The sequence below is a fragment of the Sphingomonas sanxanigenens DSM 19645 = NX02 genome, from assembly GCF_000512205.2.
GTDB classification, from domain to species: Bacteria; Pseudomonadota; Alphaproteobacteria; order Sphingomonadales; family Sphingomonadaceae; genus Sphingomonas_D; species Sphingomonas_D sanxanigenens.
Window position 1 is genome coordinate 6,155,969 of record NZ_CP006644.1, and the last position, 49,929, is coordinate 6,205,897.

At 67.9% G+C, this 49,929-nt stretch carries 51 protein-coding genes; 26 read left to right on the forward strand and 25 right to left on the reverse strand.

The features are described 5' to 3' along the window. Positions 1-58 precede the first annotated feature (58 nt). Both NX02_RS28405 and NX02_RS28410 read left to right on the forward strand, forming a co-directional pair. The gene (locus NX02_RS28405) at positions 59-685 is read left to right on the forward strand and encodes a Vgb family protein (protein WP_025295541.1); all 627 of its coding nucleotides are present in this window, start codon (positions 59-61) and stop codon (positions 683-685) included. A gap of 88 nt (positions 686-773) precedes the next feature. Next, on the forward strand, positions 774-1,457 hold the full coding sequence (locus NX02_RS28410; RefSeq protein WP_025295542.1) for a pentapeptide repeat-containing protein: 684 nt from the start codon (positions 774-776) through the stop codon (positions 1,455-1,457). A gap of 30 nt (positions 1,458-1,487) precedes the next feature. On the opposite strand, the gene NX02_RS28415 is transcribed toward NX02_RS28410, so the two are convergent. Continuing rightward, the gene (locus NX02_RS28415; protein ID WP_025295543.1) at positions 1,488-2,198 is read right to left on the reverse strand and encodes an SDR family NAD(P)-dependent oxidoreductase; all 711 of its coding nucleotides are present in this window, start codon (positions 2,196-2,198) and stop codon (positions 1,488-1,490) included. A gap of 123 nt (positions 2,199-2,321) precedes the next feature. Between NX02_RS28415 and NX02_RS28420 the strand changes: the two genes are divergently transcribed. Together NX02_RS28420 and NX02_RS28425 are read left to right on the forward strand one after the other, a co-directional pair. Beyond that, the gene (locus NX02_RS28420) at positions 2,322-2,675 is read left to right on the forward strand and encodes a hypothetical protein (protein WP_025295544.1); all 354 of its coding nucleotides are present in this window, start codon (positions 2,322-2,324) and stop codon (positions 2,673-2,675) included. Between the two features lie 49 nt (positions 2,676-2,724). Then, complete coding sequence (locus NX02_RS28425; protein WP_025295545.1) at positions 2,725-3,369, forward strand: glutathione S-transferase family protein; 645 nt, start codon at positions 2,725-2,727, stop codon at positions 3,367-3,369. A 7-nt stretch (positions 3,370-3,376) separates the two neighbouring features. Here the strand turns inward: NX02_RS28425 and NX02_RS28430 are convergent, their stop codons facing one another. After that, a complete protein-coding gene (locus tag NX02_RS28430) occupies positions 3,377-3,826 on the reverse strand; it encodes a hypothetical protein (RefSeq protein ID WP_245648720.1) in 450 nt (149 codons plus the stop codon). A gap of 348 nt (positions 3,827-4,174) precedes the next feature. Between NX02_RS28430 and NX02_RS28435 the strand changes: the two genes are divergently transcribed. The 3 genes from NX02_RS28435 to NX02_RS32890 all read left to right on the forward strand — a co-directional run bounded on the left by NX02_RS28435 (position 4,175) and on the right by NX02_RS32890 (position 5,901). After that, positions 4,175-4,450: a BrnT family toxin gene (locus NX02_RS28435; protein WP_025295547.1), complete on the forward strand. Its 276-nt coding sequence runs from the start codon at positions 4,175-4,177 to the stop codon at positions 4,448-4,450. Then, on the forward strand, positions 4,437-4,667 hold the full coding sequence (locus tag NX02_RS28440) for a BrnA antitoxin family protein (protein WP_053000730.1): 231 nt from the start codon (positions 4,437-4,439) through the stop codon (positions 4,665-4,667). Before NX02_RS28435 ends, NX02_RS28440 begins: the two co-directional genes overlap by 14 nt. Positions 4,668-4,956: 289 nt before the next feature. Further along, positions 4,957-5,901, forward strand: a complete 945-nt coding sequence (locus NX02_RS32890) for a hypothetical protein (RefSeq protein WP_162232730.1) — start codon at positions 4,957-4,959, stop codon at positions 5,899-5,901. A 148-nt stretch (positions 5,902-6,049) separates the two neighbouring features. On the opposite strand, the gene NX02_RS28455 is transcribed toward NX02_RS32890, so the two are convergent. Both NX02_RS28455 and NX02_RS28460 read right to left on the reverse strand, forming a co-directional pair. Further along, the gene (locus NX02_RS28455) at positions 6,050-7,375 is read right to left on the reverse strand and encodes a sensor histidine kinase (RefSeq protein WP_025295551.1); all 1,326 of its coding nucleotides are present in this window, start codon (positions 7,373-7,375) and stop codon (positions 6,050-6,052) included. Further along, the gene (locus NX02_RS28460) at positions 7,372-8,025 is read right to left on the reverse strand and encodes a response regulator transcription factor (protein ID WP_025295552.1); all 654 of its coding nucleotides are present in this window, start codon (positions 8,023-8,025) and stop codon (positions 7,372-7,374) included. Before NX02_RS28460 ends, NX02_RS28455 begins: the two co-directional genes overlap by 4 nt. An 84-nt stretch (positions 8,026-8,109) precedes the next feature. Between NX02_RS28460 and NX02_RS28465 the strand changes: the two genes are divergently transcribed. The 5 genes from NX02_RS28465 to NX02_RS31080 all read left to right on the forward strand — a co-directional run bounded on the left by NX02_RS28465 (position 8,110) and on the right by NX02_RS31080 (position 14,870). Then, positions 8,110-9,213, forward strand: coding sequence for an efflux RND transporter periplasmic adaptor subunit (locus NX02_RS28465; RefSeq protein ID WP_025295553.1), 1,104 nt, complete (start codon positions 8,110-8,112; stop codon positions 9,211-9,213). Beyond that, positions 9,213-12,284 carry an efflux RND transporter permease subunit gene (locus NX02_RS28470; protein WP_025295554.1) on the forward strand — a complete coding sequence of 1,024 codons (3,072 nt, stop codon included), beginning with the start codon at positions 9,213-9,215 and terminating at the stop codon, positions 12,282-12,284. The genes NX02_RS28465 and NX02_RS28470 overlap by 1 nt, the downstream gene beginning before the upstream one ends. Further along, a complete protein-coding gene (locus tag NX02_RS28475; RefSeq protein WP_025295555.1) occupies positions 12,281-12,580 on the forward strand; it encodes a DUF3240 family protein in 300 nt (99 codons plus the stop codon). Before NX02_RS28470 ends, NX02_RS28475 begins: the two co-directional genes overlap by 4 nt. Further along, positions 12,577-13,803 (forward strand): TolC family protein, encoded by a 1,227-nt coding sequence (locus NX02_RS28480; RefSeq protein WP_025295556.1) that lies wholly within the window; start codon positions 12,577-12,579, stop codon positions 13,801-13,803. Before NX02_RS28475 ends, NX02_RS28480 begins: the two co-directional genes overlap by 4 nt. 104 nt (positions 13,804-13,907) lie before the next feature. Next, the gene (locus NX02_RS31080; RefSeq protein WP_025295557.1) at positions 13,908-14,870 is read left to right on the forward strand and encodes a hypothetical protein; all 963 of its coding nucleotides are present in this window, start codon (positions 13,908-13,910) and stop codon (positions 14,868-14,870) included. 6 nt (positions 14,871-14,876) lie between these two features. Here the strand turns inward: NX02_RS31080 and NX02_RS28490 are convergent, their stop codons facing one another. From NX02_RS28490 to NX02_RS28505, 4 genes are all read right to left on the reverse strand, one after another. Then, a complete protein-coding gene (locus NX02_RS28490) occupies positions 14,877-18,038 on the reverse strand; it encodes an autotransporter outer membrane beta-barrel domain-containing protein (RefSeq protein WP_025295558.1) in 3,162 nt (1,053 codons plus the stop codon). A 192-nt stretch (positions 18,039-18,230) separates the two neighbouring features. Beyond that, the gene (gene aguB, locus NX02_RS28495) at positions 18,231-19,079 is read right to left on the reverse strand and encodes an N-carbamoylputrescine amidase (protein ID WP_025295559.1); all 849 of its coding nucleotides are present in this window, start codon (positions 19,077-19,079) and stop codon (positions 18,231-18,233) included. Between the two features lie 61 nt (positions 19,080-19,140). Next, positions 19,141-20,127 carry an agmatine deiminase family protein gene (locus NX02_RS28500; RefSeq protein WP_025295560.1) on the reverse strand — a complete coding sequence of 329 codons (987 nt, stop codon included), beginning with the start codon at positions 20,125-20,127 and terminating at the stop codon, positions 19,141-19,143. A gap of 32 nt (positions 20,128-20,159) precedes the next feature. Then, on the reverse strand, positions 20,160-21,821 hold the full coding sequence (locus NX02_RS28505; protein ID WP_025295561.1) for a M28 family metallopeptidase: 1,662 nt from the start codon (positions 21,819-21,821) through the stop codon (positions 20,160-20,162). A gap of 114 nt (positions 21,822-21,935) precedes the next feature. Here NX02_RS28505 and NX02_RS28510 point away from each other — a divergent pair, with 114 nt between their 5' ends. After that, on the forward strand, positions 21,936-23,936 hold the full coding sequence (locus tag NX02_RS28510; RefSeq protein ID WP_025295562.1) for an alpha/beta hydrolase family protein: 2,001 nt from the start codon (positions 21,936-21,938) through the stop codon (positions 23,934-23,936). 77 nt (positions 23,937-24,013) lie between these two features. Here NX02_RS28510 and rpsD read toward each other — a convergent pair whose 3' ends face one another. Then, the gene (rpsD, locus tag NX02_RS28515; RefSeq protein ID WP_025295563.1) at positions 24,014-24,628 is read right to left on the reverse strand and encodes a 30S ribosomal protein S4; all 615 of its coding nucleotides are present in this window, start codon (positions 24,626-24,628) and stop codon (positions 24,014-24,016) included. 186 nt (positions 24,629-24,814) lie between these two features. Here rpsD and NX02_RS28520 point away from each other — a divergent pair, with 186 nt between their 5' ends. After that, a complete protein-coding gene (locus NX02_RS28520) occupies positions 24,815-25,117 on the forward strand; it encodes a chorismate mutase (protein ID WP_025295564.1) in 303 nt (100 codons plus the stop codon). A gap of 12 nt (positions 25,118-25,129) precedes the next feature. Here the strand turns inward: NX02_RS28520 and NX02_RS28525 are convergent, their stop codons facing one another. The 4 genes from NX02_RS28525 to rpiB all read right to left on the reverse strand — a co-directional run bounded on the left by NX02_RS28525 (position 25,130) and on the right by rpiB (position 28,562). After that, entirely contained in the window at positions 25,130-26,224 is a 1,095-nt protein-coding gene (locus tag NX02_RS28525; protein ID WP_084718146.1) for a TrmH family RNA methyltransferase, read from the reverse strand. Positions 26,225-26,322: 98 nt separating this feature from the next. Next, positions 26,323-26,784 (reverse strand): transcriptional regulator NrdR, encoded by a 462-nt coding sequence (nrdR, locus tag NX02_RS28530; protein ID WP_025295566.1) that lies wholly within the window; start codon positions 26,782-26,784, stop codon positions 26,323-26,325. 3 nt (positions 26,785-26,787) lie between these two features. Further along, positions 26,788-28,101 carry a serine hydroxymethyltransferase gene (gene glyA, locus NX02_RS28535; protein ID WP_025295567.1) on the reverse strand — a complete coding sequence of 438 codons (1,314 nt, stop codon included), beginning with the start codon at positions 28,099-28,101 and terminating at the stop codon, positions 26,788-26,790. Beyond that, positions 28,098-28,562, reverse strand: a complete 465-nt coding sequence (gene rpiB, locus NX02_RS28540; protein ID WP_025295568.1) for a ribose 5-phosphate isomerase B — start codon at positions 28,560-28,562, stop codon at positions 28,098-28,100. The genes glyA and rpiB overlap by 4 nt, the downstream gene beginning before the upstream one ends. Before the next feature lie 150 nt (positions 28,563-28,712). On the opposite strand from rpiB, the gene NX02_RS28545 reads away from it, so the two are divergent. From NX02_RS28545 to NX02_RS28565, 5 genes are all read left to right on the forward strand, one after another. Further along, a complete protein-coding gene (locus NX02_RS28545) occupies positions 28,713-29,291 on the forward strand; it encodes a sigma-70 family RNA polymerase sigma factor (RefSeq protein ID WP_039998189.1) in 579 nt (192 codons plus the stop codon). After that, complete coding sequence (locus tag NX02_RS28550; protein ID WP_158014212.1) at positions 29,284-30,087, forward strand: anti-sigma factor; 804 nt, start codon at positions 29,284-29,286, stop codon at positions 30,085-30,087. The genes NX02_RS28545 and NX02_RS28550 overlap by 8 nt, the downstream gene beginning before the upstream one ends. Positions 30,088-30,204: 117 nt before the next feature. Then, positions 30,205-30,678 (forward strand): hypothetical protein, encoded by a 474-nt coding sequence (locus tag NX02_RS28555; RefSeq protein ID WP_025295571.1) that lies wholly within the window; start codon positions 30,205-30,207, stop codon positions 30,676-30,678. A 144-nt stretch (positions 30,679-30,822) separates the two neighbouring features. Beyond that, positions 30,823-32,037: a BtaA family protein gene (locus tag NX02_RS28560; RefSeq protein WP_025295572.1), complete on the forward strand. Its 1,215-nt coding sequence runs from the start codon at positions 30,823-30,825 to the stop codon at positions 32,035-32,037. 2 nt (positions 32,038-32,039) lie between these two features. Next, positions 32,040-32,708 carry a class I SAM-dependent methyltransferase gene (locus NX02_RS28565; protein WP_025295573.1) on the forward strand — a complete coding sequence of 223 codons (669 nt, stop codon included), beginning with the start codon at positions 32,040-32,042 and terminating at the stop codon, positions 32,706-32,708. A gap of 22 nt (positions 32,709-32,730) precedes the next feature. On the opposite strand, the gene NX02_RS32895 is transcribed toward NX02_RS28565, so the two are convergent. After that, positions 32,731-32,886 (reverse strand): hypothetical protein, encoded by a 156-nt coding sequence (locus tag NX02_RS32895; protein ID WP_158014213.1) that lies wholly within the window; start codon positions 32,884-32,886, stop codon positions 32,731-32,733. 244 nt (positions 32,887-33,130) lie between these two features. Between NX02_RS32895 and NX02_RS31085 the strand changes: the two genes are divergently transcribed. Beyond that, positions 33,131-33,736, forward strand: coding sequence for a Uma2 family endonuclease (locus tag NX02_RS31085; RefSeq protein ID WP_158014214.1), 606 nt, complete (start codon positions 33,131-33,133; stop codon positions 33,734-33,736). A gap of 199 nt (positions 33,737-33,935) precedes the next feature. Here NX02_RS31085 and NX02_RS28575 read toward each other — a convergent pair whose 3' ends face one another. The 3 genes from NX02_RS28575 to murI all read right to left on the reverse strand — a co-directional run bounded on the left by NX02_RS28575 (position 33,936) and on the right by murI (position 36,631). Beyond that, entirely contained in the window at positions 33,936-34,379 is a 444-nt protein-coding gene (locus tag NX02_RS28575; protein WP_025295575.1) for a DUF695 domain-containing protein, read from the reverse strand. 99 nt (positions 34,380-34,478) lie between these two features. Next, the gene (gene hemA / locus NX02_RS28580; protein WP_025295576.1) at positions 34,479-35,693 is read right to left on the reverse strand and encodes a 5-aminolevulinate synthase; all 1,215 of its coding nucleotides are present in this window, start codon (positions 35,691-35,693) and stop codon (positions 34,479-34,481) included. Positions 35,694-35,833: 140 nt separating this feature from the next. After that, positions 35,834-36,631 carry a glutamate racemase gene (gene murI, locus NX02_RS28585; RefSeq protein ID WP_025295577.1) on the reverse strand — a complete coding sequence of 266 codons (798 nt, stop codon included), beginning with the start codon at positions 36,629-36,631 and terminating at the stop codon, positions 35,834-35,836. A 142-nt stretch (positions 36,632-36,773) separates the two neighbouring features. On the opposite strand from murI, the gene plsY reads away from it, so the two are divergent. The 4 genes from plsY (at position 36,774) to topA (ending at position 41,804) form a co-directional block, all read left to right on the forward strand. Then, positions 36,774-37,379, forward strand: a complete 606-nt coding sequence (gene plsY, locus NX02_RS28590) for a glycerol-3-phosphate 1-O-acyltransferase PlsY (RefSeq protein ID WP_025295578.1) — start codon at positions 36,774-36,776, stop codon at positions 37,377-37,379. Next, a complete protein-coding gene (dprA, locus tag NX02_RS28595; RefSeq protein WP_025295579.1) occupies positions 37,372-38,466 on the forward strand; it encodes a DNA-processing protein DprA in 1,095 nt (364 codons plus the stop codon). Before plsY ends, dprA begins: the two co-directional genes overlap by 8 nt. A gap of 10 nt (positions 38,467-38,476) precedes the next feature. Next, entirely contained in the window at positions 38,477-39,142 is a 666-nt protein-coding gene (locus tag NX02_RS31090; protein WP_025295580.1) for a YciC family protein, read from the forward strand. Positions 39,143-39,239: 97 nt separating this feature from the next. Beyond that, positions 39,240-41,804 (forward strand): type I DNA topoisomerase, encoded by a 2,565-nt coding sequence (topA, locus tag NX02_RS28605; protein WP_025295581.1) that lies wholly within the window; start codon positions 39,240-39,242, stop codon positions 41,802-41,804. 32 nt (positions 41,805-41,836) lie between these two features. Here topA and NX02_RS28610 read toward each other — a convergent pair whose 3' ends face one another. The 8 genes from NX02_RS28610 to NX02_RS28640 form a co-directional block, all read right to left on the reverse strand. Further along, a complete protein-coding gene (locus NX02_RS28610) occupies positions 41,837-42,199 on the reverse strand; it encodes a hypothetical protein (RefSeq protein WP_025295582.1) in 363 nt (120 codons plus the stop codon). Next, positions 42,196-42,951, reverse strand: coding sequence for a HesA/MoeB/ThiF family protein (locus tag NX02_RS28615; protein ID WP_025295583.1), 756 nt, complete (start codon positions 42,949-42,951; stop codon positions 42,196-42,198). The genes NX02_RS28610 and NX02_RS28615 overlap by 4 nt, the downstream gene beginning before the upstream one ends. Positions 42,952-42,955: 4 nt before the next feature. Then, entirely contained in the window at positions 42,956-43,402 is a 447-nt protein-coding gene (dut, locus tag NX02_RS28620) for a dUTP diphosphatase (protein WP_025295584.1), read from the reverse strand. A 180-nt stretch (positions 43,403-43,582) separates the two neighbouring features. Beyond that, positions 43,583-44,869 carry a bifunctional phosphopantothenoylcysteine decarboxylase/phosphopantothenate synthase gene (locus NX02_RS28625; RefSeq protein ID WP_025295585.1) on the reverse strand — a complete coding sequence of 429 codons (1,287 nt, stop codon included), beginning with the start codon at positions 44,867-44,869 and terminating at the stop codon, positions 43,583-43,585. Continuing rightward, entirely contained in the window at positions 44,866-45,039 is a 174-nt protein-coding gene (locus tag NX02_RS31870) for a type II toxin-antitoxin system CcdA family antitoxin (protein WP_084718154.1), read from the reverse strand. The genes NX02_RS28625 and NX02_RS31870 overlap by 4 nt, the downstream gene beginning before the upstream one ends. An 87-nt stretch (positions 45,040-45,126) precedes the next feature. Continuing rightward, positions 45,127-45,942, reverse strand: coding sequence for a nucleotidyltransferase domain-containing protein (locus NX02_RS28630; protein ID WP_025295586.1), 816 nt, complete (start codon positions 45,940-45,942; stop codon positions 45,127-45,129). A 14-nt stretch (positions 45,943-45,956) separates the two neighbouring features. Next, positions 45,957-47,489, reverse strand: a complete 1,533-nt coding sequence (ubiB, locus tag NX02_RS28635) for a 2-polyprenylphenol 6-hydroxylase (protein ID WP_025295587.1) — start codon at positions 47,487-47,489, stop codon at positions 45,957-45,959. A 43-nt stretch (positions 47,490-47,532) separates the two neighbouring features. Next, positions 47,533-48,264, reverse strand: coding sequence for a class I SAM-dependent methyltransferase (locus tag NX02_RS28640; protein ID WP_025295588.1), 732 nt, complete (start codon positions 48,262-48,264; stop codon positions 47,533-47,535). A gap of 92 nt (positions 48,265-48,356) precedes the next feature. On the opposite strand from NX02_RS28640, the gene mutM reads away from it, so the two are divergent. Continuing rightward, the gene (mutM, locus tag NX02_RS28645) at positions 48,357-49,169 is read left to right on the forward strand and encodes a bifunctional DNA-formamidopyrimidine glycosylase/DNA-(apurinic or apyrimidinic site) lyase (protein WP_025295589.1); all 813 of its coding nucleotides are present in this window, start codon (positions 48,357-48,359) and stop codon (positions 49,167-49,169) included. A 96-nt stretch (positions 49,170-49,265) separates the two neighbouring features. Then, positions 49,266-49,529: a 30S ribosomal protein S20 gene (rpsT, locus tag NX02_RS28650; RefSeq protein WP_025295590.1), complete on the forward strand. Its 264-nt coding sequence runs from the start codon at positions 49,266-49,268 to the stop codon at positions 49,527-49,529. Positions 49,530-49,929 lie beyond the last annotated feature (400 nt).

Below are 49,929 nucleotides of genomic sequence, written 5' to 3' on the forward strand. Positions count from 1 at the left end.
CTTATCGCGACAGAGATGTCACTCATCCGGCATCGCCGTTCGCGCTACGATGCGCCTCATGAAACAGAGCAAGGCCGAAATCCTCCGCGAATATGGCCCCTTCGCGGATGTCGATGCCGTTCACGGGGTCAGCTTCGACGGCAGCCACATCTGGTTTGCCTCCGGCGACGCACTCAACGCGCTCGATCCCGAAACCGGCGAGATCGCGCGCTCCCTGCCGGTCGCGGCGCATGCCGGGACCGCCTTCGACGGTACCCACCTGTTCCAGATCGCCGAGGATCGCATCGATCGGATCGATCCGGCCGAGGGCCGCGTCGTCGCCAGCATCCCGGCACCCGAAGGGGGCGCTGCGGGCCTGGCCTGGGCGGAGGGATCCTTGTGGGTCGGCCAGCATCGCGCGCGCCGCATCCTCGAAGTCGACCCCGAAACGGGCACCATCCTCCGGACGATCGATGCGCAGCGCATGGTGACGGGGGTGACGTGGTTCGACGACGACCTGTGGCATGCCACCTGGGAAGAGGATCAGAGCGACATCCGCCGCATCGATCGTGCGACGGGGGCGGTGCTGGAGCGCATCGAGATGCCCACGGGCACGACCATCAGCGGGCTGGAGGCGGATGGCGTGGAACGCTTCTTCTGCGGCGGCGGCCCGACGGGCACGGTGCGGGCGGTGCGGCGGCGCTAGCGCCGCCGCACGATCCGCGACCGCAACGGCATCCGCCTCCTCGACCCGGCGCTAGGCGGATCGCGGCGCCGGCGCTACCAGCGCTGTCATGGATGATCTCTTCGCCGACCTGTCGATCCGCAACCGCAGCCTCACGCGAGAGGCGGTGCAGGCGCTGCGGGGCACGCAGACCCTGATCGGCTGTGATCTGGAGGAGGCGGATCTCTCGCGCCTCGACCTGTCGGGATGGACGTTCGAGCATTGCAACCTGCGCCGCGCCGACCTGACCGGCGCAATATTGGCGCGAACGGCGTGGCGCTCCTGCCGGGGTGCGTTTGCCGGCTTCGTCGGTGCCGATCTGTCGGAGGCGGCGTTCACCGCCTGCGACCTCAACAATGCGGTGCTGAAGCGCGCCACCTTGGAGGGCGCGCGCTTCAGCGGCTGCAAGCTGACCGGCGCGGATCTTTCGGAGGTGAAGGCGATCGACCTCCATTTCGAGGAGGTGCTGCTGATCAGCGCAAAGCTGGCGGGGCGCTCGTTCCGCAAGGCCAGCCTGATGCGGGTCGATTTCTCGCAGGCGGACCTGCGCAAATGCGATTTCCGGATGACGTCGTTCGAAGGGTGCAGCCTGCGCGAGGCGATCGTCGATGGCGCCCGCTTCGAAGGCGCCGACCTGCGCGGCGCCGATCTGGGCGGAGTGCGGCTGGGCGATGCCTCCCGTTTCCGGGGCGCGACGATCTCGCGCGAGCAGGCGGCGCAATTGCTGGGGGAGGTGGGGCTGAACGTGCGGTAGCAGCGGAACTGCCACCTCGTCGTCCGAGCCTCAGAACGGCACCTCCTTGCCTTCGAAGTCGAACAGCTTGCCGCTGTCCGCCACCTTCAGTTCCTCGATCACATCCAGCAATTGCAGCGCCGCGCGCTCGGCGTCGAACAGCCGCCCGGCCTGGACATTGCCCTGGAACGGGCGGGAGAGCGCGGTGTCGACCGTGCCGGGGTGCAACCCGACCACGATCGCGCGGTCGTTGCGGCGCCTTTCCTCGATCGCGAGGTTGCGCACGATCATGTTGAGCGCCGCCTTCGACGCGCGATAGCCGTGCCACCCGCCGAGCCGGTTGTCGCCGATCGATCCGACCCGTGCGGAGAGCGCGGCGAACACCGTTCGTCCGGCCCTGGGCATGATCGGCAGGAAATGCTTCGCCACCAGCGCGGGGCCGATCGCGTTGACCGCATAGACCCGCGCCAGCCAGTCCGGATCGAGATCGCGCAGCGCCTTTTCGGGGCCATGATCGCCATCATGGAGGATGCCGGTGGCGACGATCACCAGCGTCGGCACCGGGCCCTCGGCAACGGTCGCGGCGGCGGCCGCGATGCTCGCCTCGTCGAGCAGGTCGAGATGCTGCGCGCCGCTGCGCGCGCGTGCGAAGCCATGCACGACATCGAACGCGCCTTCGTCGAGCAGGGCGGCTTCGAACGCGCCACCGATGCCGCCGGACGCGCCGATGATGACGGCGGAAGCCTTGGCCGTGCTTGTCATGGCACCGGCGCTAGCGCCGGGCGCGGACGGCGTCAAACCGTCGCGCCTGGCCCACCTCGCCGATGATTGACGGACACCCGAATGTCGTCGAGATCGGGGTCGGGATCCGGCAGGGGCGAACAGGTGATCGAGTGGAATGGCGCGACCGTGCGCACCTGGCTGGAAAGCCGCATCGCCGCGGCGCGCGCGGATCAGGTGGTGGCGGAAAAAGGCGGCCGCGACCGGCAGGACGATTGCGACAAGGCCTCGGCCGAGGAACTGGTCTGCGCGCACTTCCGGACCAGGGACAAGGATGCGCCCGACGACCAGAAGGCGTTCATCGAAGCGCTGCGCGGCCTGCTGGACCGGGACACCTATATCTGGCGCGGCGTCTATGACGATGACCGCTTCGACCGGCACGTGCGGTCATACACGCGCAAGCTGATCAGGATGGCGAGGACGAACGAGGGTTTCGAGAAGACGCTGCGCTATCAGTGACCATCGGATAGGAGATGGCGCCAGCCACAGAGCGAGAGGATGCCGATCCATGACCGAGACCCTGACCATCTGGAGCTTCGACTGGGTGCCGCCCGGGCCGCGCGGGTTCGTGCGGGATCTGCGCCTGCGGTGGGCGGCTGAAGAAGCGGGGCTCGATTACGCGGTCGGCACCGTGGCCTTCGAGGATCGGCAGGCCAGCCATTTCGAGCGGCAGCCGTTCGGGCAGGTGCCGTTCCTCACCGATGGCGACATCACCATCTTCGAAAGCGGCGCGTGCCTGCTCCATCTGGCGCGCAAGAGCGACGTGCTGATGCCGCGCAGCGCGCGCGGCGAAGCCGAAACGCTGCAATGGGTGATCGCCGCGCTCAATTCGATCGAGATGGTGAGCGTGCCCTGGTGGTTTCTCCAGCTTTCGGGTGACCGCGAAAACGGCATGGCCGGCTGGCTGGACAGCCGGCTGACGCACATCGAGGGCATATTGGCCGACCGCGCGTGGCTGGTGGACGACCGGTTCAGCGCGGCCGACCTGATGATGGCGGATGTCTTGCGGGTGCCCGACGTTCGCGGCCGGGGTGACCGCCCGGCGACCGAAGCCTATCTCCAGCGCGTCCTCGCCCGGCCGGCCTTCACGAAGGCGCGCGCCGACCAGCTCGCGCATTTCGCAGCGGCGGACACGCGCCGCGCAGCGGGTTGAGGCGGTCTTAGCGGAAATCCTCGCGCAGCCGGGGATCGACGACCCTGCCGCCACGACCGCCATAGCCGAAGCGGCTGCTCTCGAACGAGACCGTCGCCCCGGCATTCTCGCCCAGGGGGATGTCGGCCGTGCCATAGACGCCGCGCGTGCCATGCGAGCCGACCATGAAGCCCATCTCGCCATGGATGCGCCGGTCGGGGCGCTCCGAGGCGGTCCGTTCCCCGCGCGCCGCGGCGGCGCTCGCTTCGGTGCTCGCGTTCAGGATCGCCTCGCGCTGCGCGTCGGTCAGTTGCACCGTACCGGGGGCAGCGGTAGCGGATGGCGCGGGCTCGGCCGCCGTTACCGGCTCCGGCGATTGTGCCAACGTGGCCGTCGACAAGCAGGCCGCCCCGGCAACACCCCAGGCAGCAAGGGCAAGCGCGATCGGGCGGGCGCGGCGGCGCATGGGCAACGGCATGGTCATATCGCCTTATGGACCCAAACCGCCTGACCGCCAAATGAACGGACGGTGGGCCATCGATGTCATACGCGTCGTCATTGTCCAGGGTGCCCAATAACGCGCGCCCGGCGGAGGCTCAGCGCGGGTCGCCGCACCCGGCGGCATTGCGGGGATCGTCGCAGGCATGGACATAGTCGATGCCCAGCCCGGCTACGTGGTCGATAGGGACGCGCGGACTCGCCGAAATCCGCCGGCATTATCGCCTCTTTCGCTCCGAGCCCTCTTCGCTCTTCGACGTCTCCATGCGATCCTTCCGGGTGCACGAAAATCATTGTTTGCGTGATTTAACGGGTGTACGCAATTTATATGGAGATCGAGTTCGATCCAGCGAAGGATGCGACGAACTTCGCCAAGCATGGTGTATCGTTGCAGGCTGCGAACGTGTTCGATTGGGATACGGCGTTCGAGCGCGAGGATGATCGCTTCGATTACGGAGAGATCCGGATTGTCGCCCTGGGGCTGATCGGTGATCACGTTCACGTGCTGGTCTTCACCGAAGGCTCTCACGACGATGCGATCCGCGCCATCAGCCTGCGCCCGGCCGAGAAGCACGAAGTGAGGTTCTATTATGGACAAGTTTGACCCCGAGATTCACGACGAGAATCTATCGATGGATGCCGCGTTCATGGCGGGGATGAAGCCGTCCCGGCGCGGCCGGCCAAAGCTGGATGCGCCGAAGGTGGAGGTGAAGATCCGTCTCGATGCGAAGACGGTCGAGCATCTGCGCAACAGCGGCCCCGGCTGGCAGACGCGCGTCAATGCCTTGCTGGGCAGGATGGTAGCGGCGGGGCAGATCTAAGGGCGGCGGATGCTCAGCCCAGGCGCTTTGATGTCAGCTAAGGGGCGCGCAGTCTTGCGGTGAATGACGGAAACTGGCGTTAAATGGACGGAAGTCGCCTGCCTGATGTGCAGCGGGTCGATGCTGGTGGTGTCCAGTAGCGGTGGTGGCGCGTTCAACCTCTTCGCTTTAAACCTGAGCCATGCCAGGCGCCACTAAACAACATCAAATCCGAGAGCAGGGTCGGTCATTTCCGCACAGTCAGTATGACGATCCGCGCGGTGGTCGAGCCACTTCACTCGAGCGCAACGTGCTGCGCTACCGCGCGGCTGAGGCAAGTCTTTATCTTTTTTACACCGCTGAAGTCCGTGGATTCATGCTCGAGAATGTCTTTCCCCTAGTTCCTCTCATTGATGGGGCGGGCGCTTGGGAGACCGCGAGCGAAGTCCGGCAACGACAACTGATGCGCAGCCTGATTGCCGAAGCCGAAGCTACGGGGAGAATCACGTCTGCCGATGCCAAAGCCTTGTCTCCGGTCGCGCGGCACGACCCGAAGGAGGGAAAGAAACTTCGCCGAGCCTTTGCTCATGCAGTGACGAACGGCATGTTCGACGCCGCCGAGGCAGACGAGCTGATGGAATTGATTCAATATCGCAACGAAGTCGCCCACCATATCCATCTAGTGATGGCGGATATCACCCGATCTTATTGCGCCTCCGAGTATGTTGCCTATTCAATACCGATCTATAAATCGGATGCTCTCGATCGCTTACGCTCATATCGGCGTAGCCTTTTTGAGCGCTTCGAAAAAATCAGTTTGATCTCCAGATCGTCCTTTGATCATCTACTCTTCGAGCACGCAGAGCGCGTATTCGAGGAAGATTTGGTTCGACTCGATCGGCGTATCCGCCCGCAAATCAAGTTTGAGCGGTCGCGTTTCAAGGCGCTGAAGCCCGAACTCGACCTGAGTGGAACCGAATTGGTCGATGATCTCGATCCCCGCGCGCCTTGGAATTTTCGTTCCAGCGGCTACGAGGGCCGCAAGACCGGTCATCTTACGCCTCAAGGCGTGGAGATCTGCTACCGGCTGTTTGATCTCAGCAAATCGGCGCTCGCGGTAGCGTATCTGATGGGTATCAGCCTGCGCGCTGCACGGAACAGAGAGAGGCGTTGGCGCGAAGCGGGCGGATGCGGACGTGTTCGAGCAGAGTTGAAGCGCTACCCCGGATTCACCCGCCAGCCGGATCAGGGCTAGGTCGCGACACTGGTGTCAAAGAAGGCGGCTTAGCTTGCGGAATCTTGCATTATTGGCGTGCACGCATTGGCCGATGTAAGTCGCGGTCGCTTCGCGAGTTCGATTGCACTCGCTTCTGGCGTTCGCCGACATCCGCGCATCGTCTTCCTTAATCCTCGCCCAGAAACCGCGCCCGCGCCAGCAACCCGCCTTCCGGCGCCGTGCCCAGTTCCAGCCGCGCGTCGTAGAAGCGCAAGATGTCGCCCGTTGCGGCCAGGCCGAGGCCGGTGCCGGGGGTGGACGGGTCGAGCCGCGTGCCGATCGTCATCACCGCCTCGCGCATGTCGTCCGGCACGCCGGGGCCGTCGTCGCGGACTTCCACATGGTCGGGGCCGCCCGCCACGATCACCCGGGACGCGGCCCATTTGCAGCCATTGTCGATGAGGTTGGAGAGGATCTCGGCGAGGTCGCCGCGGTCGCAGGGGAGTTTCAGGCCCGGCGGCAGCGCGATCTCGATGCTCAGGCCGCGCACCACGTGCAGGCGGCGCATCGCCTCGGCGATGGCCTCCACCAGCGGCGCGACTTCGGTCAATGTGCCGGCGCCTCGGGTGCCGGCGGCAGCGGCGCGGGCGAGGTGGTGGTCGATCTGGTGCTGCATCACCGCGCAGCGCGCGAGCAGGAAATCGGCGCTGTCGACGTGGCCGGCGAGGCGGAGCTGTTCGGCCTCGTCGATGATCAGCGCCAGCGGCGTGCGCAGATTGTGCGCCAGGTTGCCGGATTCGGTTCGCGCGCGCGCGATCAGGCTCGCCTGGCCCTCCAGCAGCGCGTTGAAGCGGTTGACCACGGGGGAGAATTCGGCGGGCACCGCAGGGTCCAGCCGGTCGACCTCGCCATGGCGCAGCCGGTCCACCTCCTCGCCCAGCCGCCGCACCGGCGCGAGCCCGAAGCGGACGAGTGCCGCGGCGCCGCCCAGCAGCAGCAGCCCGACTGCGATCATCGACAGTGTGAGGTCGCTGCGGAACGCGGCGATCTGCCCGTCGATCAGCGCCCGCGCCGAGGCAATGGTGAAGATGGCGGTGCGGCCGTTGCCCAGCCCCACCCGCGTGCTGCGCTGAAGCAGCGGCTCTCGCGCGTCGCCGCCCGCGCGCCACATGCCGTCGGCGGCGCCGGATGTCAGCGCGCGGTCCTGCAGCGAGCGTGATCGCGCGACGTCGCCGCGGCCGGCATCGACCTGCCAGTAGAGCCCCGATCCGCCGACGTTGAACAGTGGGTCCGACAGCGGCTGCGCCACCCGCAGCCGGCCATCCGGCCCCCGGCTCGTCATCGCGATCAGCTCGTCGAGATGATGGTCGAGTTCGCTCTTGAACCGGTCGGTGGTGTGGACGCCATAGAGATTGCCGATGAACAGCCCGGCGAGCAGCATCGCCACCACCACCGCGACCGCGGAGCTGACCAGCAGGCGAAGCCACAGGCTGTGCCGTGCGGCGCCCGTCATGGCACCAGCCGGTAACCGAGGCCGCGCACCGTCGTCACCCGCTCGCGCCCGATCTTGCGGCGCAGCCGGCCGACCAGCACCTCGATCGCATTGGCGTCCCGGTCGCTGTCCAGCCGGTAGAGATTGTCGAGGATGGTCTGGCGGGTCAGCGTGCGGCCGGCATTGTAGAGCAGCAATTGCAGCAGGCGGAATTCGCTGGCGGTCAGCGTCAGCGCTTCGCCGTCCAGCCACGCCTCGCTGCTGGCCGGGTCGAGCGCCAGCGGCCCGGCGGTGATCCGCGTCGCGCTGTGGCCGGCGGCGCGACGGGCGAGCGCGTGGAGGCGCGCGATCAGTTCCTCGGTGCGCACCGGCTTGACGATGAAGTCGTCCGCGCCCGCGTTCAGCCCCTCCACCTTTTCCTGCCAGCTTCCGCGCGCGGTAAGGATCAGGATCGGCGTGGCGATGGCGCGGGCGCGCAACGCGCGCACGAGATCGATGCCGCTCATCCCCGGCAGCCCGATATCGACCACCAGCACGGTAAAGCCATCCGTCACGAAGCCCAGCGCATCCTCGCCATTGGCGAGCCATTCGCAGGTCAGCCCGTGCCGCGCCAGGTTGGCGACGACGCGCTGCGCCAGCTCGGCTTCGTCCTCGACCAGCAGGATCCGCATCGCCGCTCCCTGACAGGATATTGACAGGTTGGGAAGCTAGACCGCGCCCTCATCGAACACCGACCCGGGGGGATTGAGCGGACCATGGATGCGATCGGCCGCCTGGCATTGCCGCTGTTGTTGTGCGGGCTCGCCGCCTGCTCCGGCGGCGCGGGCGAGGAGGGGAACGCGGCGAGCGCCGAGCAGGCCAAGCCCGCCGCGGCGAAGGGCATGCTCGCGCTGGATGGCGCCGAGCTCGAACGGCTCGGCATCCGCTTCGCCGCGGTCGAGGCGGCGACGGAGCTGCCGCTGGCGACCGTTCCCGCCACATTGGCGCCGCCGCCCAACGCCCGCGTCGCCGTCGCCGCGGTGATCCCCGGCGTCGTCACGAGGACTTTGGTGGTGGAGGGGGACAGCGTGCGCCGGGGCCAGCCGCTCGCGGTGGTCGCCTCGCGCGAGATGTTCACGCTTGCCGCCGGCGTCGAGCAGGCGTCGGCGCGGGCGGCGATGGCGCGCGCCAATGATCGCCGCCTCGGCCAGCTCGCGCGCGAGGGCGTGATCGCCGGCGCGCGTGCGGACGAGGCGCGCGCCGCGCTGCGCGAGGCCGAAGCCGAACTCGACGAGCAGCAGCGCGTCGTTCGGCTGGTCAACGGCGCGCCGCACCAGGGCACCTATACCTTGACCGCGCCGATCGCCGGCAAGGTCACCAGCGCCGCGATCCAGACCGGCAGCCCGGTCGACGGCACCAGCGCCGCCTATGTGATCGACGCGACCAGCCGCTACGAAGCGACCGCGCAGCTTCCCGAACGGCTGGTCGGCCGGGTCCACCCCGGTATGGCTGTGCGGCTGGCGGGCGACGTGCGCGGCGAGGTCACCAGCGTCGGCAGCGCGATCGATCCGGCGACGCGATCGGCGACGTTGCGCGCGCGCATCCCCGCCGCGCCCGGCGTGGTTTCCGGCCGCGCCGTGCCCGTCACGATCTTCGCCCCGGCCCCCGCGGGCGCGATCACCGTGCCCGCGCACGCGGTGACCGAGGTGGATGGCACGCCCAGCGTGTTCGTGCGCGTGGCGAGCGGTGTCGCGGTGCGCGCGGTTGAACTCGGCGACCGCGCCGATGGCCGCGTCGTCATCCGATCCGGGCTGAAGGCGGGGGATCGCATCGCGATCGCCGGCGTCAGCGATCTCAAGGCGGTCGCGGGGCAGGACTGATGCTGCGCTCGCTCGTCGCCTTCTCGCTCTCCTACCGGCTCTTCGTGCTCGCGCTGACATTGGTCGTCGGCGGGCTCGGCGCCTGGGCCTATTCGACCCTGCCGGTCGATGCCTATCCCAACATCGCGCAGACGCAGGTCAAGATCATCCTCAAGGCCCCCGGCATGACCCCCGAGGAGGTCGAGACGCGGGTGATCGCGCCGATCGAACTCGAGATGCTCGGCCTGCCCAACCAGGCGATGCTGCGCTCCACCGCCAAATATGCGATCGCCGACATCACCATCGATTTCACCGACGGGACGGACATCTATTGGGCGCGCCAACAGGTCGGCGAACGCCTCGCCGGCGTCACCGGCGATCTGCCGGAGGGCGTTGAAGGCGGCATGGCGCCGATCTCCACGCCCTTGTCGGACCTGTTCATGTTCACCATCGACGGGCCGCTGTCGCTCACCGAAAAGCGCGAACTGCTCGACTGGACGATCCGCCCGGCGCTGCGCGCCGTCCCCGGCGTCGCGGATGTCAACGCGCTCGGCGGCCATGTCCGCACCTTCGAGGTGCGGCCCGATCCCGTCGCGCTCGCCGCTGCGCGCCTGTCGATCGACGATCTCAGCCAGGCGATCGAGCGCGGCAACCGCAACGACGGCGCCGGCCGGCTGGCGGCGGGGGAGGAGGCGCTGATCGTCCGCGCTGTGGGCGCGGTGAGCGACGCCGACGATATCGCGCAGATGGCGATCGTCGCGCGCGACGGCCGCGTCGTGCGGGTGGGCGATGTCGCGGGCGTCGGCACCGGCTCGCTGACCCGCTATGGCGGCGTTACCGCGCATGGCCGGGGGGAGGCGGTGCAGGGACTCGTCATCGCGCTGCGCGGCGCCGATGCGCGGCAGGTTGTCGATGGCGTCCGCGAACGGCTCGACGAGATCCGGAAGACCCTGCCCGAAGGCACCCGGCTGACGGTGTTCTACAACCGATCGGACCTGATCGAACGCGCGCTGCAAACCGTGCAGAAGGCACTGGTCGAGGCCACCGTGCTGGTGGTCGTGCTGCTGGTGCTGTTCCTGGGCGATTGGCGCGCGGCGGCGATCGTGGCCGCGACCCTGCCGATGGCGGCGCTCATCACCTTTCTGCTGATGCGCGGCGTGGGGCTCACCGCCAATCTGATGAGCCTGGGCGGCCTTGCCATCGCGATCGGCATGCTGGTGGATGGCGCGGTCGTCGTTGTCGAGAATATCGTCGATCGGCTCGGCCACGCGAAGGAGGGCGGGCCGCCGCGGCTCAACATCATGTTCCGCGCCACCGCGGAGGTGATCGTGCCGGTCTCCGCCGGCCTCGTCATCATCGCGCTCGTCTTCCTGCCCCTGCTGTCGCTGGAGGGGCTGGAGGGCAAATTGTTCGCTCCGGTCGCGCTCACCATCATGTTCGCGCTCGCCGGCGCGCTGCTGCTCGCGCTCACGCTGGTGCCGGTTCTGTCCTCCTATGGGTTGAAGAGCGGCCAGCATGGCGAGCCGTGGATCATGCGCAAGCTCGCGCCGCGCTATGCGGCGCTGCTCGGCGGCGCCTTCGCGCGGCGCAGGCTGGTCTATGCGCTCGCCGGCGTCGGGCTGGTACTCGCCGGGCTCGCCTATGGCGCGGTCGGCAAGACCTTCATGCCGACGATGGACGAAGGGTCGGTGGTGATCCAGGTCACCAAGCTGCCCACCGTCGGCCTCGATCGCTCGCTGGCGATGGCCGGCCGCATCGAACGGCAATTGATGCGTCGCGTGCCCGAGGTGACCGGCGTCATCTCGCGCACCGGCACCGACGAGATCGGCCTCGATCCGATGGGGCTCAACGAAACCGACCTGTTCGTGACGTTGAAGCCGGCCGACGAATGGCGCGGCGACCGCGATTTCGTCGTCGAGGAGATGCGCAAGGCGATCGCCGGCATGCCCGGCATCGAGCCGACCTTCACCCAGCCGATCGAGATGCGCGTCGCCGAGATGCTCACCGGCGCGCGCGGCGATCTGGCGGTGAAGATTTTCGGGCCCGACCTCGCCACCCTGTCCGACCTCGCCGGCAAGGTGCAGCAGGTGCTGCAGACGACGCGCGGTGCCGCCGAGGTGACCACCGTCGCCAACGACACGATCGACTATGTCCAGCTCGACATCGATCGCGCCGCCGCCGGCCGCGCCGGCATTCCGGTCGATACCTTCCAGGATACGTTGCGCGCGCAGCTCGAAGGGCTGCCCGCCGGCATCGTCGCCGAAGGGCAGAAGCGCGTGCCGGTGGTGATCCGCGGCAATGACGGCGTGCGCGAAGACGCCACCCGCTTCGCCGACCTGCAGGTGACGACCCCCACCGGCGAACTCGCCCGGGTCAGCGATCTCGCCCGCGTCGAGCACACCCAGGGGCCGATCCGCCTCGATCATGAAAGCGGCTCGCGCTACGCGCTGGTTCAGGCGTTCGTCTCGGGCCGCGACCTCGTCGGCTATGTCGACGAGGCGCGGGCGAAGGTCGCGGCGGAAATCCCGCTGCCCGCCGGCTACCGCCTCGTCTGGGGCGGCCAGTTCGAGAACCAGCAGCGCGCATCGGCGCGGCTGATGCTGGTGATCCCGGTGGCGCTGCTGCTGATCCTGATGGTGCTCTATGGCACGTTGCGGTCGCTGCGCGGATCGCTGCTGATCCTTGCCAACATCCCCTTCGCGGCGGTGGGCGGCATCATCGCCTTGTGGTTCACCGGCGACTATCTCTCGGTGCCCGCCGCGGTCGGATTCATCGCACTGCTCGGCATCGCGGTGCTCAACGGCCTTGTCCTCGTCGCCTATTTCCGCCAGCTGCGCGAGGAAGGGCGGCCGATGGCAGAGGTGGTGCGGGTGGGCGCCGAACGCCGGCTGCGGCCGGTGATGATGACGGCGAGCATCACCGCATTCGGGCTCGTGCCCTTGCTGTTCGCCACCGGCCCCGGCTCCGAAATCCAGCGGCCGCTGGCGATCGTGGTGATCGGCGGGCTCGTCACCTCGACCCTGCTGACGCTGGTGCTGCTGCCGATCCTCTACGAACGCTTCGGCGAAAGCCGCGCGGAGGCGGGGGCATGAACCGGGTGGTGCTGCGGCTGAGCTGTGCGGCAGGCGACGCCGATACGATCGCGGAGGTGCTGCGCGATCATCTCCGCGCGCCGGTGCATCTGCGCCGCGAGGAGGTGCTGGGGCGCGATTTCGACGATGCCGCCACCGGCGAGCGCGTCGCCGGCAGCCTCGCACGCGCCGCGATCGAGGTGGAACTGGCGGACGGGCAGGTGGCATCGGCGGTCGAGGCCGCCCGCACCGCGCGGCGGCGCCTGCCGTTCCGCTGGCGGACGACCGCGGTGCTGGACGGAGGACGGGTGGAATGAAGTTGGCCTTGCTTCTGCTGGCGGGCATCGCCGCCCCCGCGCTCGCCCAGTCGGACGGCACGAGCGATCTGCCGCCGTCCGAACTGGTCATCCGTGCGCTCGACGGCGCGCCAGGGGTCGAGGCCGCGGTCGCCCGCGTCGGCGCCGCGCGCGCAGGGGAGGATGCGCTGCGCCGCGGCCCGCATGAGATCACCGCGCAAGGCACGCTCTCGCGCCGCTCGGTCGACCATGACCGCGACTATGTCGAATATGACACCACCGTCAGCCGCGCCTTTCGCCTGCCCGGCAAGGCCGCGCTCGATCGGCGCGCCGGCGCGCTCGGCGTCGACATCGCCCAGAACCGCATGGAGGACGCGCGCCACCAGGCAGCGCTGGCATTGGCGACGTTGTGGTACGACTGGCTCGGCGCCGGCGAGCAGCACCGCAACGCGCTGGCGCTGGTCGAGACGCAGCGCGCGCTGGTCAGGGCGACCGGCCGGCGGGTGGACCTGCGCGACGCCGCGCAGCTCGATCTCGAACAGGCCAACGCCGCGCTCGCGCTCGCCGAGGCGCAGGCGGGCGACGCCGCGGCGGAGCGCGACCGCGCGCGCACCCTGCTTGCAGCGCGCTTCCCGGAACTGAGCCTGCCGGTCGAAGCGCCGCGATTGCTCGCCCCCGCTGTCCCCGCCGAGGGGTTCGACCGGCTGCAGGCGCTGATCGTCGAGCGCAGCCATGAGATCGGCGCCGCGGTGGGCACCGCCGACCGTCAGGCCATCCTCGCCCGCCGCGCCCGCGCCGACCGTATCGCCGACCCGTCGCTCGGCTTCCGCCTGTTCAGCGAACGCAGCGGTGAGGAACAGGGCGCCGGCCTTTACGCCTCGCTCCCGCTTGGCGGCGGCCACCGCCGCGCCCTCGCCAGCCAGGCCGAGGCGGAGGCCCGCGCCGCTTATGCCGAACGCATCGGCGTGGAACGCGACATCGCCGGCAACGCCGCCGCCGACGTCGCCGAAACCCGCGCCCGCCTCGCCGCCTGGCGCGCCAGCGCGCAGGCGGTCCAGAGCGCCGAGGCCAGTGCCGCGCTGTCCGGCCGCGGCCAGCAACTCGGCGCGATCGACCTGACCGACCGGCTCTATGCGGAGCGGCAGGCGAACGAATCCCGCGCCCAGGAAATCACCGCACGGGTCGCTGCGGCACGGCTGCTCGCGAAACTGAGGATCGACGCGCACACGCTGTGGATCGAGTGATAGGATAGCCCCTCTCCCGGCTTGGGAGACGGCAGGAAAGAGAGGCAGGTCGACGCTCATTCCCACCGCTGGCGTGACCTCGTCGCAAGCGGCATAAAGCGCCAGTGACCGCCGCGATCCCCACCCGCACCATCCAGCTTCAGCCCTGGCTGAAGACCGGCGACGTGGAAGCCTGCTTCCCGACTGACGGGGGCGGTGCCCTGATCCTGAAGGATCGCGGCCGCATTCTGCTCGACGAAACGCTTGCCGTCATAACCCTGCATGACCGGCCCGACATCGACTGGGGCTGGACCCACGCGCAACGTTTGCCGGGCGGAGGCTATGCGCTCGCCTCATCGCGGTCCGTGGTAGGCAAGAAGAACCTCCAACTCTTCGACGATCGCGGCAACCTCGTGACGCGCTTCCCGGCGGGCGACGCGATCGAGCATATGGCAGTCGATGACCAAGGGCGCATCTGGGTCGGTTATTTCGACGAAGGCATCTTCGGCCATGACCCACTCTCTTACGCAGGGCTCTCTCGCTTTAGCGAGACCGGGCGGCTCGATTATCAATGGGATTACAGCACCCACGGACCGATCCTGGATTGCTATGCGCTGACCCTCGATGGCGCCGGCCGAGCGTGGCTATGTCCCTATACCGAGTTCTTCGTAGCCGCGATCACCGACGATGATGTGCGCATCGTAATGTCCGAAGCGCCAGTGTCGCTCGCCCAGGGGCTGCTGGTTAGCGCCACGCATCTCGGGTTCGTGGGCGGGATGGACTTGCCGCGCGATGGCGGCACGGTGATCGGTTGGAGCATCGATGGAACGGCCACCCATCTGCCGCCGACGCCGGAAGATTTGTCCGAAACGACAAAGGAAAGCGTCGTCACGATCGTGGATCTTCAAACCGGCGCGCAGACACAGGTGCAATTGCTGGACGAGTATGCTGCGCCGCTGGCGTTTCACAATCGTGTCAATTGCCGGGCAGGTACAGCAGCCTGCTGGACGAAGGACGCCATATATCGGTTCAAGCTGGAAAACCTCGTGTCCGCCGCTGCCGTAGCTCCCTCTTCCCCGAGAGGCTAAGCAGGTTCAAAACGCCGACTTCAGCACCGCCCGCACCCCGACGCCGACGCTGCCCTGCCGCTCCTCCGCGCTCGCCTCGCCGCTGATGCCGAAGCGCGAATCGCCGCCGCTTAGCCGCAGCCGCGCCAGCCAGCCGTCGGCGCGCTGCTCGGGGTCGAGGGTGAAGCTGGCGCCCGAGGAGAAGCTCGCGACGGTGCTGTCGATCGCGCCGCCGAGGATGGTGCGCAGCCCGCCTTCCGCCTCGATCCGGAAATAGCCGCCGTCCGCATCCGGCTTCTTCAGGTCATAGCCGATCGCGAGGCTGGTCGTCGCCGCAAGCTCGTCGCTCTTGCGCGCGGCCACGCTGAGGTCGAACGCGGTGCCGCCGCCGGTTTCGGTGCGCGCATCCTCGCTCAGCCGGTAATAGTCGATCGCGCCGATCGGGCGCAGGCTGAGGCGGCCTGCCTGCAAGGTATAGGAGGCGCCGGCCGCGCCGGACAGCAAGGTGCCGCTCCAATTGGCCTTGGCGGTGCGCTCCACCGCGCTGCCGTCGATATCGTCGTTGAAGAAGCGGCGGCCGTCGAAGCTGATCCACCCTGCCGATGCGCGCGCATAGGTGGAGAGGCCACCGCGCCGCAGGCGCCAGAACAGGCTGGTCTCGAACTGGTTCGCCAGCACTTCGTTGGAGGTGCCGCCGTCGCTGTTGCGGCCGATCAGATAGGCGAGCGTGCCGCCGACGGTGCCGATGCCGGTGTCGATCTCCGCACCGCCGACCATGCCCCAGCCGAGAATGTCATAGGCTGCGGTCTGCCCGGCGTCCTTGGATCCGCTCCAGCCGACCTGCTGGAAGAGCAGGCGGAAGCCGCGATCGTCCTTAGGGCCGCCCTGATCCTCCAGAAAGCGCATCGCCGCGCGTGAGCCCGCCGTCACCGTCTCGAAGGTGCCGCCGGCATGATCGGGCAGCATCTGGCGGAACACAGATCGCACCCCGGCCTGGTCGGTCTTGTCGAGCAGCACCGATGCCATGTCCGCGTCGCTGTCGACCACCGACAGGATCGCGTCATAGGCGGCGCCTTCCCAGCGGTTGAGGCCCAGGGCCGATGCGGCCTTGCGCGCGATCGTCAATGTCAGGCTGCCGGCGTCGGCGGTGAGGCTGCTGTCGAACAGATAGGGCAAGGTCGCGGTCGGCGTGCCGGTCAGCGCGGCGGCGGTGACGACGGTGAAGCTGCCCTCCGACCCCAGCACGCTCGACAGGCTGACGTCGAGCGTCGATCCGGTCGCGAAGCTCGCCGCGCCCGCCACCGCATAGCCGGTGCTGCTGCCATCGCTGCCGATCGTCACGCCGATGGTGCCGCCGCTGCCGACGGTCAGCGCGGAGAGGGCGAGCGTGCCGGTGTTCGTCGGCAGGAAGCTGCCGCCATCGACATTCAGCGTCAGCCCGGCGCTGTTGGTGACCGCGCCCGCGAAGCTGGCGCTGCCCGACAGCGTCATCGCATCGGCGCCGCCGCCGAAATCCACGTCGCCCGCGAAAGTGGCGCTGTCCGCCAACGTCAGCCGGTCATTGCCCGCGCCGAAGCCGATGGTGCCGCTGGTCTTGCTGGTCCCGCTCAGCGCCGCGACATTGTCGCCCGCGCCGAAGCCGATGTCGCCGCTTACCGTGCCGGCGGAGACGGTGAGAACGTCGCTGCCGCTGCCGAAACGGATGTCGCCGACGATCCCCGGGGCAGCCGAATCCTCGACGTCCGATTGGAACTGGGCAAGCGTGACGCCGCTGGCGTTGGCGCTCACGTCGATCGCGATCGAGTTGCCGGCGCTGCCCGAACTGGCGGTGATGGTGCCGCTGTTGCTGATCGTCGTCAGCGTGCCCGACAGGTCCTGGATCGCATAGGCGGTGCCATCCGTATAGGTGGTCGCGCCGATCGCACCGCTGTTGACCAGAGACGGCAGGCTGCCTCCCGCGGTGATCAGCAGCGCGCGCGACAGTTCGCCGTCCTCATAGCCGCCGGCCGCGGCGATCGTGCCGCTGTTGGTCAGCAGCGGCACGGTGGCGCCGTCGGCGATGGCGAGGCCGGTCGCGTCGCTCAGCGAATAGGCTGCGACCGAGCCGCCGACGCGGATGCCGCCCGCGATCGAGACGGTGCCGCCCTCGCCGCCGATCCTCACGCCGGTGCCGTCGATGCCCTCGTAGATGCCATAGCCGATGACGCTACCGTCGATCGCAAGCCCGGCACCGGCGGCATCGCCGGCGATCGCACCGATGCTGATCGCCTGCGTCGATCCCACCAGCATAGCGGGCTGGCCGCCATAGGCGGTGACGGCCGCAGTGCCCTCCTCGCTGTCGGTGACGCCGTCGCCATCCTCGTCATCCTCATCCTCGTCATCATCGCCTGGGGGCGCCGCGAGCAGGATGCCCCCGCCGACATTGCCCTGCACCCACACCGCGGGGCCGCCCTGCAGCAGGTCGTCCGCCTCGAGCACCGAGGTGTCGGCGGGCGAACTCGTATAGCGATAGCCGGTGGCGTAGACCGATCCCTGGATCACGAGCGCGCCACCGATGTCGCCCTCGGCGGCATAGCCGATGCTGCCCTCGCCGGTGACCGAGATCGCGCCTTCCAGCGTCACCGACCCGGTAACGTCGCCGGTGCGCACGCCATAGCCGTGGTCGCCGACGACGCTGATCGTGCCGCTGCTGGTCAGCGATCCGTCGAGCGTGCCGCCGAGATGGATGCCCGCCGAGTCGTCGCCCTGCACGGTGATCGTGCCGCTGTTGTCGATCGTTCCGGTGAACGCACCCGATGTGCGGATGCCATAGCGGCTGATGCCCTCGGCGAAGGGGCCGTCGAGATCGTCGTCATCATCCGAATCCTCGGCCTCATAGCTCTCGTCGAGCGTGATCGTGCCGCTGCTGGTGATGGTGCCGCTGATCCCGTCATCGGCGAGGATACCGGTGGCGCCGTCCGCGTCGGTGATGGTGATGTCTCCCGCGCTGGAGACGCTGTTGTCGCTGTCCACCGTTACCGCGATGCCGCTGTCCAGTTCGATCGCGCCATCCTCGCCGATGGTGACGTCGCCCGCGGTGGAGGTGAGGACCGGCGTCGTCCGGGTGGTGCTGATCGTCGTCTGGGCGAAGGCCATGCCGGGCAGCGTGGTGAGGGGCAGCAGGCAGGTGCCCGCCAGCAGCTTGCGCATTGAAACTCCCTGGATCGCGTGCGGTGGACGCGCACCCGCGGGGCCGCTCCAACCGGATCTCGGAGCGGGGGGTCAACGGATGCGCGCCCAGGCCCCAAGGGCGCCCGGGAGGTGTCTGCGGTGTGTCCGCGGATTGCGGGATGTTTCGGGTGGCAGAATAGCCTCTCCCCTCGGGGGAGCGGCCAAGGGCGCTCAGATATCCTGAACCAGACGCCCGTAAAGCTCCGGCCGCCGATCGCGGAAGAAGCCGAACGCCGCGCGATGCTTTTTCGCGAGGTCGATATCCACCTCGGCCACCAGCACGCCGGTCTCGTCGCGCTTGTAGTCGGCGACGAAATCCCCGCGCTGGTCGGTGATGAAGCTGTGGCCGTAGAAGGTCTGGCCGCATTCGGTGCCGACGCGGTTGGATGCGACCACCGGCACGACGTTGGACACGCTGTGGCCGATCATCGCGCGCTGCCACAGCCGGCTGGTGTCGAGGTCCGGATCATGCGGCTCGTTGCCGATCGCGGTGGGGTAGAACAGGATCTCGGCGCCCATCAGCATCATCGCGCGCGCGGTCTCGGGATACCATTGATCCCAGCAGATGCCGACGCCGATCGTGCCGTAGCGCGTCTTCCACACCTTGAAGCCGGTGTTGCCGGGGCGGAAGTAGAATTTCTCCTCATAGCCGGGGCCATCGGGGATGTGGCTCTTGCGATAGACGCCCATCACCTCGCCGGCATCGTCGATCATCGCCAGGCTGTTATAATGATGCGGTCCATCCGCCTCGAAGAAGCTGGTCGGGATATAGACCTGCAATTCCTTCGCCAGCGCCTGCATCGCCAGCACCGCCTTGTGCTCGCCCACCGGCCTGGCGTTGGCGAACAGGCTCTCGTCCTCGACGCGGCAGAAATAGGGGCCTTCGAACAGCTCGGGCGGCAGGATGATCTTCGCACCTTGCGCCGCCGCCTCCCGCACCAGCGCGCTCACCGCCGCGATGTTCGCGTCGATATCGTCACCGAATGCAAGCTGCAGCGCAGCCACCTTCACCTTCGTCATGCCTGTCCCTCAACAATGAAGCCGCCGCCCGCGCACGCGGGACGGGCGCGTCACCCTGCCCCTAGATCGACGGCGCCTGCTGGCTGATGCAGTGGAAGCTGCCGCCGCCGGTCAGGATATGGTCGGCGTGCTGGCCCACCGCAACCCGGCCGGGAAACAGCGCCTGGATCGCCTGCACCGCCGCTTCGTCATTGGCAGCGCCATATTGCGGAACGACGACGGTGGCATTGCCGATATAGAAATTCATATAGCTCGCCGGGATCGCCTCGCCCTCTGCCTCGATCAGCCCGGGGGAGGGGATCGGTGCCGGTTCGAGGCCGAACGCGCGCGCGCGCGCCCAGGCGTCGGCATAGACGTCCGCATTGGGATCGTCCTCGCCCGCCGGCACCGGCAGCGCGAGCACGCCCGGCGCCACGAAGCGCGCGAGATTGTCGACATGGCCGTCGGTATGGTCGTTGGCGAGGCCCTCGCCCAGCCACAGCACCCGGTCCAGCCCGAGGTCATTCGCCAGCCGCGCTTCGATCTCCGTGCGGCTCAGGTCCGGGTTGCGGTTGGGATTGAGCAGGCATTGTTCGGTCGTCACCGCAAGCCCCGTCCCGTCGGTGTCGATCGCGCCGCCTTCAAGCACCCAGCCATGGCGGGTGGTGGCGAGCTTCGCCGCATCCGCCAGCCGCCCGCCGACATCCTCGTCGCCGGGCAGTTCATATTTGTTGCCCCACCAGTTGAAGTCGAAGTCGCGTGCCACGCGCTCGCCGGCGTGGGTGACGAGGATCGGGCCGGTGTCGCGCAGCCAGATGTCGCCGAACGGCGCGATCTCGACGATCACGCCGTCGTCGACCAGCGCCAGCGCGGCCTCGGAGGATTCGATGTCGGCGACGACGAGGCGGACCTGCTCGCCGCGCCCGTCGGCATGGACGGCGTTGGCGAAGGCGGCGACCTCGACGCGGGCGGGCGCGAGATCTTCCTCCCACAGTTCGGGATGGCTGGGAAAGCCGATCCACACCCAGTCATGCGGCGCCCACTCGGCGGGCTGTCGAAGCAGCGTCATGCGTTTCTTTCAATGATGAAAGGGCAGGTGCGTCAGCGCCCGGCGCGGGACCGGTCGCGGATGCCGCGGAACTCGTCGCCCTCCACCCAGTTCGGCCAGGCTGTCGTCGTCGCGAGCGCGCGTCCGATCATATAGTAAAGCCTGAGGTCGGAGAGAACACCCGTCCAGTCCCAGTTCGGATCATATTCGTCCTTGGGGCCGTGATAGCGATGCTCTTCATAATCCTTCGCCGCCGCAGCGCCTGCCGCCCTGCCGCCGGTCATCAGATCGTCACCGCCCTCGAAATAGAGCATCGGCACGCCCTGCTTGGCGAGGCTGAAATGGTCGGAGCGATAATAGAAGCCCTTCTCCGGCGTCGGTTCGGGGGTCGCCACGCGGCCCTCGGCGGTCAGCGCGCGATCGAGATAGGCGTCGAGCTCGGACTTGCCCTTGCCGATCACGATCACATTCTTCGCAGGGCCGGCCATAGAGAGCGCGTCCATGTTCACGCCCGCTACCGTCTGCTTGAGCGGCAGCACCGGATGCTCGCCATAATATTTGGAGCCGAGCAGCCCCGATTCCTCGGCGGTCACCGCCACGAAGGCGAGGCTGCGATCCGGCGTGCCGGCCTTCACATTCGCTTCGGCGAGCGCGACCAGAGCCGCGGTGCCGGTGGCGTTGTCGACCGCGCCGTTGCAGATTCTGTCGCCGTCCGGTGCCGCCTCGCACGTGCCGAGATGGTCCCAGTGCGCGGTGTAGAGCACATATTCGTCAGGACGCTTTTGGCCCGGCAGCACCGCGATGACATTCTTCGAGGCATGCTTGCGCAGCTCATTGTCGAACGAGACCGACGCCTTGACGCCGAGGTCGACCGGCTTGAACCCCTTCTGCTTCGCCGCCGTCTTCAGCGCCGCCAGATCCTGCCCCGCGCTCGCCATCAGCCGCGTCGCGATGTCGCCGTTGATCCAGCCGACCGCGGGCGCCTGGTCCATATTGCCGTTGGGCGAATCCGCCACCTGCTGCGTGCCCGTCCAGCTCGACTGGACGACGTTCCAGCCATAGGCGGCCGGCACCGTGTCGTGCACGATGATCGCGGCGGCGGCACCCTGCCGCGCGGCTTCCTCGAACTTGTAGGTCCAGCGGCCATAATAGGTCATCGCACGGCCGCCGAACGGCCCGTCCAGCCCCTCGTTTTCGTAATCGGGATCGTTGACGAGGATGATGACGGTCTTTCCCTTCACGTCGACGCCGGCATAGTCGTTCCAGCCCTTCTCGGGCGCGTTGATGCCATAGCCGACGAACACCACCGGGCTGTCCTTGACCTCGATGTGCGGGGCGACGCGATAGGTGCCGACCACCAGTTCGGGGCCGAACGCGGCGCTGATCGCCTGCTTGCCACCGGCGAAGGTCATGGGCGAGACGTTCTTGGCGGTGATCTCCACCAGCGGCACATCCTGGAACCAGCTGCCCTTGTTGCCGGGCTTGAGCCCCAGCTTGCCGAACTCGGCGACCAGCAGGTCGAGCGTCTTCTTTTCACCCTCGGAGCCCGGCGCGCGACCGCCGAACGCGTCGGACGAAAGTTCGGCGACGAGGCGCTTCATGGTTTCCGCCGAGATGGCGGGCGTGGCGGAGCCTTGCGCGAACGCCGGGGCACCGCCCGTGGCGCACAGGGCAAGGGCAAGTGGCAACGAAAGCAGGGTTTTCGAGATGCGCATGAAGCCGTGTCCGAAAAGGAGAAAAGTCCGATCAGCATCGGAAATGGCGCCTTTTTGCACTGGACTATGACAAGCGCAACCGGTTCACCTTGCCACAGGGCAGGGGGGTATCGAATGCGATCGATCGGATTGAGCATCATCGCGGCGGTCGCGATTGCGGCGGGGACGCCGCTGTGGGCGCAGGTGGCCGCACCGGCGGCGATCGACGCCGCAGCCGGTTTCGGCGCGCGCGAATTCGTCGATCAGGTGTCAATGTCGCCGGACGGGCGGTTGGTCGCCTTCATCCAGCCTTTTTCGGGGCAGGGATCAGTGGTGCAGGTATCCGACGTGTCGGGTCCGGGGACTCCCACAGCCAGGGTCATTCTGACCGCGTCGGGCGATCCGGAACGCATCCGCTGGTGCCGCTGGGCGAGCAACACCCGTTTGCTCTGCAACTATTATGGCATCGTCCCCCATCCGAACGGCAGCCTCGGCTATATCTCGCGCACCATCGCGCTCGATGCCGATGGCGGACGGATGAAGCAGCTGCGCCAGCGGCGCGGTTCGGGCGAGGCGCTCGGCTATACCGCGTCCGGCGGTACCGTGGTCGACTGGAATCCGGGCAAGGATGGCCATGTGCTGATGGCCCAGGATTATGTCCCCGAAGTATCGACGGGCACGCGGCTGGCGCAGACGTACGAGGGCGTGGGCGTCGATGATCTCGATTCGGTGACGCTCAGGGCGATCAACGTCGAGTCGCCGCGGGCCGATGCAAGCCGCTATATCTCGGACGGCTTCGGCAACGTCCGCATCATCAGCACGCGCGGCAAGACCGACGTCGGCTATGCCAAGACGGAAATGCGGTGGTTGTTTCGCAAGCCCGGCAGCCGCGCATGGGAGCCGATGCCGGCAGTGGAGGGCGAGACCTTCGTGCCCGAAGCGGTCGATCCCAAGTTGAATGTCGCCTATGGCTTCGTTCGCCGCAACGGCCGGCTGGCGGCATACACCCTTGCGCTGGACGGCAGCGGCAAGGCCGTCCTGCTGCAGGAGCATGCGAGCGTCGATGTCGACGACTTCATCCGCATCGGGCGCAGTCGCCGCGTCATCGGCGTAAGCTTCGCGACCGATCGGCGCGAGGCGCGCTATTTCGACCCGGCGCTCGAAGCGCTCGTCAAGTCGCTCTCGAAGGCGTTGCCGAAGCTGCCGCTGGTGCGCATCATCGATTCCAGCCAAGACGAGTCCAAACTGCTGCTTTGGGCCGGCAGCGATACCGATCCGGGCCGCTACTACCGCTTCGACCGCACGACGCGGTCCCTCAACGAGCTGCTGCTGGCGCGGCCGGAGCTGGAGCGGCAGCCGCTCGCCGAGATGGTGGCGATCCGCTATCCCGCGGCAGACGGCACGATGATCCCCGGCTATCTTTCGCTGCCCCCCTCGGGGCCGCGCAAGGGCCTTCCGGCGATCGTGATGCCGCATGGCGGCCCGGGGGCACGCGACGAATGGGGATTCGACTGGCTGGCCCAGTTCTTCACGAGCCAGGGCTATGCCGTGCTCCAGCCCAACTTTCGCGGATCGGCGGGCTATGGCGACCAATGGTTCGCTGACAATGGCTTCAAGAGCTGGCGGATCGCGATTGGCGACATCGATGATGCCGGCCGCTGGCTGGAACGCGAAGGGATCGCGGCGCCCGGCAAGCTCGCGGTGTTCGGCTGGTCCTATGGCGGCTATGCGGCGCTGCAGTCCGCAGTGACCGAACCCGGCCTGTTCAAGGCGGTGGTCGCGGTCGCGCCGGTCACCGACCTGCAGAAGCTGAAAGACGAACACTATAACTGGTCCGATTTTCTCGTCGTCAGCGCGTTCGTCGGCACCGGTCCGCACATCCAGGATGGTTCGCCGGCGCGCCATGCGGAACGGATCAGCGTGCCAGTGCTGCTGGTCCACGGCACCTACGACCAGAATGTCGGGTTCAGCCACAGCACGTTGATGGACAGCCGGCTGAAGGCGGCCGGCAAGAGCTCGACGCTCCTCACCTACCGTGGGCTCGACCATTATCTCGACGACAGTGTCGCGCGCACGGAGATGCTGAGGAAGAGCGCGGCGTTCATCGGCGCTGCGTTGGGCGTGGAAAAGCGCTGAGCGCGGTTCCCGTGCCGGACAAACAAAAAGGGCGGCCCCGGCGGGACCGCCCTTCCTGAAATCCTTAACGGATCCGATCAGCGCGAGTAGAACTCGACCACCAGGTTCGGTTCCATCTTCACCGGGTAGGGAACCTCGTCCAGCGTCGGCACGCGGACGAAGGTGACCTTCGCGGCGCCGTCCGGCGCCACATATTCCGGAATGTCACGCTCGGAGAGGCTCTGCGCCTCGAGGACCAGCGCCATTTCCTGCGCCTTGGTGCCCAGCGTGATCTCGTCGCCCGGCTTGATCTGGCGCGACGCGATGTTGCACTTCACGCCGTTGACGCGGATGTGACCGTGGCTGACGAGCTGGCGGGCGGCGAAGATCGTCGGCGCGAACTTGGCGCGATAGACGACCGCGTCCAGGCGGCGCTCGAGCAGGCCGATCAGGTTCTGCGAGGTATCGCCCTTCAGGCGGCTGGCCTCGACGTACGCCTTCTTGAACTGCTTCTCGGTGACGTCGCCGTAATAGCCCTTGAGCTTCTGCTTCGCCTTGAGCTGCAGGCCGTAGTCGGAGACCTTGCCCTTGCGGCGCTGGCCGTGCTGGCCGGGGCCATACTCGCGCTTGTTGACCGGGCTCTTCGGACGACCCCAGATGTTCTCGCCCATCCGGCGGTCGAGCTTGTACTTGGCGCTGGAGCGCTTCGACATATGTCGTTCCTTCAATTGCGTTGCGACGAGGTCGCGGAAATTCCCGGAGCCGCTCCGCCATGACGGGCATGGCGGGGCCACCGCTGCACCGGGGTGCGGGGCCAATTGCGAAGGCGGCGCTAATAACGGCGGCAGCCAAAGAGTCAAGCATTGACCGCGGCGGCGATCATCGGCACCCGGCGCGGCATGGCTGATATCATCCCTGCCCAGGCCTGCACGACGATGCAGGAAGTCCGCGCCGGCGTCGACGCGCTCGATGCGCGGATCGTGGCGCTGCTCGGTGAACGCATGCGCTACATGGAAGCCGCCGCGCGCATCAAACCCACCCGCGATGCGGTGCGCGACGAACCCCGCAAGGCCGCGGTGATCGATCATGCCGCGGCGGTCGCCGCGGCAGTGGATTTCCCGCCGGCGCTGGTTCGGGACATCTACGAAGTGCTGGTCGAGGGATCGATCGCGTACGAACTGGGGAAGTTCGACGCGCGGTAGGGGCAGAGACGCTCAGCGCTGCCTTGGCCGCGCCAGTTGCGACAGCACCCCCCGGAACGTCCGCACTTCCTGGCTCGACCAGCCCGGCTTGGTCAGCATGGTGCGCAATGTGCGCTTGGTTGTCGGCGTACGGTCAGGCGGGAAGAAGAAGCCGGCCTCGTCGAGCATCGACTCGAGCTGGCCGATCATGCCGTCCAGCTCGTTCTGCGGCGCCGGCGGATCGATATCGACCGCGGTCGGCTGCGCCAGCGCCTGGCCTTTCGACCATTCATAGGCGACCAGGATCACCGCCTGGGCGAGGTTGAGGCTGCCGAATTCGGGATTGATCGGCACCGTCAGGATGGTGCGGGCGACGGCGACATCTTCGGTCTCCAGCCCTGATCGCTCGGGGCCGAACAGCAGCGCCGAGCGGCCGGGCTCGGCGTGGATCGCACGCGCTGCTTCCTCGGGCGTCACCACCGGCTTGGTCACGCCGCGCTTGCGCACCGTGGTCGCATAGACGTGCGTGCAATCCGCTGTCGCCTCGGCGACGCTGCCGAACACGGCAGCCTTCTCCAGCACGATATCCGCACCCGAGGCGGCGGGGCCGGCCTGCGGATTGGGCCAGCCGTCCCGCGGGCTGACCAGGCGCAGCTCGGTGAGACCGAAATTCAGCATGGCCCGCGCGGCCTTGCCGATATTCTCGCCGAGCTGCGGGCGGACGAGGATGATGACGGGGGGTGGGGTGGTCATAAATTTCGTCTCTTCTGCAGGCTCCTCAACCTCCGTTCGCCCCGAGCGAAGTCGAGGGGCAGGGCCGAGCGAAGCCGAGGCCCGGACTTTCCGTTCGCCGGGCGGTATGGCGTTGCGCGCCAGATCATCCCAGTCTCCGGCGATCAAGGCTTCTTTCTTGGCACGTGACCAGGGCTTGATCCGCATCTCCGCGTCCAGCGCCTCGATGCGGGTCGGGAATTCCTGGCTCCAGACCAGTTCGACCGGACGGCGATCCTGCGTATAGCCGGGGATGGAGCCAGTCTGGTGCTGGCGGATGCGCTGTTCGAGATTGTCGGTGTGGCCGGTGTAATAGGACCGGTCCGCGCATCTCAATATATAGGCCCAGAACATCACGACCTCGTCGTCTCGGCTTCGCTCGACGACACCCCTCGACTTCGCTCGGGGCGAACGGCGAGGGGAGAGCGTCGCGTCCCAAAGCTCATCGCCTCGACCTACCCCTTCGCCGCCTCGCTCATCGCGCCGGCAATTTCCTCGAAGTCGCGCGCCTCGGTGAAGTCCTTATAGACGCTGGCGAAGCGGATATAGGCCACCGTATCCAGCCCCTTCAGCCCGTCCATCACCATCTCGCCGATCCGCTTGGAGGGCACTTCGCCGTCGCCCGCGGTTTCGAGCTGGCGCTGGATGCCCGAGACCAGCTTCTCGATCCGTGCCGGCTCGATCGAGCGCTTGCGGCAGGCGATCCGCACCGACCGGTCGAGCTTCTCGCGCTCGAACGGTTCGCGGCGGCCCTCGGCCTTGAGCACGGTCAGTTCGCGCAACTGGATGCGCTCGAACGTCGTGAAGCGCGCGGCGCAGCCTTCGCACTGGCGGCGCCGCCGGATCGCGGCGCCATCCTCGGTCGGGCGGCTATCCTTTACCTGGCTGTCCTCATGGCCGCAGAAGGGGCAGCGCAAGGATCAATAACCCGGATAGATCGGGAAGCGCGCGCACAAGGCGGCCACCCGCTCACGGACATTGGCCTCGATCTGGCCGTCGCCGGCCTCGCCATTCCTGGCGAGACCGTCCAGCACGTCCGCCACCATGTTGCCGATCTCGCGGAACTCGGCGGGGCCGAAGCCGCGCGTCGTCCCCGCGGGGGAGCCGACCCGGATGCCGCTGGTCTTCACCGGGGGAAGCGGATCGAAAGGCACGCCATTCTTGTTGCAGGTGATCGCCGAGCGCTCCAGCGCCTCGTCCGCATCGCGGCCGGTGATGCCCAGCGGGGTCAGGTCGATGAGCGCAAGGTGCGTGTCGGTGCCGCCCGAAACCACGTCCGCGCCGCGTTCCTTGAGCGTTGCTGCAAGCACCTTGGCATTCTCGACCACCGCGGCGGCATAGGTCTTGAACTCGGGGCGCAGCGCCTCGCCGAACGCGACCGCCTTTGCGGCGATCACATGCATCAGCGGTCCGCCCTGCAGACCCGGGAACACCGCCGAGTTGATCTTCTTCGCTACGGCCTCGTCATCGGTCAGGATCATGCCGCCGCGCGGGCCGCGCAGCGTCTTGTGCGTCGTCGTGGTCACGACATGGGCGTGGCCGAACGGGGTGGGGTGGACGCCGCCCGCGACCAGGCCGGCGAAATGGGCCATGTCCACCATGAAGATCGCGCCCACTTCGTCGGCGATCGCGCGGAAGCGGGCGAAATCGATGTGGCGCGGATAGGCGGAGCCGCCGGCGATGATGACGCGGGGCTTGTGTTCCTTCGCCAGCGCCTCGACCTGGTCGAAGTCGATCAGATGATCCTCGCGGCGCACGCCATATTGCACGGCGTTGAACCACTTGCCCGAAAGCGCGGCGCGCGCGCCGTGCGTCAGGTGGCCGCCGGCGTCGAGGCTGAGGCCCATGATCGTGTCGCCGGGCTTGGCCAGTGCCAGCATCACCGCGCCGTTCGCCTGCGCGCCCGAATGCGGCTGCACATTGACGAAGCCGCAGCCGAACAACGCCTTCGCGCGGTCGATCGCGAGTTGCTCGACCTCGTCGGATGGCGCGCAGCCCTGATAATAGCGCTTGCCGGGATAGCCCTCGGCATATTTGTTGGTGAATACGCTGCCTTGTGCTTCCAGAACGGCGCGGCTGACGATGTTCTCGCTGGCGATCAGCTCGATCTGGCCCTGTTCGCGGCCCAGCTCATGGCGCACGCCGGCGAACACCGCGGGATCGGCGTCGGCGAGGGTGCGGGTGAAGAAGCCGTCGGGCTGAACGTCCGACAGGGTGGCGGGGTTCGTGCTCATGCAGGCTCCTTGTCGATGTCGGTGGCAAGATCGGGTTCGCCGAGCTTCTCGACGCGGCGCGCGTGACGCCCGCCGCCGAACCCGGCGGTGAGGAAGGCGGCGAGGCAGTCCTTCGCGGTGTCCACGCCGATCAGCCGCGCGCCCAGCGCGATGACGTTGGCGTCATTATGCTCGCGTGAGAGGCGCGCCGCGAGGCCGTCCGAAACCAGCGCGCAGCGGCAGCCGGGGTTGCGGTTGACCGCGATCGAGATGCCGATGCCCGAGCCGCAGATCGCCACGCCACGATCGGCCTTGCCGGCGGCGACGTGCGCGGCCAGCGTGTAGCCATAATCGGGATAGTCGACCGAGGTCGTGTCGGCGGGGCCGAGATCGGCCACGTCATGGCCCTGCTCGCGCGCCCAGGCGACGAGAATGGCCTTGAGCTCGACCGCGGCATGATCTGAAGCGAAAGCGATGCGCATCGTCGGCGCCTGTTCCTGTCACAAATGAGTCGTATGCGCGCTCCCCTACAGCCGCAGCGCGCGGATCGCCACCCCGCAGAAACCGCCACGGCACGGCATCGGTCAAAGCTGCGTCTTGCGTCGCAGGGCAAACCCGATAACCAAGGCGCGGTGACGGCACTTTCCTCAACATCCGCGCGGGATGAAGCGCGCGCCTTGCTGGTCGCCGCGCTCTCGCGAGTCGCGGCCGGAGACAGGCTGGCGCTGCGCGAGGTTTATGATCGCACCTCCGCGAAGCTTTTCGGCATCGTGCTGCGTATCTGCCAGGAACGCGAGGCTGCGGAGGATGTGTTGCAGGAAGTCTATGTGACGGTGTGGAACCGGGCGGCGGGATATGATCCCGAGCGCGCGAGCCCCGTCACCTGGCTTGCAACCATTGCCCGCAACCGCGCGATCGACTGGCGCCGCGCACGCCGACCGGACCACAATGTGGGTGTCGAGGAAGCCGAGACGATCGCCGACGAGGCCGTGCTCGCGCCCGAGCGGATCGAGGCGGAGCAGGAGGCGCGCCGGCTCCACGGCTGCCTCGACGAGATCGAGGGACGGCAGGCGAGCGCGATCCGCGCCGCCTTCATCGGCGGCGCCACCTATGCCGAACTCGCCGAGCGCGACGGCGTGCCGCTGGGCACGATGAAGAGCTGGATCCGCCGCGGCCTCCTCAAGCTGAGGGAGTGCCTCGACCGTGGCTGACGCGCCGGCTGGCGAGGATCCCGACATGCTGGCGGCCGAACTCGCGCTGGGCGTGCTCGACGGGCCGGAACGCGCGGCGGCGTTGCGCCGGCTGCTCGCCGAACCCGCCTTCGGGCGCGATGTCGACGAATGGCGCGAAAGGCTGGCGCCGCTGATCGATACGGTGCCCGAACAGGCGCCGCCGGCGACGCTGTGGCCGCGCATCGAAAAGCGGATCGACGGTGGCGGAGAGGCGCGCGCGCTGAAGGCCAGCGTGACTCGCTGGCGCAGCTTTACCGCGGCGGCCTCGCTGGTGGCGGCAAGCGCGATCGGCTGGATCGCGATCAACCCGGCGCGCGCGCCCGATGGCGTGCGTCCGCCCGTCGCGGTCGAGGGTGCGGCCGATGAGGCGGCCGATCCCCGACTCGCGCAGCGCGAGCCATCGGCGGTGGCCCCGGCGCGCGGAAAGGCGGCCCGCGGCCCGATGATGATCGCCCAGCTCGCCCCGCCGGAACTTCAGCCGATGGCGATGGCGATGGCGGCGGTGATGCCCGATGGCGCGCTCAAGATTGCGCCAGGGCCGATGGCCGGCGAGGGCAAGAGCGCCGAATTGTGGGTGATCCCCGCCGGCGGCCAGCCGGTGTCGCTCGGCCTCGTGCGCCCGGGCGAGATGAACACCCTCACGATCCGTGCCGAGATTCGGCCGATGATCAACGGCGAGGCGACGCTGGCGATCTCGATCGAACCGGCGGGCGGCTCGCCGACCGGCCAGCCGACGGGGCCGGTGGTGGCGGCCGGCCGCGTCACCCGCATCTGACCCGCGTCCGGGCGCATCTCCCCTCGATCCGTCGATATCCCTCTTGCACCGCACGGAGTGGTGCGGGCATCGCATGCGTTGGGGGTTGGGACGATCAATGACCTGGAGTGTTTGCCCATGAAGTCCGTTTCCCCCATCGTGCTGGCGCTTGCGCTCGGGCTGGCAGGCTGCGGCGGCGCGCCCGCGACCAACACCGCCGACGCCGACAACGCCGCGAACGTCGCCGACGTGCCCGAGATAACCGACGTGCCCGTCGAAGGCGGCGGCATGACCAATGAGGGGGATGTCGGCCTCAACGCCGCCGGCGCCGCGCTCCCCACGGACGCGTGGGTCGGCAAATGGATCGGCGTCGAGGGGCTGGTGCTTGACATCCAGCCCGGCGACGGCCCCGGCAAATATGCGCTGGCGGTGACGCTGATGGATGGCACCGAGAATTATGAGGGCACCGCGAAGGGCGAAACCATCGCCTTCACCCGCGACGGCAAGGCCGAGACGATCCGCAAGGCGACCGGTGACGAGACCGGCCTCAAATATCTCGCCGGCAAGACCAACTGCCTGATGATCAAGACGGCCGAAGGCTTCTGCCGCTGAACGACAGCCCTCCCGTTCGCGGGAGGGAAGCAGGCCGTCGCGGCTTCGGTTGCGCATGTCTCAAATATGACAATCGCTCGCTGAATCGTCACCAAGCCGTCACGCGTCGCGATTAGGTGCGGCGGCGACGCGTGGAGGGTTTCGATGGCGACGGATGCGGTGAAGAAGGCTGTGCTGCGCGATGGCGAGAGCGGGCGGCAAAGGCTGCTCGATCGGGCTTTCGCCTTCGCGTTCAAGGGGCTGGTCTATGCCCAGATCTGGGAAGACCCGGTCGTCGACCTCGAAGCTTTGCAGCTTCGCTCCGACTCGCGGCTGGTGACGATCGCCAGCGGCGGCTGCAACGTGCTGTCCTATCTGACTGCCGGTCCGGAGCGGATCGTCGCGGTGGACCTCAACACGGCGCACGTCGCGCTCAACAAGCTCAAGCTGGTCGCGGCGCGCAAGCTGCCCGATCATGCGACCTTCCACCGATTCTTCGGCCAGGCCGACAGCAAGGCGAACATCGCCACCTACCGCAGCCATGTCGCGCCGCACCTCGACGAGGTGTCGCGACGCTATTGGGAAGGGCGCGATCTCACCGGCCGGCGCCGCATCGGCGGCTTCGCCAAGGGCATCTATCGCCGCGGCCTGCTCGGCGGGTTCATCGGCGCGGCGCACCTCATCGCCAAGGTCTATGGTGTCGATCCGAAGCGCATGCTGGCGGCGACCAGCCTCGAGGAGCAACGCCGGATCTTCGACGAGGATTTTGCGCCGGTGTTCGACAAGCGCTTCGTGCGCTGGCTGACCGGCCAGCCGGCGAGCCTGTTCGGCCTCGGCATTCCGCCTGCGCAATATATTGCACTGGCTGGCGACGAACCCGACGGCATGGCCGCTGTGCTGCGCCAGCGGCTCGAAAAACTCTCCTGCGACTTCGACATCCGCAACAATTATTTCGCCTGGCAGGCGTTCGGCCGCGGCTATGGCAAGGGGCCGGAAGCGCCGCTGCCGCCCTACCTCCAGCCCGACAATTATCGCGCGGTGGTCGACCGGGTCGATCGCGTCGAGGTGCGCCATCAGAATTTCATCGATTTCCTCGAAAGCCAGCCGGACGGCAGCCTCGATCGCTATGTTCTGCTCGACGCGCAGGACTGGATGACCGACGCGGTGCTGACGCGGCTGTGGCGCGAGATCACCCGCACCGCGCGGCCCGGGTCGCGCGTGTTGTTCCGCACCGCCGCCGAGCCCACCCTGCTGCCGGGCCGCGTGCCGGACGAGATTCTTGGCCGCTGGCATTATGCCGAGGATGAATCGAAGGGCTTCACGGCGGCGGACCGGTCGTCCATCTATGGCGGCGTGCATCTCTACACGCTGAAGGACTGATCATGGCAACCACCGTCGGCACCCATGCCGAGCGGATGGACGGGGTCTACCGCGTCCAGCGCCACTTCTATGATCTGACGCGCAAATTCTACCTGCTGGGGCGCGATGCCTGCATCGCCGGCATGGTACCGCCGCCGGGCGGAGCGATCCTCGAGGTCGGCTGCGGTACCGGGCGCAACCTCGTCCTCGCCGCGCGCAGGCATCCCGGCACGCAATTGTTCGGCGTCGATATCTCGTCGGCGATGCTGGAGACGGCGGACAGGTCGGTGGCGCGCGCCGGGCTCGGCGGGCGCGTGACGTTGGCGCAGGGCGATGCCACCGCGTTCGACGCGCAGGCGCTGTTCGGCCGTGCGGCGTTCGACCGCATCTTCATGTCCTACACCTTGTCGATGATCCCCGACTGGCAGGGCGCGCTCGACCAGGCCGCGCGCGTGCTCGCGCCCGGCGGCGCGATCCATATCGTCGACTTCGGCCAGCAGGAGCGGTTGCCCGGCTGGTGGAAGCGCTTCCTGTTCGGATGGGTCGCGATGTATCAGGTCACCCCGCGCGCCGCCCTGAAGGACGCGCTGACGCGCCTCGCCGAGGCGCACGGGATGATGATGGAATTCAAGCCGCTGCTGCGTGGCTATGCGTGGAGCGCTGTCCTCCGCAAGCCGGTCGCCGGCGCCTGAGCGCGGGCGACCGCGCGATCGCTTAGCCGATCAGGTCGGTAACGATCTTGCGGAGTTCGCCGCGCGACAACGTGCCGCGCCTGGGTGCCGGGGGCGTCTTGCCGAAAGCCAATCCGAAGATCGGGCTGAACAGCGACATGCCGTTGGCGGTTGGATTGTGAACGCTATGAATGTTCATGGTCCGTTTCTCTTTATCGTTGCTTCGACCGCGCACTATGCGCGGCCGGAATTTGCGGGGACTATGCCTGTCGGCATGAAGCCTGCTGCATCGCCGATATGCGAAAACGGCACCCGCAAAGGGCGCCGGAATGGCAGCTTGGCTTGAAATGGGTCGGCAAAGGCCGACTCAACCGGATCGGGCGGTGTCACCCGCTGAGCGCCATATGAGGGGCAATGGTGGTGATTTCAAGGCGGCGGTGGACATGATTGCCCGGAACGGCGGCAATCGCTATTTTCCTGCCCGGATGAACAAGCCGCTCGCCCCCATGACTCCGGAGTCGGCCGCGAAGGCGCGCTTCAGCAAGGAAGAGTTCCTTGCGATGGCGTCCCTAGGCGCGTTCGACGACATGAGCATCGAGCTTGTCGACGGAGAGTTGGAGCGGATGAACCCGCCGATGAGCGAGCATGGCCGGTTGCAGGGCGAATTGACCTATCTTCTGCGCCACGCGCTTGCGGGCACCAGCATGGTCGTGCTGGGTGAGACCGGTATCGATCTTGGCGGGCAGACCGTGCGGAGCTGCGACGCCGCAGTCCTGTCCGCTCCGCTCGATGAGAATCGGCTGCTACGTCCGGACGATGTGGCGCTGCTCATCGAGATCGGATTGACGACGGTCGAGCGCGACATGGGCGCGAAGCGGATCGATTATGCCCGTGCCGGCGTGCGGCATTATTGGGTCGTCGATGGCGAGCGGCGCGTTGTGCACCTGTTCGCCGAGCCGCTGAACGGCGATTATGCCGATGTTCGCTCGATCAAGTTCGGCGCGCCGTTGACGGTACCGGGTAGTGATCGCGTACTGATCCTGGGATAGGCTGGACGCTGGCGCATCGGGACCAGATCCAGCCCTCGGTTTCCTTCGAGGCGCGCGAAGCGAAGTTGTCCGCGTTGCGAGACGTGCTGGACCACCCGATCGCAAGAGGTGGCGCTCATAGCACCCACCACGTGAGACAGCATCTCGACACCGTCGTGGAAGAGTTGCGCCACAAAGAACAAGCGGGATATCGTACGATTTACCGTCCCGTTCTGCCTTGGCTTGGCAGGAGGCGACTCAGTGTGGCCCAGTCCTCGTCTTCATAACATTCCATTGAAATTGGATATTTGGGCCTGTCTCGCAGGATCGCGTTGAACTCTAAGGAAAACTCCCGCGGGTCATACGTATGGAAAAGCCAGTCCCGCTGGTCGTTGCCCGTAATGCTTGCGACCTCGACAGCGCATAGCTTCGACGCGAGCGGTTCAAGGAAAATGTCCTCGAATGCTTCGATTTCGCTGCGGGTCGCATCATCCGGATGGCCGGTGTCGGTGGGGCCATAAGGCCAGCTTATCTGGACGACGAACTTGAATATTTCACGATCGGGTTCGGCTGGCAAACGACTGCGGCAGCGAATGACGATATTGTGCGCGCCATTGGACGCCGTCACGAGGCTCCAATTATCATCATTGTAGATGTTCGCCACTCAACAGTCCCGAGCAATGATGCTCGGAACGCATAGTCGAGCCCGTCCGCCAGGAAAAGCTTGCTGCTCTTGGATATTCCCGGGCGACCGCGGCGGCCCTCACGCCGCCTTGCGCATCTCCAGCCGGTCCCAGATCTCCACCAGCGCGCCCGCCAGTTCGTCCATCATCGCTTCGGTGTGCGCGGGGCCGGGGGTGAAGCGCAGGCGTTCGCTGCCGCGCGGCACGGTGGGATAATTGATCGGCTGCACATAGACGCCATATTCGGCGAGCAGGATATCGCTGATCCGCTTGGCCTTCACCGGGTCGCCGACCATCAGCGGCACGATGTGCGTGGTCGAATCCATCACCGGCAGCCCCGCGTTGCGGAACTTCGCCTTCAGCATCGCCGCCGAAGCCTGCTGGCCGTCGCGCTCCTCGCTCGACGCTTTCAGGTGGCGGATGCTGGCGAGCGCGCCGGCGACGAGCACGGGCGACAGGCTGGTGGTAAAGATGAAACCCGGCGCATAGCTGCGGATCACGTCGATGATCACCTGGTCGGCGGCGATATAGCCGCCCATCACGCCGATCGCCTTGGCGAGCGTGCCTTCGATGATCGTCAGCCGGCTCGCCGCCTCGTCGCGGTCGGAGATGCCGCCGCCGCGCGGGCCGTACATGCCGACCGCATGGACCTCGTCGAGATAGGTCAGCGCATTATATTTGTCGGCAAGGTCGCAGATACCGTGGATCGGCGCGACATCGCCTTCCATCGAATAGACGCTCTCGAACGCGATCAGCTTGGGCGCCGCGGGATCGTCTGCCGCCAGCAGTTCTTCGAGATGCGCGAGATCGTTGTGGCGGAACACGCGCTTCTCGCAGCCCGCGTTGCGGATGCCGGCGATCATCGAGGCGTGGTTCAGCTCGTCCGAATAGACGATGCAGCCGGGCAGCAGCCTGGCGAGCGTGGAGAGCGTCGCGTCGTTAGAGACATAGCCGCTGGTGAACAGCAGCGCGCCTTCCTTGCCGTGCAGATCGGCCAGCTCGCCCTCGAGATCGACGTGGTAATGGGTGTTTCCGCCGATGTTGCGGGTGCCGCCTGAGCCGGCGCCGACATCGTGCAGCGCCTCTTCCATCGCCGCGATCACCTTGGGGTGCTGGCCCATCGCGAGATAGTCGTTCGAGCACCAGACGGTGATCGGCTTCGGGCCATTATGCCCTGCGAAGCAGCGCGCGTTGGGGAACGCGCCCTTGTTGCGCAGGATGTCGATGAAAACCCGATAACGGCCCTCGGCGTGGAGCCGATCGATCGCCTGGGTGAAGATGCGCTGGTAATCCAAGTCCAATCCCCGCGGGCCGTTGACTGTCGCGCCCCCCGATTATCTTTGAGGGAACGCATATATCCGTGACGGCAGATACGCCAGCGCTAACGATTCTCAATGGGACGGATTGTCCAACCCTCAGTGATCGCTTCCTTCGATCACAGCTCGGCCAGCGTCTCCAGCCCGAAACGGGCGAGCGCGGGGGCGAGCCGGCGTTCGGCATCGCCCAGTCGCGTGAACACCGCGATACCAGGGGCCGGCCCGGTCGGCCAGGGCTGCCCGTCCGTCAGGAAGGCGACACGCCGGGCGATGCCCTCACCGCCATGGACGAAGTCCAGCGGGCGCGGGCTGGCTGCCGCGAGTGCGTCGGCGACGAGCGGAAAATGGGTGCAGGCCAGCACCACGGTGTCGATGCGATCGCCGCCGGGCTGTGTCAGCAGGCCATCCAGCGCCGCGGCGAAATCGGCCTGTGGCGGTGATTCGCCGCGCAGCCGCGCCTCGGCGAGATCGACCAGCGCCGCCGAGCCGTGGCGCAGCACGAGGCAGTCCGCAGCCCATTCGGTGGTCAGATTGTCGACATAGCGCTGGCGGACCGTGGCATCGGTGCCGAGCACGCCGATCGCGCGCGTTTTCGAGGCGAGTGCGGCGGGCTTGATCGCGGGCACGGTGCCGACGATCGGCAGGTCCAGCGCGGCGCGAACATGCGCCAGTGCGATCGTGGAGGCGGTATTGCACGCGATCACCACCAGCCGCGGGTGAAAGCGTTCGACGAGGCGGCCCAGCAGGGCCGGCACGCGTGCGGCGATCTCGGCTTCGCTGCGCGTGCCATAGGGATAGCCGGCCGAATCGGCGGCATAGACGATCGGCGCATGCGGCAGCAGCGCGCGCGTCGGCGCGAGCACCGAAAGACCGCCGACGCCCGAGTCGAAGAACAGCAGGGGGCGGCGGGCATCCATCGGCGGCGCTGTAGGGCGGTGCGTGCGATGTTTGAAGTCCCTGGGCGCGCGAATGTCATTGCCCGGCCTTTCGATCAGGCTAAGACGAGCAGCACTGGATGCCGGCAATCGACTGCGCCGGCGCTGCCTTGGGGTGTTCGCGTTGTTGTCTCAACCTTGGTTCGGCGCGGCGCTCGCGCTGATCACTGGCTATCTGCTGGGTTCGATCCCGTTCGGTGTGCTGCTGACGCAGTTCAGCGGCGCAGGCGATCTGCGCAAGATCGGCTCGGGCAATATCGGCGCCACCAACGTGCTGCGCACCGGGCGCAAGGGGTTGGCCGCGGCGACCTTGATCCTCGATGCCGCGAAGGGCGCGGCGGCGGTGCTGCTGGCCGCGTGGCTGCTGCCGGGTACCGAGCATCTCGCCGCGATCGGCGCCTTTTTCGGCCATCTCTATCCGGTGTGGCTCACGTTCCGCGGCGGCAAGGGGGTCGCCACCTTGCTCGGCCTCGCGCTGGCGCTGAGCTGGCAGGTGGGGCTGGTCTACGCGGTGGTCTGGCTGGGGGCGCTGGCGCTCTCGCGGATCTCGTCGGTGGGCGGCATGTCCGCGGCGATCGCGGCGCCGATCGCGGCGGCGGCGCTCGGCATGTTCGGCATCGCCGCGCTGCTGCTGCTGTTCGCGCTGATGGTGCTGTGGAAGCATCGCGAGAATATCGGCCGGCTGCTCGAGGGTACCGAGCCCAGGGTCGGCAGCGCCAAGCGTGGCTGACGGCGGGCGCGACGAGGACCGGATCGCGCGGCTGCGGCTGGCGCGCACGCCCCATATAGGACCGGTCAGCTATCGTCAGCTCCTCCGCCGCTTCGGCGATGCGGTGACGGCGCTCGCGGCGATCCCCGAGCTTGCCGCGCGGGGCGGTGGCCGTGCGCCGCTGCCCTGCCGGCGCGAGGATGCCGAGCGCGAATTCGCACGCGTCGCGGCGCTGGGCGCGCGCCACCTGTTCCTGGAGGAGCCCGACTATCCGGCACCGCTCGCAGAACTCGACGACGCGCCCCCGGCGCTGATCCTGCGCGGAAGCGTCGCGCTGCTCGACCGGCCGGTGGTGGCGATGGTCGGCGCGCGCAACGCATCCGCCGCGGCCTGCCGCTTCGCGCGGATGCTGGCGCGCGGGCTGGCGGACGAGGGCGTGACGGTGGTGTCCGGCCTGGCGCGCGGCATCGACACCGCGGCGCATCTGGGCTCCATCGAGGGCGGCACCGTCGGTGTGATCGCGAGCGGCATCGACATCGCCTATCCGCCCGAAAATGCCGAACTGCAGGAACGGATCGCGCGAGAGGGGCTGCTGGTTGCCGAACAGCCGCCGGGGCGCGAGCCGCTGGCGCGTCACTTCCCCCGCCGCAACCGCATCATCGCCGGGCTGGCGCTGGGCACGGTGGTGGTGGAAGCCGCGCCCAAATCGGGGTCGCTCATCACCGCGCGGATGGCCGCGGATGCCGGACGCGAGGTGATGGCGGTGCCCGGCTCGCCGCTCGACCAGCGCGCGCAGGGCTGCAACCTGCTGATCCGCGAGGGCGCCACGCTCGTCCAGTCCGCCGCGGACATCGTCGAGGCGGTGCGCCCGATCGACCCGCGCATGCGGCAGGATCGCGCCGCCTGGACCGGGCCGCCCGCGGTCTACGACGCCGGCGCCGCGGACCGTGCCCTGGTCACCGAATTGCTGGGCCCCGTGCCGGTGCCCGTCGACGAACTCATCCGTCTTTCAGGCCTGGCGCCGGCGATCGTACAGCTCGTGCTGCTGGAACTCGAGCTGGCAGGGCGGCTGGAGCGCCATGCCGGGAGCAGGGTGAGCATTGCCTAAGGAGACCGGGTTGGACGTGTTACGCATCAATGCCGGCGCGGTGCTGGCCCAGACCCGGGTGCTGCTGCGCCGTGCCCCGGCGCCTTCGTTGCTCGCGCTGGCGGTGCTCGCCATGCTCGATACGCTGACCGATGTGGCGGGACTGGGCAGCAGCGGCGGCATAACCATCGTCGTCGGTCTGCTCTCGCTCATCTTCCAGCTGATGATCACGCGCGCGCTGCTCGCAGCGTTGCAACTGCGCGGTCCGGACGGGGGAAGCAGCTTCTGGATGATCCTCGGGCTCGGCATCCTCTCAGGGCTCGCCATATTGCTCGGGTTCGTCTTGCTCGTGGTGCCCGGCATCTTCCTGACGGTGCGCTGGGCGCTGTCCGTGCCGATCCTCGTCGCCGAGGAGGTGGGGCCGAGCGACGCGATGCGGCGAAGCTGGGCGCTGACGGAGGGGAATTTCGGCCCGGTGCTCGCGTCGCTCGTCATCGTCTATGCGCCCGGCATCGCGCTGCTGGTGGCGGCGACGCTGCTGCTGCCGTCCGAATGGTCCGAATGGCTGCCGGTGCTGGTGGTGCTCAATCTGGTGATGGAGGCGACCTTCATCGTCGGCTGGCACCTGCAGGTCGCCCTGTTCGCGGCCAGCCATGGCGAAACCCGGGAACGCGCGATGGCGGACATCTTTGCATGAAGCGGCTGCCGTCCTCCGCCATTGCATCGCAACCACTTGACGCCCTAGAGACCGGGCCGCCACCCTCGCGCGTACGTATGAAGGAAAAGCGCGACTGATGAATCTCGTGATCGTCGAATCGCCCGCCAAGGCGAAAACCATCGAGAAATATCTCGGCCCGGGGCATCGCGTCCTGGCATCCTATGGCCATGTCCGCGATCTGCCGGCCAAGGACGGATCGGTGAATCCCGATGACGGATTCGCGATGGAGTGGGAAAACTACGCCGACAAGGCGAAGCAGCTGAAGGCGATCACCGACGAGGCGAAGGGCGCCGACACGCTGATCCTCGCCACCGACCCCGATCGCGAGGGCGAGGCGATCAGCTGGCATGTGCAGGAGGTGCTCAGGAAGCGCCGCGCGCTGCCCAAGGACGTCCGCCGCGTAACCTTCAACGCGATCACCAAGCCCGCGGTCACGCAGGCGATGGCGAACCCGCGCGCGCTGGACGAGGATCTGATCGACGCCTATCGGGCGCGCCGCGCGCTCGACTATCTCGTCGGCTTCACGCTTTCGCCGGTGCTGTGGCGCAAGCTGCCCGGCGCGAAGTCCGCCGGCCGCGTCCAGTCGGTCGCGCTGCGGCTGGTGGTGGAGCGCGAGCGCGAGATCGAGGCGTTCGTCGCGCAGGAATATTGGTCGGTCACCGCCGACATGGAGCAGGACGGCACCGGCTTTGCCGCGCGTCTCGTCCGCTGGAACGGCAACAAGGTCGATCGCCTGACGATCGGCAAGGCCTGCGATGCCGAGGCCGCGAAGAAGGCGGTCGAGGAGGGGCGGTTCAGCGTCGTCTCGGTCGAGACCAAGCCGCTGACGCGCAACCCGCCGCCGCCCTTCACCACCTCGACCCTGCAGCAGGAGGCCGCGCGCAAGCTGGGCTTCTCCGCCAGCCACACGATGCGGCTGGCGCAGGCGCTCTACGAGGACGGGTCGATCACCTATATGCGGACCGACGGCGTCCAGATGGACCCGAGCGCGATCTCCGCGGCGCGGGGCGCGATCGCCCACCGCTATGACGCCAGCTACGTGCCGGACAAGCCGCGCCAGTACCAGGCCAAGGCGAAGAACGCGCAGGAAGCGCATGAGGCGATCCGCCCGACCGACTTCATGAAGGATCGCGCGGGCTCCGGCGACCATGCCCGGCTCTACGATCTCGTCTTCAAGCGCGCGCTCGCCAGCCAGATGGCCTCGGCGCGTCTCGAGCGGACGACCGCCGAGATGGAGGACGGCTCCGGGCGCCACGCGCTGCGCGCCACCGGCCAGGTCGTGCTCTTCCCCGGCTATCTCGCGCTGTACGAGGAAGGCCGCGACGACGAGGCGGATGAGGACAGCAAGCGGCTGCCCAAACTCTCCACTGGCGATACGCCGGCGAAGAAGGCGGTGCGTGCCGAGCAGCATTTCACCCAGCCGCCGCCGCGCTATTCGGAGGCGAGCCTCGTCAAGAAGATGGAGGAACTCGGCATCGGCCGCCCCTCCACCTACGCCTCGATCCTGCAGACGCTGAAGGATCGCGACTATGTGACGGTCGAGAAGAACCGCTTCACGCCCAACGAAAGCGGGCGGCTGGTGACGGCCTTCCTCGAGCGCTTCTTCGAACGCTATGTCAGCTACGATTATACGGCTGGGCTCGAGGAGAGCCTGGACGACGTCTCGGGCGGACGTGCGGGCTGGCAGGCGGTGCTCGAAGCCTTCTGGCGTGACTTCAAGCCGAAGACCGTGCAGGTCATGGAGCAGAAGCCCTCCGAAGTGACGGCGGCGCTCGACGAGTTTCTCGGGCCCTACCTGTTCCCGGACAAGGGCGACGGCAGCGATCCCCGGCTGTGCCCGAACTGCGGCGAAGGCCGGCTGTCACTGCGCGGCGGCCGCTTCGGCGCGTTCATCGCCTGCTCCAACTATCCGGACTGCAAGTTCACCCGCCGCTTCGCGCAGGCGGGGGGGGCGGAAGCCGGTGGCGATGCGGGGCCCGAGGTGATCGGCACCGATCCGGAGACGGGTCAGGAGATCAGCAAGCGCTCGGGCCGCTTCGGCCCTTACATCCAGATGGGCGATGGCAAGGAGGCCAAGCGCGCCTCGATCCCCAAGGACATTCCGGGCGATGATTTCGGGCTGGATTGGGCGATCAAATTGCTGTCGCTGCCGCGCGAGGTCGGCAAGCATCCGGAGACCGGTAACCCGATCACCGCGAGCATCGGCCGTTATGGGCCCTATCTGGCGCATGACGGCAAATATGCCCGGCTGAAATCGACTGCCGAGGTGTTCGAGACCGGCATGAACGCCGCGGTGGTGAAACTGGCCGAAGCCGCGGCAGGCGGCCGTCCGGCCCGCGGCGCGGCCCGCGAACCGTTGCGCATGCTCGGCAAGCACCCGCGCACCGAGGCCGAGATCAAGCTGATGGAAGGCCGCTTCGGCCCTTATGTGACCGATGGCGAGACCAACGCGACCCTGCCCAAGACGGTGCAGCCGGAAGCGCTGACGCTTGAGGAAGCCGCGCAACTGATCGACGCGCGCGCCGCGGCGGCGCCGGCGAAGGGCAAGGCGAAGAAGAAGCCGGCGGCGAAGAAGGCGCCGGCGGCCAAGAAAGCGCCGGCCGCGAAGAAGGCCGCGCCGAAGAAGAAAGCGGCGGAATAGGAATGGCTGTAGGGCCGCCCGCCGGGCAAGCCCTACAGCGCCATCAGCCGCGCCCCGCGATCCGCCGCCAGCGCGCCGAGCAGACCGCCTGCCTCGATGCGCGGATCCAGCCGTTCGGCATCGAGCCCGATCAGCGCCAGCCCGCTCTGGCACGCGATCAGCGCCACGCCGGCGTCCAGCGCTTCCTCATAGAGCAGGTCCAGAGTCGGCAGGCCTTCCGAGGCGTACCATTCGTCGGCGGGATCCGCGGGCGGCACCCCGAGCAGCGCCACCGCGGCTTCGCTGAAGAAGATCCGCGCGGCATCGCCCAGCACCGCGCTCGTCGCCGCAATCATCAGCGCGGTGCGGAACTTCGCGCCATCGGGCGTCGCGAGGATGATGGTGATGCCGCTCATCGCGGTCCGCAGGCCGGGCAGCCGGGATCCTTGGGCAGGGCAAGGGTGCGGAAGCGGAAGGCGAGGGCGTCGACCAGCAGCAACTTGCCGGCGCTGTCATCGCCGAAACGGGTGATCGCGCGCACCGTCTCCAGTGCGGCGAGGCTGCCCATCACGCCGGTCAGCGCGCCGAGCACGCCCTGGTCGGCGCAGGAGATGTCGGGCCGGTCGGGATCGCCGCCGACGAAGCAGCGATAGCAGGGCTTGTCGGCATCCCAGCCGCGGAACAGGCCGAGCTGCCCCTCGAACTGACCGACCGCCGCCGAGACCAGCGGCACGCGCAGCGCCAGCGCCGCGTCCGCCACGGCAAGGCGGGTGGCGAAATTGTCGCACCCGTCGAGCACCACGTCGGCGCCGGCGAGGAGCGCGGCGGCGTTGCCGGCATCGATCCGTTCCCTCACGGTGGCGACGCCGACATCCGGATTGAGCCGCGCCACCGCGCCGGCGGCTGTCTCCACCTTGGCCGCGCCGACATCCGCGGTCGCGAACAGGGTCTGGCGCTGGAGGTTGGAGAGCGAGACGGTGTCGTCGTCGATCAGCGTCAACCGCCCGACACCGGCTGCCGCGAGATACTGGATCGCCGGGCTGCCGATGCCGCCCGCACCGATCACCACGACATGCGCGCCCAGCAGCGCCTGCTGGCCCGCACCGCCGATCTCCTTCAGGATGATGTGGCGCGCGTAGCGATCGAGCTGGTCGTCGGTCAGGTCCACGCGATCAGAACCCCATGCCGGTCGATCCGAAGCCGCCGGTGCCGCGAACGGTGTCGTCGAGGTCGGAGACCTCCTCGAACCCGGCGGTCAGCACTTCCGCAGGGACGAGCTGGGCGATGCGGTCGCCCCGGGCGATCGCGAAAGGCTCCGTGCCGAGGTTGATCATGATCACCTTCACCTCGCCGCGATAATCGGCGTCGATCGTGCCCGGCGTGTTGGCGAGCGAGATGCCATGCTTGAGCGCGAGGCCCGAGCGCGGCCGCACCTGCACCTCATAGCCGTTCGGGATCGCGATCGCGAAGCCGGTGGCGACGGCATGGCGCGCACCGGGCGCAAGGGTGAGATCCTCAGCCGAGACGATGTCGAGCCCCGCGGCGCGTTCGGTGGCATAGGCGGGGAGGGGCAGGCCCTCGCCATGGGGGAGGCGCTTGATGGCGATGGTGATGGTCATTGGGTTCCCTAACTTTCCCTTGCCCCGGAAGGGGAGAGGGTTGCGCAGACTTGCGGCCGCCCCTTGGCGGGCCCTGGTCGGAGCTGGGAGCGGCGCTTTCGGCGTGCACCCCTCATCCAACTTCGCCCAATTCGCTTCGCTCATAAGGCTCCGTATCCTTCTCCCACAAGGGAAGAAGGTTCAGCCCAGCGCCGTCGCGATCCGCTCCGCCAGCCGCGTTGCGACCGCGCCCTTCGGCATCCGGTCCCAGCTCTCGACGCCATCCGCGGTCACGAGGTGCACGGCATTTTCCGTGCCGCCCATCACGTCGCCGGAGACGTCGTTGGCGACGATCCAGTCGCACCCCTTCTTCGCCAGCTTGGCGCGGGCATGCTCCAGCACATTGTCGGTTTCCGCCGCGAAGCCGACCACCAGCGCCGGGCGCCGCGGCCCCGCCGCCGAGACGCGCGCGAGGATGTCCGGATTCTCGGTGAGCGCCAAGGTCGGCGGCGCATCGCCGGTCTTCTTGATCTTGTGCTCCGCCGCCGCCTCGGCGCGCCAGTCGGCGACCGCGGCCACCATCACCGCGGCGTCGGCGGGCAGCGCGTCATCCACCGCCGCCGCCATCTCGCGCGCGGTTTCCACGTCGATTCGCTCGACCCCGGCCGGCGTCTCCAGGGAGACCGGGCCGGCGACCAAGGTCACCCGCGCGCCCAGCGCCGCCAGCGCGCCGGCGATGGCGAAGCCCTGCTGGCCGGAACTGCGGTTGGCGATGTAGCGCACCGGATCGATCGGCTCGCGGGTGGGGCCGGCGGAGACGACGATATGGCGGCCGTACAGCGCGCGGTGCGTATCGGGCGCGAAATCGGGCTGGCCGGGCAGGTCCTCGGCCCCGTGCAGCGGCGAGAGGCCGGCGCCGGTCGCCGTGGGCGCCGGTGCCCGCACAGTGCCCGCGAAATGCGCCTCGATCGCCGCCATGATCGCGCTCGGCTCGGGCAGGCGGCCGGGGCCGAACTCACCGCACGCCATCGGCCCCTCGTCGGGATCGAGCAGGATGATCCCGTCCGCCTTGAGTTGCGCGACGTTGCGGCGGGTCGCGGCGTGCTGCCACATGCGTACGTTCATCGCCGGTGCTGCGAGCACCGGCTTGTCGGTGGCGAGCAGCAAGGTGGTGGCGAGATCGTCGGCGATGCCGGCGGCCATCTTCGCCATCAGATCGGCGGTCGCGGGCGCCACCACCACCAGATCGGCCTCGCGGCTGAGCTGGATATGGCCCATCTCGGCCTCGTCCTTCAAATCCCAAAGGCTGGTATGGACGGGCTGTTCGGAGAGCGCCGCGAGCGTCATCGGCGTCACGAAATGCTGCCCGCCCGCGGTCACCACGCAGCGCACCGACATGCCCGCCTTGCGGATCAGCCGGATCAACTCGCACGCCTTGTAGGCCGCGATGCCGCCGCCGATGATGAGCAGGATCTTGCGCTGGGTCATTCATCAGGCTCCGTGGCCTTCTCTCTCGCGAACCAAGAATATTCCGCGAGCGGAAGGCCGTGCTTGTCGACATAGTCGTTGGAGGCCTGAAGTGAATGGCCGTTCTCGGCGAGCCAGCGCGCCTGCCAGTCAGCGGAGCGATCGGTCGGCGGGGTCTTGCGCTTGGTCATCGATCTGCCTCCCGAGGTTGCAGGCCTTTTTGCGATTAACCCGCGTGGACTGACTTGGGTAGCTTCGCTGCCGCAGATGAGAGCCGATCAGCCCCGTTCACCGAGCATCGTCCGAAAGAATGCCTCCGCGTCAGCCTTTGCCTCGGTGGACAGCCGGTTGGGGCGCTTCGCGAAATGTTGGTGGGCGGTTTCGAACTCCGCGTCGATGAAAACGCGGATCGGATCCGGCAGCGGGCCGGCGCCGAGTTCGCGCGTCACGGCCTTGCGCGCGATCAGTTCACCCGCGATCTTTTGCACCTCCGCCGGCGGCTCGCATTCATCGAGCAGGGTCGGGAAATGCATCGGCGCGATGCGCGCGTCGGGATGCAGCCGCAACCAGCGCAGCGCGGCGGCCGGACGCAGCGAATAGAACAGCTTCTTCAGCGCGACATGCTTGTGATCGGCGAAATAGGTGTTCCGCTGCCGCTCCCCCAAGTGGAGATAGTGCCGGGCGATCGCGACACGATCGGTATGTCGCTGCGCCGATGCGAGCATCCCGTCACGGAAGGACACATCGCCGCGATAGACGATCGGCGACATCAGCCACTCGATCACCACGGCATTGCCCTTGAGCAGCAGCTTGAGCGCCTTGCCCAGTTCCCAGCCGTTCACGTCGAGTTCGTCGATCAGCGGTGTCTCGATCACGTCGCGCTTCTGCCAGGGCGACAGATAGTCCTCGGCGCGTCGCACGAAGAGGAAGCGGCAATCATAGTCGCTGTCGGGCGAGGGAAAGCCCCAGGCGCGGCTGCCGCTTTCGATCGCGAGGCGGATGTCGACATGCTCGTCGGCCGTGATGACGTCGAGCCGGCCGTCGACCTCGGCCAGCTTCCCGCGATCGAACGCGTCCGGAATCGCCCGCAGCATTGTCGCGGGCGTCCCTATCCTGCCAGCCACATCGCCGCGGCGCCGACGGCCGCCGCGACCACGGCCACCACGCCATAGCGCCAGCCGCCGCCCAGCCGCACCACCTGCACCTCGGCGAGCGGCGGGGAGGGGGGTGCGGCGCCCGCGGGCGGGAAGCGCGCTTCGATGCGGCGGATGAGGTCGGGAAGGCGCACCAGCGTCGCCACATCCTCGCGCAGCCGGTCGGCGATGGCGGCTTCGGGGCCGAGTTCGTCGCGCAGCCATTGCTGGACGAAGGGGGCGGCAGTTTCCCACATGTTGATATCGGGATCGAGCGCGGTCGCGACGCCTTCCACCATGACCATCGTCTTCTGCAGCAGCAGCAGGTGCGGCTGGGTCTGCATGTCGAAGTCGCGCGTGATCGCGAACAGGCCGTCGAGTATCTGACCGACCGACAGTTCCTTCACCGGCCGCCCGCGCATCGGCTCGCCCACAGCACGCAGCGCCGTCGCGAACTCGGCGACATTGTGGTGCGCGGGCACATATTGCGCCTCGAAATGAATCTCGGCGACACGGCGGTAGTTGCCGGTGATGAGGCCGTAGAGAATCTCGGCCAGCCACAGCCGTGCGCGCCGGTCGATGCGGCCCATGATGCCGAAGTCGATCGCCGCCAGATTGCCGTCGGGCAGCGCGAACAGATTGCCCTGGTGCATGTCGGCATGGAAGAAACCCTCGGCGATCGCCTGCCGCAGGAAGGCGCGGACCAGCCGGTGCGCGAGCGCCGCGGGGTCGTGTCCCGCCGCGATCAATCCCTCGCGATTGGAAAGCTTGATGCCGTCCAGCCATTCGAGCGTCAGCACCTTGCCCGAGGTGCGCTGCCAGTCGATCGCGGGGATGACGAAGCCGGGCTCCGCCTGCATGCCTTCGGCCAGTTCGGAGGCGGAGGCGGCTTCGCGGCGCAGGTCGAGTTCGCGCGCGGTCCAGCGCTTGAAGGTGGCGATGACGAGGCGGGGGCGCAGTCGCGCGGGTTCGCCGCCCATCGCCTCGACCTGCGCGGCCGCCCACTCATAGGTGTCGATCGCGCGGGCGAAATCCTTTTCCACGCCGGGGCGCAGCACCTTGACCGCGACGTCGCGGCCATCGGTGGTGATCCCGCGATGGACCTGCGCGATCGAGGCGGCGCCGACCGGCACCGGATCGAGGCTGGCGAACAGATCCTGCCACGGCCGGCCGAAAGAGGCATGGATCTGCCGTTCGATGTCCGCGAAGGGCAAGGGCGGCAACGCATCCTGCAGGCGCAGCAGATCGCGCGCGGCCTCCTCGCCGACGAGGTCGGGGCGGGTGGCGAGCGTCTGGCCGAGCTTGATCGCGGCGGGGCCGATCGCCTGGAAGGCGTCCGCATAGGCGGGCTGTTTCGGCACGCGCGCGCCGAAGCGGGCGATGCGTGCAAGGCGGCGCACCGGCGGCGGGGTCAGCGGATCACGTTCGATGCCCTGAAGCGCGCCGTAACGCGCGAGGATGCGGCCCCATTTCAGGAGGCGCCAGACGTGGACGGCGGGGCGGGTCAAGCGGCTGCGCCTCCGGCGACGGCGCGAGCGGGAAGGAGGCGCATCAGATTTTCCAGCCGCTGTGGATCGCGACGAGGCCGCCGAGCAACGGCTCCACCTGCGTGCGCACGAAACCGGCCTTGCCGATCATCCCCTCGAAGGTGGGCATGTCGGGAAAGCGGCGGATCGATTCGATCAGATAGCGATAGCTGTCGGCATCGTTCGCCAGCAGCTTGCCGAGCTTGGGCACCATGTGATGCGAATAGGCGTCGTAGACCTCGGCGAAGCCGGGCCACAGCGTCGTCGAAAACTCCAGGCAGAAGAAGCGGCCGCCGCGCTTCAGCACGCGGTGCGCCTCGCCAAGCGCCTGCTGGATGTGGGTGACGTTGCGGATGCCGAACGCGATCGTATAGGCGTCGAACTGGCGATCGGAGAACGTCAGCGTCTCCGCATTCTGTTCGGACCAGACGAGGCCGGTGAGCCCCTTCTTCTGCGCGCGCTCCATGCCGACGGCCAGCATGTCGGCATTGATGTCAGACACGGTCACCTGCGCGCCCGATCGCTGGATGCGGAAGGCGATGTCGCCGGTGCCGCCCGCCATGTCGAGCACCTGTTCGCCGGCGCGGGGCTTCAGCCGGCGCACGAAGCGGTCCTTCCACAGCCGGTGCATGCCGCCCGACATGGCGTCGTTCATCAGGTCATAGCGGCGGGCGACGTTCGAGAAGACTTCGCCGACGCGTCCGGTCTTTTCCGAAGCGTCGATATTCTCGTAGCCGAAGGATACGGTGTCGGTCATCGCATGCCCTTAGCCGCGCGCGGGACGGGCAGCAAACCGAACCTGCGCCGGGCCGTTCCGCGCGATCGCGAATTGGGCTAAGCGGCTGCGGCATGCCTGAACTTCCCGAAGTCGAAACCACCGTCGCGGGCCTCCGATCGGTGCTGCTGGGCGAGCGGCTGGCGCGTGTCGAGCCACGCCGCGCCGACCTGCGTCGCCCGATCCCGGTCGACCTGCGTCAGCGGCTCACCGGCGCCACCGTCACCGCGCTCGGCCGCCGCGCCAAATATGGGCTGATCGACACCGATCGGGGCGACACGTTGATCTTCCATCTCGGCATGTCCGGGCGCTGGCGCGTCGAGCCCAAGGAGATAGGCCGGCACGATCATCTGCTGATCGAGACGGACAGCGGCAGGCGCCTCTCGCTCAACGATCCGCGCCGCTTCGGCTCGCTCGACATCGTCCGCACCGACGCGCTGGCGGACTTCGCCTCCTTTGCCGCGCTCGGCCCGGAACCGCTGGGCGACGGGTTCGACGCCGCGCATCTGGCCGACGCCTTCGCCGGGCGAATCGCGCCGGTGAAGGCACTGCTGCTCGATCAGCGAATCGTTGCGGGGCTCGGCAACATCTATGTCTGCGAGGCGCTGCATATCGCGAGGATCGCGCCGGACAGGGCGGGCGGGCTCATCCCGCGCGCGAAGCTGAAGGCGCTGGTCGTCGCGGTGCGCCAGGTGCTGGCGGCGGCGATCGCAGCGGGGGGATCCACGCTGCGCGACTATGCGCGGCCCGACGGCGAGCTGGGCTATTTCCAGAAGCAATGGCTGGTCTATGGCCGCGAGGGTGAGGCGTGCGCGTGCGGCACGATCGTCAGCCGGCGTGTCGATGGCGGGCGATCGACCTTCTACTGCGCGAAATGCCAGCGCTGATGGTTGACCGAATCTCCGAAAGCTGCTTATAGCGCCGCCTTCACGGTGCGGGTGCTTCCCGCGCCGCTTCCATTATTGCGAAATTTGAGGACGAGCATGGCGAACACGCCCCAGGCAAAGAAGCGTATCCGGCGCAACGGGCGTCGCGCGGTGGTCAACGGCAATCGCGTTTCGCGCATCCGTACCTTCGTGAAGAAGGTCGAGAGCGCGCTGACCGCCGGTGACAAGGCCGCGGCGGTCGCCGCGCTGTCCGAAGCGCAGCCGGAGCTGGCGCGCGGCGTCGCCAAGGGCGTGCTTCACAAGAACACGGCGTCGCGCAAGTTCGCGCGCCTGACCAAGGCGGTCGCCGCGCTCGGCTGACATCTTCGTCATTCGTTAATAATTAAGCCCGTCGGCACGCGCCGGCGGGCTTTTTTCGCATTTGCAGCATGGAATGCGCTGCGACGGTGCCTGTCACAAAGGCAATTCGATCGAATCCCGAAACCCTAGGATTTCCCGCGATTCGGGCGTCACCGATCCGAAACGCTAGTGAAATAATCTCGTGTTTTCAGCGGCATGAGACGGCATTCTAGGAGTTTCTAGGGGTTGAACGAGTCAACCGCCTTTATTTCATTTTTTTGACCGGGGTGCCTCTTGATCGGGGGTCGTTTGGCTCACAGAAATCAGATGTCCCCGCGGTAACGACTCACTTCGCGGGGGACAGCAGTATAGCGTGACAGGCTTTTCCGAGGGCGCAACCCTCGGTGGGGGAAGCTGTTGC

Bases quoted from the DNA above. Each gene is read 5' to 3' on its own strand.
- NX02_RS28405 (WP_025295541.1), top strand. From the start codon at position 59: ATGAAACAGAGCAAGGCCGAAATCCTCCGCGAATATGGCCCCTTCGCG.
- NX02_RS28410 (WP_025295542.1), top strand. From the start codon at position 774: ATGGATGATCTCTTCGCCGACCTGTCGATCCGCAACCGCAGCCTCACG.
- NX02_RS28415 (WP_025295543.1), bottom strand. From the start codon at position 2,198: ATGACAAGCACGGCCAAGGCTTCCGCCGTCATCATCGGCGCGTCCGGC.
- NX02_RS28425 (WP_025295545.1), top strand. From the start codon at position 2,725: ATGACCGAGACCCTGACCATCTGGAGCTTCGACTGGGTGCCGCCCGGG.
- NX02_RS28430 (WP_245648720.1), bottom strand. From the start codon at position 3,826: ATGCCGTTGCCCATGCGCCGCCGCGCCCGCCCGATCGCGCTTGCCCTT.
- NX02_RS28435 (WP_025295547.1), top strand. From the start codon at position 4,175: ATGGAGATCGAGTTCGATCCAGCGAAGGATGCGACGAACTTCGCCAAG.
- NX02_RS28440 (WP_053000730.1), top strand. From the start codon at position 4,437: ATGGACAAGTTTGACCCCGAGATTCACGACGAGAATCTATCGATGGAT.
- NX02_RS28455 (WP_025295551.1), bottom strand. From the start codon at position 7,375: ATGACGGGCGCCGCACGGCACAGCCTGTGGCTTCGCCTGCTGGTCAGC.
- NX02_RS28460 (WP_025295552.1), bottom strand. From the start codon at position 8,025: ATGCGGATCCTGCTGGTCGAGGACGAAGCCGAGCTGGCGCAGCGCGTC.
- NX02_RS28465 (WP_025295553.1), top strand. From the start codon at position 8,110: ATGGATGCGATCGGCCGCCTGGCATTGCCGCTGTTGTTGTGCGGGCTC.
- NX02_RS28470 (WP_025295554.1), top strand. From the start codon at position 9,213: ATGCTGCGCTCGCTCGTCGCCTTCTCGCTCTCCTACCGGCTCTTCGTG.
- NX02_RS28475 (WP_025295555.1), top strand. From the start codon at position 12,281: ATGAACCGGGTGGTGCTGCGGCTGAGCTGTGCGGCAGGCGACGCCGAT.
- NX02_RS28480 (WP_025295556.1), top strand. From the start codon at position 12,577: ATGAAGTTGGCCTTGCTTCTGCTGGCGGGCATCGCCGCCCCCGCGCTC.
- NX02_RS28490 (WP_025295558.1), bottom strand. From the start codon at position 18,038: ATGCGCAAGCTGCTGGCGGGCACCTGCCTGCTGCCCCTCACCACGCTG.
- aguB (WP_025295559.1), bottom strand. From the start codon at position 19,079: ATGACGAAGGTGAAGGTGGCTGCGCTGCAGCTTGCATTCGGTGACGAT.
- NX02_RS28500 (WP_025295560.1), bottom strand. From the start codon at position 20,127: ATGACGCTGCTTCGACAGCCCGCCGAGTGGGCGCCGCATGACTGGGTG.
- NX02_RS28505 (WP_025295561.1), bottom strand. From the start codon at position 21,821: ATGCGCATCTCGAAAACCCTGCTTTCGTTGCCACTTGCCCTTGCCCTG.
- NX02_RS28510 (WP_025295562.1), top strand. From the start codon at position 21,936: ATGCGATCGATCGGATTGAGCATCATCGCGGCGGTCGCGATTGCGGCG.
- rpsD (WP_025295563.1), bottom strand. From the start codon at position 24,628: ATGTCGAAGCGCTCCAGCGCCAAGTACAAGCTCGACCGCCGGATGGGC.
- NX02_RS28520 (WP_025295564.1), top strand. From the start codon at position 24,815: ATGGCTGATATCATCCCTGCCCAGGCCTGCACGACGATGCAGGAAGTC.
- glyA (WP_025295567.1), bottom strand. From the start codon at position 28,101: ATGAGCACGAACCCCGCCACCCTGTCGGACGTTCAGCCCGACGGCTTC.
- rpiB (WP_025295568.1), bottom strand. From the start codon at position 28,562: ATGCGCATCGCTTTCGCTTCAGATCATGCCGCGGTCGAGCTCAAGGCC.
- NX02_RS28555 (WP_025295571.1), top strand. From the start codon at position 30,205: ATGAAGTCCGTTTCCCCCATCGTGCTGGCGCTTGCGCTCGGGCTGGCA.
- NX02_RS28560 (WP_025295572.1), top strand. From the start codon at position 30,823: ATGGCGACGGATGCGGTGAAGAAGGCTGTGCTGCGCGATGGCGAGAGC.
- NX02_RS28565 (WP_025295573.1), top strand. From the start codon at position 32,040: ATGGCAACCACCGTCGGCACCCATGCCGAGCGGATGGACGGGGTCTAC.
- NX02_RS32895 (WP_158014213.1), bottom strand. From the start codon at position 32,886: ATGAACATTCATAGCGTTCACAATCCAACCGCCAACGGCATGTCGCTG.
- NX02_RS31085 (WP_158014214.1), top strand. From the start codon at position 33,131: ATGATTGCCCGGAACGGCGGCAATCGCTATTTTCCTGCCCGGATGAAC.
- murI (WP_025295577.1), bottom strand. From the start codon at position 36,631: ATGGATGCCCGCCGCCCCCTGCTGTTCTTCGACTCGGGCGTCGGCGGT.
- topA (WP_025295581.1), top strand. From the start codon at position 39,240: ATGAATCTCGTGATCGTCGAATCGCCCGCCAAGGCGAAAACCATCGAG.
- NX02_RS28610 (WP_025295582.1), bottom strand. From the start codon at position 42,199: ATGAGCGGCATCACCATCATCCTCGCGACGCCCGATGGCGCGAAGTTC.
- dut (WP_025295584.1), bottom strand. From the start codon at position 43,402: ATGACCATCACCATCGCCATCAAGCGCCTCCCCCATGGCGAGGGCCTG.
- NX02_RS28625 (WP_025295585.1), bottom strand. From the start codon at position 44,869: ATGACCCAGCGCAAGATCCTGCTCATCATCGGCGGCGGCATCGCGGCC.
- NX02_RS31870 (WP_084718154.1), bottom strand. From the start codon at position 45,039: ATGACCAAGCGCAAGACCCCGCCGACCGATCGCTCCGCTGACTGGCAG.
- NX02_RS28630 (WP_025295586.1), bottom strand. From the start codon at position 45,942: ATGCTGCGGGCGATTCCGGACGCGTTCGATCGCGGGAAGCTGGCCGAG.
- NX02_RS28640 (WP_025295588.1), bottom strand. From the start codon at position 48,264: ATGACCGACACCGTATCCTTCGGCTACGAGAATATCGACGCTTCGGAA.
- mutM (WP_025295589.1), top strand. From the start codon at position 48,357: ATGCCTGAACTTCCCGAAGTCGAAACCACCGTCGCGGGCCTCCGATCG.
- rpsT (WP_025295590.1), top strand. From the start codon at position 49,266: ATGGCGAACACGCCCCAGGCAAAGAAGCGTATCCGGCGCAACGGGCGT.